This is a genomic window from Vasconcelosia minhoensis LEGE 07310, assembly GCF_015207255.1.
Classification (GTDB): Bacteria; Cyanobacteriota; Cyanobacteriia; order Phormidesmidales; family Phormidesmidaceae; genus Vasconcelosia; species Vasconcelosia minhoensis.
Genome location: NZ_JADEXG010000035.1, coordinates 1 through 51,705, shown reverse-complemented (window position 1 = coordinate 51,705; position 51,705 = coordinate 1). Strand labels below are relative to the sequence as shown.

The 51,705-nt window shown below is 56.4% G+C and carries 53 protein-coding genes, 1 tRNA gene, 4 pseudogenes, 1 riboswitch and 1 other annotated feature; of the genes and pseudogenes, 27 read left to right on the top strand and 31 right to left on the bottom strand.

Going from position 1 to position 51,705, the window contains the following annotated elements:
* A pseudogene (locus IQ241_RS15010) lies at window positions 1-552 on the bottom strand (sensor histidine kinase); the annotation flags it as partial.
* Window positions 545-1,228 (bottom strand): response regulator transcription factor, encoded by a 684-nt coding sequence (locus IQ241_RS15005; RefSeq protein WP_193908578.1) that lies wholly within the window; start codon window positions 1,226-1,228, stop codon window positions 545-547. The pseudogene IQ241_RS15010 and the gene IQ241_RS15005, both read right to left, overlap by 8 nt.
* 349 nt (window positions 1,229-1,577) lie before the next feature.
* Here IQ241_RS15005 and IQ241_RS15000 point away from each other — a divergent pair, with 349 nt between their 5' ends.
* Both IQ241_RS15000 and IQ241_RS14995 read left to right on the top strand, forming a co-directional pair.
* Entirely contained in the window at window positions 1,578-1,931 is a 354-nt protein-coding gene (locus tag IQ241_RS15000; RefSeq protein WP_193908576.1) for a hypothetical protein, read from the top strand.
* A 121-nt stretch (window positions 1,932-2,052) separates the two neighbouring features.
* Window positions 2,053-2,415 (top strand): peptidoglycan-binding domain-containing protein, encoded by a 363-nt coding sequence (locus tag IQ241_RS14995; protein ID WP_193908574.1) that lies wholly within the window; start codon window positions 2,053-2,055, stop codon window positions 2,413-2,415.
* Here the strand turns inward: IQ241_RS14995 and IQ241_RS14990 are convergent.
* Complete coding sequence (locus tag IQ241_RS14990; RefSeq protein ID WP_193908568.1) at window positions 2,408-3,619, bottom strand: permease; 1,212 nt, start codon at window positions 3,617-3,619, stop codon at window positions 2,408-2,410. The two genes, IQ241_RS14995 and IQ241_RS14990, sit on opposite strands and share 8 nt — an antisense overlap.
* Window positions 3,620-3,945: 326 nt before the next feature.
* Here IQ241_RS14990 and IQ241_RS14985 point away from each other — a divergent pair, with 326 nt between their 5' ends.
* On the top strand, window positions 3,946-4,134 hold the full coding sequence (locus tag IQ241_RS14985; protein ID WP_193908567.1) for a CsbD family protein: 189 nt from the start codon (window positions 3,946-3,948) through the stop codon (window positions 4,132-4,134).
* Between the two features lie 402 nt (window positions 4,135-4,536).
* Window positions 4,537-4,704: an NblA/ycf18 family protein gene (locus tag IQ241_RS14980; RefSeq protein WP_193908566.1), complete on the top strand. Its 168-nt coding sequence runs from the start codon at window positions 4,537-4,539 to the stop codon at window positions 4,702-4,704.
* Window positions 4,705-4,860: 156 nt separating this feature from the next.
* Here IQ241_RS14980 and treS read toward each other — a convergent pair whose 3' ends face one another.
* Window positions 4,861-8,256, bottom strand: a complete 3,396-nt coding sequence (treS, locus tag IQ241_RS14975) for a maltose alpha-D-glucosyltransferase (RefSeq protein ID WP_193908565.1) — start codon at window positions 8,254-8,256, stop codon at window positions 4,861-4,863.
* 391 nt (window positions 8,257-8,647) lie between these two features.
* Between treS and IQ241_RS14970 the strand changes: the two genes are divergently transcribed.
* Entirely contained in the window at window positions 8,648-9,475 is an 828-nt protein-coding gene (locus tag IQ241_RS14970; protein WP_193908564.1) for a DUF4058 family protein, read from the top strand.
* 80 nt (window positions 9,476-9,555) lie between these two features.
* The gene (locus IQ241_RS14965; RefSeq protein WP_193908560.1) at window positions 9,556-10,473 is read left to right on the top strand and encodes an alpha/beta fold hydrolase; all 918 of its coding nucleotides are present in this window, start codon (window positions 9,556-9,558) and stop codon (window positions 10,471-10,473) included.
* 77 nt (window positions 10,474-10,550) lie between these two features.
* Here IQ241_RS14965 and IQ241_RS14960 read toward each other — a convergent pair whose 3' ends face one another.
* Together IQ241_RS14960 and IQ241_RS14955 are read right to left on the bottom strand one after the other, a co-directional pair.
* Window positions 10,551-11,132, bottom strand: coding sequence for a hypothetical protein (locus IQ241_RS14960; protein WP_193908557.1), 582 nt, complete (start codon window positions 11,130-11,132; stop codon window positions 10,551-10,553).
* A gap of 68 nt (window positions 11,133-11,200) precedes the next feature.
* Window positions 11,201-11,527: a YkvA family protein gene (locus IQ241_RS14955; RefSeq protein WP_193908556.1), complete on the bottom strand. Its 327-nt coding sequence runs from the start codon at window positions 11,525-11,527 to the stop codon at window positions 11,201-11,203.
* Between the two features lie 116 nt (window positions 11,528-11,643).
* Between IQ241_RS14955 and IQ241_RS14950 the strand changes: the two genes are divergently transcribed.
* Entirely contained in the window at window positions 11,644-13,050 is a 1,407-nt protein-coding gene (locus IQ241_RS14950; RefSeq protein ID WP_193908554.1) for a circularly permuted type 2 ATP-grasp protein, read from the top strand.
* A 14-nt stretch (window positions 13,051-13,064) separates the two neighbouring features.
* Here the strand turns inward: IQ241_RS14950 and IQ241_RS14945 are convergent, their stop codons facing one another.
* The 3 genes and pseudogenes from IQ241_RS14945 to IQ241_RS14935 all read right to left on the bottom strand — a co-directional run bounded on the left by IQ241_RS14945 (window position 13,065) and on the right by IQ241_RS14935 (window position 15,323).
* Window positions 13,065-13,316: a hypothetical protein gene (locus IQ241_RS14945; protein WP_193908552.1), complete on the bottom strand. Its 252-nt coding sequence runs from the start codon at window positions 13,314-13,316 to the stop codon at window positions 13,065-13,067.
* A 141-nt stretch (window positions 13,317-13,457) separates the two neighbouring features.
* Window positions 13,458-14,334: pseudogene (locus tag IQ241_RS14940) on the bottom strand (DUF2887 domain-containing protein).
* Between the two features lie 14 nt (window positions 14,335-14,348).
* On the bottom strand, window positions 14,349-15,323 hold the full coding sequence (locus tag IQ241_RS14935; protein ID WP_193908550.1) for an aldo/keto reductase: 975 nt from the start codon (window positions 15,321-15,323) through the stop codon (window positions 14,349-14,351).
* Between the two features lie 180 nt (window positions 15,324-15,503).
* Between IQ241_RS14935 and IQ241_RS14930 the strand changes: the two genes are divergently transcribed.
* Window positions 15,504-16,070 (top strand): sigma-70 family RNA polymerase sigma factor, encoded by a 567-nt coding sequence (locus tag IQ241_RS14930; protein WP_193908548.1) that lies wholly within the window; start codon window positions 15,504-15,506, stop codon window positions 16,068-16,070.
* Window positions 16,070-16,912 carry an anti-sigma factor domain-containing protein gene (locus tag IQ241_RS14925; RefSeq protein WP_193908546.1) on the top strand — a complete coding sequence of 281 codons (843 nt, stop codon included), beginning with the start codon at window positions 16,070-16,072 and terminating at the stop codon, window positions 16,910-16,912. Before IQ241_RS14930 ends, IQ241_RS14925 begins: the two co-directional genes overlap by 1 nt.
* A gap of 24 nt (window positions 16,913-16,936) precedes the next feature.
* Here IQ241_RS14925 and IQ241_RS14920 read toward each other — a convergent pair whose 3' ends face one another.
* From IQ241_RS14920 to IQ241_RS14890, 7 genes are all read right to left on the bottom strand, one after another.
* Window positions 16,937-17,476 carry a DUF421 domain-containing protein gene (locus IQ241_RS14920; protein WP_193908544.1) on the bottom strand — a complete coding sequence of 180 codons (540 nt, stop codon included), beginning with the start codon at window positions 17,474-17,476 and terminating at the stop codon, window positions 16,937-16,939.
* Between the two features lie 36 nt (window positions 17,477-17,512).
* Window positions 17,513-18,892 (bottom strand): cytochrome c biogenesis protein, encoded by a 1,380-nt coding sequence (locus IQ241_RS14915; RefSeq protein ID WP_193908542.1) that lies wholly within the window; start codon window positions 18,890-18,892, stop codon window positions 17,513-17,515.
* Between the two features lie 100 nt (window positions 18,893-18,992).
* Window positions 18,993-19,733, bottom strand: coding sequence for a cytochrome c biogenesis protein CcdA (locus IQ241_RS14910; protein ID WP_193908540.1), 741 nt, complete (start codon window positions 19,731-19,733; stop codon window positions 18,993-18,995).
* Window positions 19,734-19,810: 77 nt separating this feature from the next.
* Window positions 19,811-21,151: an FtsW/RodA/SpoVE family cell cycle protein gene (locus tag IQ241_RS14905; RefSeq protein WP_228021740.1), complete on the bottom strand. Its 1,341-nt coding sequence runs from the start codon at window positions 21,149-21,151 to the stop codon at window positions 19,811-19,813.
* Between the two features lie 69 nt (window positions 21,152-21,220).
* Entirely contained in the window at window positions 21,221-22,798 is a 1,578-nt protein-coding gene (locus IQ241_RS14900; protein ID WP_193908538.1) for an NAD(P)H-quinone oxidoreductase subunit 4, read from the bottom strand.
* 57 nt (window positions 22,799-22,855) lie between these two features.
* A complete protein-coding gene (locus IQ241_RS14895; RefSeq protein WP_193908537.1) occupies window positions 22,856-24,925 on the bottom strand; it encodes an NAD(P)H-quinone oxidoreductase subunit 5 in 2,070 nt (689 codons plus the stop codon).
* Between the two features lie 305 nt (window positions 24,926-25,230).
* Entirely contained in the window at window positions 25,231-26,028 is a 798-nt protein-coding gene (locus IQ241_RS14890) for a M23 family metallopeptidase (protein ID WP_193908536.1), read from the bottom strand.
* Between the two features lie 112 nt (window positions 26,029-26,140).
* Between IQ241_RS14890 and corA the strand changes: the two genes are divergently transcribed.
* The 3 genes from corA (at window position 26,141) to IQ241_RS14875 (ending at window position 28,953) form a co-directional block, all read left to right on the top strand.
* Window positions 26,141-27,280, top strand: a complete 1,140-nt coding sequence (corA, locus tag IQ241_RS14885; RefSeq protein WP_193908579.1) for a magnesium/cobalt transporter CorA — start codon at window positions 26,141-26,143, stop codon at window positions 27,278-27,280.
* A gap of 63 nt (window positions 27,281-27,343) precedes the next feature.
* A complete protein-coding gene (locus IQ241_RS14880) occupies window positions 27,344-27,859 on the top strand; it encodes an adenine phosphoribosyltransferase (RefSeq protein ID WP_193908535.1) in 516 nt (171 codons plus the stop codon).
* A 41-nt stretch (window positions 27,860-27,900) separates the two neighbouring features.
* Complete coding sequence (locus IQ241_RS14875; RefSeq protein WP_193908534.1) at window positions 27,901-28,953, top strand: ABC transporter permease; 1,053 nt, start codon at window positions 27,901-27,903, stop codon at window positions 28,951-28,953.
* A gap of 34 nt (window positions 28,954-28,987) precedes the next feature.
* Here the strand turns inward: IQ241_RS14875 and IQ241_RS14870 are convergent, their stop codons facing one another.
* Window positions 28,988-29,314 (bottom strand): hypothetical protein, encoded by a 327-nt coding sequence (locus IQ241_RS14870; protein ID WP_193908533.1) that lies wholly within the window; start codon window positions 29,312-29,314, stop codon window positions 28,988-28,990.
* 244 nt (window positions 29,315-29,558) lie between these two features.
* Here IQ241_RS14870 and IQ241_RS14865 point away from each other — a divergent pair, with 244 nt between their 5' ends.
* The 7 genes from IQ241_RS14865 (at window position 29,559) to IQ241_RS14835 (ending at window position 35,425) form a co-directional block, all read left to right on the top strand.
* A complete protein-coding gene (locus tag IQ241_RS14865) occupies window positions 29,559-29,831 on the top strand; it encodes a hypothetical protein (protein WP_193908532.1) in 273 nt (90 codons plus the stop codon).
* A gap of 186 nt (window positions 29,832-30,017) precedes the next feature.
* Entirely contained in the window at window positions 30,018-30,455 is a 438-nt protein-coding gene (locus tag IQ241_RS14860; RefSeq protein WP_193908530.1) for a peroxiredoxin, read from the top strand.
* Window positions 30,452-31,594, top strand: coding sequence for a saccharopine dehydrogenase NADP-binding domain-containing protein (locus IQ241_RS14855; RefSeq protein ID WP_193908528.1), 1,143 nt, complete (start codon window positions 30,452-30,454; stop codon window positions 31,592-31,594). Before IQ241_RS14860 ends, IQ241_RS14855 begins: the two co-directional genes overlap by 4 nt.
* A gap of 139 nt (window positions 31,595-31,733) precedes the next feature.
* Window positions 31,734-31,824, top strand: a riboswitch (Glutamine riboswitch).
* Window positions 31,825-31,859: 35 nt separating this feature from the next.
* Window positions 31,860-32,033, top strand: coding sequence for a DUF4278 domain-containing protein (locus IQ241_RS14850; protein ID WP_193908526.1), 174 nt, complete (start codon window positions 31,860-31,862; stop codon window positions 32,031-32,033).
* A gap of 246 nt (window positions 32,034-32,279) precedes the next feature.
* Window positions 32,280-33,692, top strand: a complete 1,413-nt coding sequence (locus tag IQ241_RS14845; protein ID WP_193908525.1) for a sensor histidine kinase — start codon at window positions 32,280-32,282, stop codon at window positions 33,690-33,692.
* Window positions 33,693-33,799: 107 nt separating this feature from the next.
* Window positions 33,800-34,543, top strand: a complete 744-nt coding sequence (locus IQ241_RS14840; RefSeq protein WP_193908523.1) for a pseudouridine synthase — start codon at window positions 33,800-33,802, stop codon at window positions 34,541-34,543.
* 96 nt (window positions 34,544-34,639) lie between these two features.
* A complete protein-coding gene (locus IQ241_RS14835; protein ID WP_193908521.1) occupies window positions 34,640-35,425 on the top strand; it encodes a helix-turn-helix domain-containing protein in 786 nt (261 codons plus the stop codon).
* Window positions 35,426-35,444: 19 nt separating this feature from the next.
* Here the strand turns inward: IQ241_RS14835 and IQ241_RS14830 are convergent, their stop codons facing one another.
* Window positions 35,445-36,791 carry a sensor histidine kinase gene (locus IQ241_RS14830; protein WP_193908518.1) on the bottom strand — a complete coding sequence of 449 codons (1,347 nt, stop codon included), beginning with the start codon at window positions 36,789-36,791 and terminating at the stop codon, window positions 35,445-35,447.
* Between the two features lie 11 nt (window positions 36,792-36,802).
* Window positions 36,803-38,287, bottom strand: a complete 1,485-nt coding sequence (dacB, locus tag IQ241_RS14825) for a D-alanyl-D-alanine carboxypeptidase/D-alanyl-D-alanine endopeptidase (protein ID WP_193908516.1) — start codon at window positions 38,285-38,287, stop codon at window positions 36,803-36,805.
* 535 nt (window positions 38,288-38,822) lie between these two features.
* On the opposite strand from dacB, the gene IQ241_RS14820 reads away from it, so the two are divergent.
* The 5 genes and pseudogenes from IQ241_RS14820 to IQ241_RS14800 all read left to right on the top strand — a co-directional run bounded on the left by IQ241_RS14820 (window position 38,823) and on the right by IQ241_RS14800 (window position 41,277).
* A complete protein-coding gene (locus IQ241_RS14820) occupies window positions 38,823-39,110 on the top strand; it encodes a ribbon-helix-helix domain-containing protein (RefSeq protein WP_193908514.1) in 288 nt (95 codons plus the stop codon).
* Between the two features lie 78 nt (window positions 39,111-39,188).
* Window positions 39,189-39,473, top strand: a complete 285-nt coding sequence (locus IQ241_RS14815; protein WP_193908510.1) for a DUF3288 family protein — start codon at window positions 39,189-39,191, stop codon at window positions 39,471-39,473.
* Between the two features lie 7 nt (window positions 39,474-39,480).
* On the top strand, window positions 39,481-40,341 hold the full coding sequence (locus IQ241_RS14810; RefSeq protein WP_193908509.1) for a TIGR02587 family membrane protein: 861 nt from the start codon (window positions 39,481-39,483) through the stop codon (window positions 40,339-40,341).
* The gene (locus IQ241_RS14805; RefSeq protein WP_193908508.1) at window positions 40,338-40,781 is read left to right on the top strand and encodes a TIGR02588 family protein; all 444 of its coding nucleotides are present in this window, start codon (window positions 40,338-40,340) and stop codon (window positions 40,779-40,781) included. The genes IQ241_RS14810 and IQ241_RS14805 overlap by 4 nt, the downstream gene beginning before the upstream one ends.
* A gap of 77 nt (window positions 40,782-40,858) precedes the next feature.
* A pseudogene (locus tag IQ241_RS14800) lies at window positions 40,859-41,277 on the top strand (Uma2 family endonuclease).
* Between the two features lie 170 nt (window positions 41,278-41,447).
* On the opposite strand, the gene IQ241_RS14795 reads toward IQ241_RS14800, so the two are convergent.
* Window positions 41,448-41,948 carry a hypothetical protein gene (locus tag IQ241_RS14795; protein ID WP_193908507.1) on the bottom strand — a complete coding sequence of 167 codons (501 nt, stop codon included), beginning with the start codon at window positions 41,946-41,948 and terminating at the stop codon, window positions 41,448-41,450.
* Between the two features lie 162 nt (window positions 41,949-42,110).
* Entirely contained in the window at window positions 42,111-43,781 is a 1,671-nt protein-coding gene (gene groL / locus IQ241_RS14790; RefSeq protein WP_193908506.1) for a chaperonin GroEL, read from the bottom strand.
* Between the two features lie 120 nt (window positions 43,782-43,901).
* Between groL and IQ241_RS14785 the strand changes: the two genes are divergently transcribed.
* Complete coding sequence (locus IQ241_RS14785) at window positions 43,902-44,573, top strand: class I SAM-dependent methyltransferase (RefSeq protein WP_193908505.1); 672 nt, start codon at window positions 43,902-43,904, stop codon at window positions 44,571-44,573.
* Between the two features lie 18 nt (window positions 44,574-44,591).
* The gene (locus IQ241_RS14780) at window positions 44,592-45,080 is read left to right on the top strand and encodes a HugZ family pyridoxamine 5'-phosphate oxidase (RefSeq protein WP_193908503.1); all 489 of its coding nucleotides are present in this window, start codon (window positions 44,592-44,594) and stop codon (window positions 45,078-45,080) included.
* 42 nt (window positions 45,081-45,122) lie between these two features.
* Here the strand turns inward: IQ241_RS14780 and rplL are convergent, their stop codons facing one another.
* The 8 genes from rplL to rplS all read right to left on the bottom strand — a co-directional run bounded on the left by rplL (window position 45,123) and on the right by rplS (window position 49,259).
* The gene (gene rplL / locus IQ241_RS14775; RefSeq protein ID WP_193908501.1) at window positions 45,123-45,527 is read right to left on the bottom strand and encodes a 50S ribosomal protein L7/L12; all 405 of its coding nucleotides are present in this window, start codon (window positions 45,525-45,527) and stop codon (window positions 45,123-45,125) included.
* Between the two features lie 78 nt (window positions 45,528-45,605).
* The gene (gene rplJ, locus IQ241_RS14770; protein ID WP_193908498.1) at window positions 45,606-46,166 is read right to left on the bottom strand and encodes a 50S ribosomal protein L10; all 561 of its coding nucleotides are present in this window, start codon (window positions 46,164-46,166) and stop codon (window positions 45,606-45,608) included.
* A 68-nt stretch (window positions 46,167-46,234) separates the two neighbouring features.
* Window positions 46,235-46,407 (bottom strand) — a sequence feature (ribosomal protein L10 leader region).
* 61 nt (window positions 46,408-46,468) lie between these two features.
* Complete coding sequence (gene rplA / locus IQ241_RS14765; protein WP_193908496.1) at window positions 46,469-47,185, bottom strand: 50S ribosomal protein L1; 717 nt, start codon at window positions 47,183-47,185, stop codon at window positions 46,469-46,471.
* A 55-nt stretch (window positions 47,186-47,240) separates the two neighbouring features.
* Window positions 47,241-47,666: a 50S ribosomal protein L11 gene (gene rplK, locus IQ241_RS14760; protein WP_193908494.1), complete on the bottom strand. Its 426-nt coding sequence runs from the start codon at window positions 47,664-47,666 to the stop codon at window positions 47,241-47,243.
* 3 nt (window positions 47,667-47,669) lie between these two features.
* Complete coding sequence (nusG, locus tag IQ241_RS14755; protein WP_193908493.1) at window positions 47,670-48,305, bottom strand: transcription termination/antitermination protein NusG; 636 nt, start codon at window positions 48,303-48,305, stop codon at window positions 47,670-47,672.
* A 30-nt stretch (window positions 48,306-48,335) separates the two neighbouring features.
* The gene (gene secE, locus IQ241_RS14750; protein WP_193908492.1) at window positions 48,336-48,581 is read right to left on the bottom strand and encodes a preprotein translocase subunit SecE; all 246 of its coding nucleotides are present in this window, start codon (window positions 48,579-48,581) and stop codon (window positions 48,336-48,338) included.
* A 196-nt stretch (window positions 48,582-48,777) separates the two neighbouring features.
* Window positions 48,778-48,850 (bottom strand) — tRNA-Trp (locus IQ241_RS14745).
* Window positions 48,851-48,896: 46 nt separating this feature from the next.
* Window positions 48,897-49,259: a 50S ribosomal protein L19 gene (gene rplS, locus IQ241_RS14740; protein WP_193908491.1), complete on the bottom strand. Its 363-nt coding sequence runs from the start codon at window positions 49,257-49,259 to the stop codon at window positions 48,897-48,899.
* Between the two features lie 148 nt (window positions 49,260-49,407).
* Here rplS and map point away from each other — a divergent pair, with 148 nt between their 5' ends.
* Window positions 49,408-50,253, top strand: coding sequence for a type I methionyl aminopeptidase (gene map, locus IQ241_RS14735; protein WP_193908490.1), 846 nt, complete (start codon window positions 49,408-49,410; stop codon window positions 50,251-50,253).
* On the opposite strand, the gene IQ241_RS14730 is transcribed toward map, so the two are convergent.
* Both IQ241_RS14730 and IQ241_RS14725 read right to left on the bottom strand, forming a co-directional pair.
* Window positions 50,189-51,178: a hypothetical protein gene (locus tag IQ241_RS14730; protein WP_193908489.1), complete on the bottom strand. Its 990-nt coding sequence runs from the start codon at window positions 51,176-51,178 to the stop codon at window positions 50,189-50,191. The two genes, map and IQ241_RS14730, sit on opposite strands and share 65 nt — an antisense overlap.
* Before the next feature lie 41 nt (window positions 51,179-51,219).
* Window positions 51,220-51,705: pseudogene (locus IQ241_RS14725) on the bottom strand (hypothetical protein); the annotation flags it as partial.

Genomic DNA, 51,705 nt, shown 5'->3' with positions numbered 1-51,705 from the left:
CCCCAGGGCCAGACTGCCCCCCAGCAGTAGCCCCTGCTGAAGCTGTTCCTGGGTCTCCCTCAGGTCTTGAGTGCTCTGGCTAGCTCGGACATAGCCTCTGAAGGCCTTGGTCGGCGCATCGGGGTCGTCTTCAAACACGGCAATGGTCAGGGTGCGAATCGGCTGGGCCGCTTGCAGGGTGGCTGAGCCGACCTGGGGTGGGGCGCTGAGGCTAATCGAACCGCGCTTGGCCAAAAGCTCACCTTGGGCATCAAACCACTCCAGGCTCTGGCGATCGCGGTTAAAAATATCCCGCCAGGGAACTTCATCAAGCTGGTTGAGATAGACTTCGCCCGCCGCTTCAACTTCGCCTACAGCGAGTGTGGCCGACTGGGCCAAGGTCAGCAGCTTGTCGTCGAGCTGACGGTAGAGGCTGCGCCAAAAGAAGAGGTACACCCCCAGCCCTGCCAGGGCTAAAATCGTCGCCATCACCGAGAGCTGGTAGCCCAGCAGCTGCCAGCGCAGACCGCTGAAGATGGAATCTTTCGAACCGCTTTCTAACTTTTTACGCATTTTCGAGCTGCTTGAGCCGATAGCCCAGGCCGTAGACGGTCTCAATTAAATCCTTAGGCGCGCCCGCCGCGCTCAGCTTCTGACGAAGGCTCTGGACATGCACCTTGACGGTAGATTCATCCGGCATATTGTCAAAGGCCCACAGCCGCTCTAGCAGCTGTCCCCGGCTAAAGACCTGACGGCTGTGGCGCAGAAAAAATTCGAGCAGGCTGTATTCTTTCGGGCTCAGTTCAATCGGCTGCTGCCGATAGGTGACCTCACAGCAGCTGGGGTCGAGGCGCAGCTCTGCCCAGCAGAGAATCGGTGGCGTACTTAGGTCGCCGCGCCGCAGCAGCGCTCGCACTCGTGCCGCCAGTTCCTGGAGGTGAAAGGGTTTAACGAGATAGTCGTCGGCCCCGGCGTCCAGCCCTAGGACGCGATCGCTAATCGTATCCCGGGCCGTCAGCATCAGAATGGGGGTCTGGTCGCCCGCCCGCCGCAGCCGCTGGCAGAGCTCAATCCCATCCATCTGCGGCAGCATCAGATCGAGCAAAATCAGGTCGTAACAGCCCGTTGCCGCATAGTCCCAGCCGTCCCTGCCATCATAGACTACATCGACGGTATGGTGCTGATCGGTCAGATCTTCTAGCAGCGCATCGGCGATACGCTCGTCGTCCTCGACGATCAAAAGTCTCATGGCAGCGGCTGGCCTCTGGAGAGATTAGACAGCGTTTGGGTTCGATGATATCGAAGGGTTGGGGTTAATCTCCCATAGGGTAGCCCAAAGTGAGATTTCAGCAATGGAAACAATGCGAATGGGAGCGACTCAATAACGCTAAACCCTTTTTTCTTAGGGAGGTTTAGGTATTTCTATCGTCTTTGATATTGACCCCTTTCCAAGTTTTTTACTTTTGCTCGTTAGCTTAAGACCATTGAACTGTTTCTATCCGGAGTTAATGCAGATGCTAAAGCAGGATCTGACCCATATGTTAGCGGGTATCCCTTGCTCCACTCAACCGCATGTCGAGAAAGTAGATGAGAACAACATGCGTGCGGCAAGCGATCGCGAAGTTATCAATCTAACTGAACAGGTGACGACTGACGAGATCGAGACGGCATTAGCAAATCGTCCCTACTACCCTTATCGCTATCTGTTCTCATCGGAGCCGCTCAGACAGCGGCTGGTTAAGTATGTTCTCCAGCGCACACACGGCGTCTATATCATCCTACAGCGGCCGCTATCCCCAGAACGGGAGCAGCTTCTGATCGGTTCGCAACAGGCAAAGATTCGAGAGCTGGTGCATCAGGGAATCGGCGAAATCGCCCTGGCTCATCTGGCACAGAAACGCTATAAAGCGTTTCACCTACGCAACCTACATGACCCAATCTTTCAAAATTAGTTTGGCTTAAAGCCCGCCTGTTTGTTCGTTCTCACAAGGCTCATACCCTCAAGAGCGGTAGCTACCCAAACCTATCCCTATCGCTCTTGAGGATCGACTTATTGTTTCAAGGGTTTGCTCTATGGTTTTGGTTAAAGACGGCTTAGTTGAATCCGCGATCGCCACGGCAGCGCTCCTGATGATATCCTCACCCGGCTACGCAATAGCCCGCCCGCGGTCGGACCGCGGGCTCAGTGCCGACGTGGCAACAGACGCGGTTCCCACGCTCAAACCCGGCAGCTCTGGCCAACCCGTTGCCGATGTGCAACAAACTCTATTGGCAGCAGGGTTTTATAACGGAGAAGTCGATGGTCAGTATGGTATCGAGTCGCAGCAGGCGGTAGGGGAGTTTCAGTCCTATTTTGGGCTACCTCGCGACGGTATCGTTGGGATTGCGACCTGGCAGGCGCTAATTTACTCAAGCAGTGGGCTACCGATTAATTGATGAAAGAAACAATCAGCCCGCCTGCTAGCCAGACGTATGCCACGATTGCCAGCCAAAATAGAACTGTCTCAATTACGCTTTGCCCACCCCCATGGTGATGATGGCTCTCGCTTTCACCCCCAAAGCGTAGCCAGGCTAGAACACCGCTCAGGGCTAGAAAGGCGAGGTTGAGAAAGAAGGTGTAATCAATGGCAAAGCGATCGCTCTGGCCGCCGCCGCTGGCACTCTGGGGCAGCAGCCCTAATAGAGAGAATCCATAGTGTAAAACAAGGGAGGTCGCGATGAGCGAAGCAAACAGCAAAGCCAAAATATAAAGGGCCATTTTCCAGCCATAGTATTTCGCATTCACCCGAATGACGGGAAAAACCACCAGGTCGCTAAAAATGAAGGCCATTACGCCAGCAAAGCTGACGCCGTTGCCGTAGAGTACTGCCGCCAGCGGAATATTGCCCATTGAGCCGATAAAGGTAAAGAAGGCTGCAACGGGGCCGACGACAATATTTTCTAACAGCGCTAGAAAGCTAGGATTGTTTCCCTCACCTGCTCCAATGAAGAGCGTTTGGAAAAAAGCTTGGGGTACAAAGGCCGAGATAATTCCCGCGATAGTAAACCCGACGGTGACGTCCTTCCAAACCATTCCCCATTCCATAAAATACTTCTGGGCTACCTGCTGCCAGCCTTCCTTGCTCTGGATTTTCTCCTTCCAGTCCGTATCGCTGCCGTCACTCTGGTTTTCTCCCTCTTCCTCGCGTAAACGTTTACGCGCTTGCCGAATCAGATTTCTGGGCCGGGTTGCTTTGACAAACAGCCAAGCGAACAAAATCAGTAGGACGCCGCCGACATACTCGCCCACGACAAACTGCCAGCCCAGAAATACCGCAATAATGATGCCTAGCTCAATCACCAGATTGGTAGACGCCAGCAGGAACGCGATCGCGGGAATAAACCCAGCCCCCTTTTTGAACAGCGACTTGGTTGTAGACAGCGCCGCAAAGCTACAGGAGCTTGAAATAAAGCCAAAGAATGTTCCCAAGGCGACACTGCCTTTACCCGCCTCACCCATGGCTTTCTGCATGCGATCGCGGGTGACAAATACCTGAATCATGCTGCTGACGATGTACCCCAGCACAAAAGCCCAAAGCGCTTTCCAAAAGTATCCTAGAGAGGTCAGCGCCGCTTCGCTGTAGGTCTGCAAGAAGTCCATGTTTATTCCTGTGAGGTTATCGTCAGCCGTAGACTAGACAAGAAGGTTTGGGCAGAAAGACAGAATCACCATAGGAAGCTATACGAGCCTCAGCATCTGACTAGGGAAATATCTAAATAATGTAGCCATTGAGAGACGTCCTTTTCATCCCCATTTCACTTTTATGTGCAGACTGTGGCTCCAGCCCATACCCTCAGCGAGAAATTAGCTAACGGTGAGTTACGAAACCTTGAATTATTGGTCAGCAGCCTTCATAAAGCGTGCAGCCTCGGTAGCTCGAAAGTATACTGGTTACTGTAGGCTATGAACATTTTGAGGTGATGGTCATGGGATTAGACGACAGAGTAGACGCAACCGCTAAAAACATTGAAGGCAAGGTGCAGGAAGCGGTTGGTGAAGTAACCGGCGATCCGAAAGATAAGGCTGAGGGGCAAGCTAAACAGGCTGAAGCCGAAGTCCAGCATGCTGCCGAAGATGTAAAAGACGAGCTGAAGAAGGGCATCGACCAGGCATAGCGCTCGAAACGAGAGAACTCAGCTAGAAAGCTGAAAAAGCAGAGGGCTGACTCAATGAGTCAGCCCTCTGCTTTTTGGCATATACCGCCCCGCTAGCGCAGGTGCAAAAGTATCCCTCAAGACATAGGGCAGCCATAGCCGAATCGTTTAAATTATGAGTATTCATACCTATTGGGTATTCTCTAGGGACCAGCATGAATATTTCAACGGGAATGTACATGGCTAACCGTTTTTATGTTAACTTTTGTTACTTTGATTAATTAACGCTTGACAAGTTGACAAACCGGAAGGCCGCAGTTAAAATTTATTACAATTGAGTTTATATGTTTGACGTTTTCAGCGGTATGCCCATTGCAACGCTGACGATTTAAGTGAACTGTTACATCTAAAGGAGAGGACATCATGGATATGCCCGGAAAGCTAACCCTTGAGCAGGAATTCAAGCTGCAGGTCCTGCGCGACCAGGTCAAAGTCCTGAGCGTAGAGCAGGCTCAGGAGTATGTCGTTGAAGTTATGCGTCAGATGATGGTGAAGGACAATCTGGTTAAGCATTTGCTGAAGAACGCCTAGTCCTGAAGGCAGAACTCTAAATTTGGGGACTGAATTCTATAGCAGCTGAAAAATGGGCCACAGTGCTGAGAGCGTATTGTTCACCTTCCAAGCACTGTGGCCCCTTGATTTAGGCCCATTGATTTATCTGATGATTTATCAGAGATTTGAGCCTGCCTAGCTGCCCAGGGGCACTACTACCGGCTTCGCGTCTACAAACTGCAGCACATGCTGAAGTGCAAACTTCACCTGATCCGGACGGCGGGTCAGTTCGGTATTGAGGCCATCGATGGCCTGAGCCAGCAAATAGTTATCTAGCAGGATTTGCAGCTCAGACTGATGCGGCGGGAGAAAAGCAGACTGGCTAGCAGTTTCCAGGTAGGCATGGAGAAATCCTGCACTCACCCAGCGCTCCCAAAACTGGCCCCACTGGGCCATCCGAGTAGCCTGCTCGGGATGGATGATGCCGCTTTCGACCTCATTTTCAAAGGCATAGCTGACCGCGTAGTGGAGAGATTGTAGCAGCCCGGCTACGTCGCGCAGGGGCGATCGCTTCATTCGCCGCTCGTTGACGGTCAGGCTGGCCTCGCCTTCAAAGTCAATCAAAATGAAATCCTTACCGGTATACAGCACCTGCCCTAGGTGATAGTCGCCATGGTAGCGAGTGCGCAGCGCGGTAATTCGCTGGTCTAGGATGCGCCGAAAGCGTTCTAAGTAGACTTGCTGCTGCTGGAGCAGCATTTTGGCCAGGGGCTGGGCATCGGCGGGCAGGCTGCGATACTGCTCCTTAAGCTTAAGAAAGACCTGCCCCACCAGGTTGCGATCGTACTGGTAGATTGAGCGCTGATAGAACGAATTAAACGGCTCTGGGGAAAAGTTGGGGTTGCTTGTGTCTGATGCTAGAACCCGATGCAGCTCTGCCGTGCGCTGACCCAAGAGCTGAATATTGGCGAGGTAAGTCCCAATGGTGCGGGAGGCAAAGCGCCGAGCCTCGTCGTTCGGCTCTGGTTCATCAAAGGCAGTCTGGAGCGCTAGTAAAGCCCCCTCAGGAATCGGCACTTTGCCCTCATTCTGCTGAATGGCGATCTGGTCAAAGAAGTTCCGCAGACTGTCTAGGGTATACTTCCAAGCATTCTGAACATCGGGGATGTACTCCTGCAGGATGCCAACCGTCGTCGGCTCTGACTTAGCCTGGCGGTAGTCCAGATATCCGGCGATGGAGGTGATGTTGTCGGTGTACTGATGCTGGTCTAGAAACCGCCGAATCTCTAAGTCAGGGTTAATCCCGGCCTCAACCCGACGGAACAGCTTGAGGATGAGCTGGGAGTCACCGCTGTCTTTAGCGCTGTCTGAATAAATAATCGATATATTCTGATAGTCGCCGTCCACCAGGGTCGCTTCGACCTCGCCTGAATGGCCGCCCAGCTGCTCGAAGAGCTCGGTTGCCTGGGCAGTCAGCTGGCCAGCCATACCCTTATAAGCTCCATTCTGAGCGATGGTGTTCAGCAGGGACGCGAGAAAATCCTCGTTCGCTAACGCACTATAGAGCACGGCAACCTCGTCGCTGCCGGCGGTTCGCACCCGGGCAAAGACCGCTTGGGGCTTGTCTGCTAGCAGCCGCAGGGCCAGCTCACCGGCGGTGTAGTCCAGCAGCAGCATGTAGGTTTCGGGATCGCCCTGGATGTAGCTCAGCCGCAGATACAGCAGCTGGGCTTCGCCGGTGGGATAAGGAAGCGCGATCGCTTCCGTAATCTGAGCCGACTGCACGGCCCGACTCTTGCCGTTGAGCATGTCGTTGCGAGTCAGGTAGCTCGGCAGCAGCGTTTCTAGCGCTTCCCGGGCACGGGGCTGCTGGAGCAGCGCTGTCCAGCTGCCGCTGAGGCTGAGGGTGGGAATTTCGACCAGCGGCTGGGGCTGCTGCGCACTCGGCTGTGGCTTCAGTGTGAACCAGTAGAACGCATAGGGGCCAATGCTGAGAAAATAGGGCTGGTCTTCGCCGACGGCGGGAAATTCGGACCGGCCAAAGATTTCAATTGGCACCCGACCTTCGAACGGCTCTAGGTCTAGCTCGACCGTCTGGGCAAAGCGGGAAAGGTTAGCCACTACCAGAATGTCCTCATCCTCGAAGCTGCGGGTAAAGGCCAGCACTTTGCGATTGTCGGGATGGAGGATGTGAAAATCGCCAGAGCCCAAGGCCCGATGTCGCTTGCGAGTCGCAATCAGCCGCTTGGTCGAGTTCAGCAGCGAGCTGGGAATCGACCGCTGAGTTTCGATATTGATCGTGTTGTAGTGGTATTCCGAATCGACAATCAGCGGCAGGTAGAGCTTGTGGGGGTTGGCCTGGCTGAAGCCCGCATTGCGGTCAGGGCTCCACTGCATCGGGGTGCGGACGCCGTTGCGATCGCCAATATAGACATTGTCGCCCATGCCGATCTCATCGCCGTAGTAGAGCACCGGCGTTCCCGGCAGCGAGAGCAGCAGGCTGTTCAGCAGCTCGATCTGTCGCCGATCGTTTTCCAGCAGCGGGGCTAGCCGCCGCCGGATTCCCAAGTTTAGCCGCATTTCGGGATCCTGGGCATAGACCCGGTACATGTAGTCCCGGTCTTCATCCGTCACCATTTCCAGGGTCAGCTCGTCGTGGTTGCGTAAAAACAGGCCCCACTGACAGTTGTCGGGAATCGTTGGGGTCTGCTGCAAAATGTCGCTGATCGGAAAAGTATCCTCCATCCGCAGGGCCATAAACAGGCGCGGCATCAGCGGAAAGTGGAAATTCATGTGGCATTCATCGCCGTCGCCGTAGTAGGCAGCAGCATCTTCGGGCCACTGATTGGCCTCGGCTAGCAGCATCCGGTCCGCATAGCGCTCGTCCACGTACCGACGCATCTTTTTGAGAAAGGCGTGGGTCTCCGGCAGATTTTCGCAGCTCGTGCCCTCGCGCTCGTACAGGTAAGGCACCGCATCCATCCGCAGGCCGTCTACGCCCATCTCCAGCCAGAAGTCGAGCACCTCGAAAACCGCCTGCTGCACCGCTGGGTTGTCGTAGTTCAGGTCGGGCTGATGGCCATAAAAGCGATGCCAGTAGTAGGCCTTAGCAACCCCGTCCCAGGTCCAGTTAGAGGTTTCAAAATCCTGGAAGATAATCCGCGCTTCCTGATATTTCTCGGGTGTATCGCTCCAGACATAGAAATCTCGCTCGGAGCTGCCTTTGGGTGCACGCCGGGCCCGCTGGAACCAGGGATGCTGGTCAGAGGTATGATTGACGATCAGCTCAATAATCACCCGAATATCGCGCTGATGCGCCGCCGCTAGAAAATCTTTGAAGTTTTCCAGGGTGCCGTAGATCGGGTTGACGTCGGTATAGTCGGCAATGTCGTAGCCATCATCACGCAGCGGTGAAGGGAAGAAGGGCAGTACCCAAACGGCCGTCACGCCCAGCTCTTGCAGATAGTCTAAGCGGTTAGCCAGGCCGCGAAAGTCGCCGATACCGTCGCCGTTACTGTCGGCAAAGGCCCGAACAGGTACTTCATAGATGATGGCATTTTTGAACCAGAGCGGATCATTTTTAAGGGTCATTCTGTCGTTGGGACGTGTTTTCCGATTTCAAAATAGCTGAAAATCCTACTATTTTCTATGGCCTGGACTATATAGTTGCCGCAAAGCCGCCCGGTTTTTGGAGTTTTTATCGGATTTGCCGCTGGGGCTGCTCAAGTCAATAGCCGCTTTTTAGTTTTTCCTGAGCGCTTAATTCACTGAAAGTTGACAAGGTCGCCCACTTTGAAGCCAGCAGGCGCTTGTTTAAAGCTCGTGTTAAATCCTCAAAAAGCTTGCCCAGCTGCCCTACTGAGTTTATTCAATCCTGGGCTTTAATAGGGAAAGGATAGTTTTGATACCTGCCCGTTTCAGTATGGGCCTCAGTATGCGCATAGAGTCATTGGCAGATAAAAATTTCACGATAGGCGCTGCGATGCCCGCTGCTTTTCCTGGTATGAATCCCTATTTAGAGCATCCTGACCGGTGGCACGAGCTGCACCAGGAACTTATCTATGCGCTGGCTGAAGACCTACGCAGAAAGCTGCTTGAGCCATATCAGGTGGTGATCAAATCTCAAAACTATCGAGTCAGCGGTGAAGATGCCCTGATGGTAGGCATTGTCGAAGCAGTGTCAGTCCGCCGCCCTGACACTGCTGCACTCGATAGTCCTGCTACAGACGATAGCTACTATGACGGTCTCCCCGCGGTGGAATGTTCCCAACCGGAGCGGCCTTTTCAACCCATCGATGTGCTGGTACCCGTGCCTCAAGAAGTGGCAGAATTGTCTCTGGAGATCGTTGATCTAAACACCCAGAACCCGGTAACGCGGGTAGAGATACTGTCTCCGGCCAAAAAACGAGCGGGGCGGGGCCGACAGGTCTACGAACATTACCGTGAGGCGATCATTGCCAGCTCGACGCACCTGGTTGAAATCGATCTGCTGCGCAGCTGGGAGCCAACGGTCATTTACAATCCTTACGGCGATAGCGATTACCGCATTCTGGTTAGCCGCAGCGAACAGCGTCCCAAGGCAGCTCTGTATACCTGGGATGTGCAGGAGCCTATTCCAGTATTTCCGCTGCCGCTGCAAGGAACCGATGGCAGTATCGAGATAGATCTAAAGCAGCTGCTCGACCGGGTGTGCGATCGCGCCAGCTTCGATAGCCAAATCGACTATCAGCGCGATCCCCTGCCGCCGCTGCCGCCGGACTCTAATAGCTGGCTAGACAGCTTCCTTCAGCAGTCCGGGTGCAGAACTTAAACCAGTCCCTAGTGCCCGATCCCAGCGGAAAACTTCTATGATGGAATAATCCGCTCATAGACGACTTGGGACGACTTGGAATGACCGTTCAACTGACGCTGCCCAGCGCCATCGAAAAGCAAACCTGGACCTGGCGCGGCTACAGCATCCGCTATGCCGTCCAGGGACAGGGACAGCCGCTGGTCTTGCTCCACGGCTTTGGCGCTGCGCTGGGCCACTGGCGCAAAAATATTCCCATCCTGGCGGCGGCGGGATACCGCGTCTATGCGTTAGACCTGCTGGGCTTTGGCGATTCAGATAAGCCCGCGATTGACTACGCCATGGAGCTGTGGGAGCAGCTGATTCACGACTTTTGGCAGGCCCATATTCGGCAGCCTGCGGTGTTTGTCGGCAACTCGATCGGCGGGCTGATGACGCTGATGACCCTGGCCCACTTTCCCGAAACCGCTGCGGGCGGCGTTTTGCTCAACTGCGCGGCTAGCCTCAACCATCGGCCAGAAGATTTGCCAGGGGCAATGCGAACGGTAATGGGACTATTTTCTCGCCTGGTGAGTTCCAAAGTCGTCGGGCCGTTCCTGTTCAACCAGGTACGGCAGAAGCGCAGAATTCGCGGCTCGCTGCGGCAGGTCTATGCCAACCGTGAGGCGATTACCGAAGAGCTGGTGGACCTGCTCTACCAGCCCGCTAGCCAGCCCGGCGCGCAGCAGGTGTTTGCCTCAGTGCTGACTGCGCCCCCCGGCCCCCGGCCCGCCGAGCTGCTACCCCAGGTGCAACAGCCGCTGCTGATACTTTGGGGCGATCGCGACCCCTGGACACCGCTCACGGCGGCTGGCCTCTACCAGGCGTTGGCAGCCGACCCGGAACGCGCAGTTACGTTTCAAACCATCGACAATACGGGCCACTGCCCCCACGATGAGCGGCCCGAAGTCGTGAATGCGCTAATTTTGGACTGGCTATCCGAACAGGGACTAGGGTCAGCTGAGATACGCGAATTCTGACGGAAGAACCCATAAAAAAGTGGGGGATACGAGTCGTATCCCCCACGGCATGAACTAACAGCCCATAGCCCAGCGGACTATGAAATCTCAATTTCGGTAGCGGCGGTATCTACCGTCATCGCCGTCTCGCTCGGCTGAGCAGTGGCCGGTTTAGACATGGCCGACTTCACCGAATTGATTTCTTTTTCTGCGGCCTTGGCATACCAGGCTTTGAAGCCGTTCCACCGCTGCTTAACCGCGCCATAGCGATCGCCATAGCGTGCTTTCAAAGACTCGTCAAATCCGCTAGCCTGGGTTTGCGCTTTGGGCAGCCAGCTCTCTTTGAAGATTCTCGCGATCGCTCGAAATAGCGCCTGAATTCGGTCGGGCGTTTCCTGGGAGGCCTCTTCTTCTACCCAGGACTGGTTAACTTCGCTGACGGCAGCCTGACTCGTTTGCTTGATATTCTCTGCCGCTGTTTTGGTCAGTTCTTTGGCTACCGGACTGAGCACCGTTGTGCCCGCTTTGAGCTCGGCAGCCGTCTCCGTAAAAGCGGTGCGAAGGATCTTGCCAATCCGGCGAGACCGCAAACCGGCTTCTTCCTTCAGCTTTTTCATGTTCTCGGAAGTTTCTACCTGCTCGGTCTGTTCGGCCTGTGCCTGTTCTAGATAGTTAGACATGATCTGTCTCCTGTTGTTGGTTAAGATTTTGTTGCTAATAGAGATGCGGCGGGTAAAAGTTTCTCCGACTAGCCGACTGAAACAGCCTCTACATCGATAACTTGGCCAATCTGTTCAGCTTCTTGTTCGGGAGTTGTCCTAGCACTAGAAGCCGCTGCCGAACCTTTTTTAGACTTGAGTGACTCGGTCACGATTTGGCTGACTTCCGTCAATAGCAGCGTGGCTATCAGGCCATCATCTACCCAACCAATCAGGGGAATCACGTCTGGAGAGATGTCGATGGGGCTGACCAGGTACAGCAGCGTTCCCAGCACAACTAACCACCGATACTTAGAATTTCGAATGGCCTGGCGATAGGCATTCTGAAACTGGTGCAGCAAAAATGTTTTTCTCATCTTTCTCTCTCGAGCTGACATTTTGATTATGTCAAAGGGTTCTGTAAACTTCAGGTGTAGATTCCCCCTGAGGGATGTCGTAGAATTACACCGAAACGACCGTATAGGGTTAACCGATGCTTTTTGATGCCTATGCCCCCCAGAAATTCTACGACGAGTATTTTGCGGCGGCGGGTCAGCCCCGGGCAGTGGTTGAGCCTTTGCTCCAGTGGTTTCGCGAACAGCCGCCGGAAGCCGCCCTACAGGCTCAGGCCAAAGCGCAGCAGGTGCTGGAGGAGCTGGGGGCGACCTTTACCTTCGACGGTGAAGAGCGGGTGCTGCCGTTTGATATCCTGCCGCGAATGATTGCCGCCCCGGTGTGGGAAACCCTGACGGCGGGTTTAAAGCAGCGGGTGATGGCGCTCAATCAGTTTTGTGCCGATATCTATGGTGAGCAGAAAATTGTCAAGGATGGGGTGATTCCGCGAGAAATCGTGGAGTCGGCGGTGGGTTTTTTGCCCGGCTGCATGGGGATGAAGCCGCCTAAGGGCATCTGGTGTCATATCAGCGGGACGGATCTGATTCGCGATCGCGAAGGTCAGTGGCATGTGCTGGAAGACAACCTGCGGGTGCCTTCGGGGATTGCCTATGTGCTCAAAAACCGCCAGGCAATGCAGCGGGTGTTGCCCGGGCTGCTAGCGCAGTATGAGATCGAGCCGGTGGAGACCTACGGTCAGGTTTTGGAGCGGACGCTGCGGCAGCTGGGGGATGGCGCGATCGCGGTGCTCACCCCCGGCCCAGACGAGTCGGCCTATTCTGAACATGCCATGCTGGCCAAGCAGACCGGCGCGGCTCTAGTGGAACCGGAAGCGTTAACCCTGGTAGACGGTTGCCTCCAGCGCCAAACGCCCCAGGGGCTGAAGCCAATCGACATCATCTACCGTCGCGGCGATACGCAGCTGATCAACCGAATCAGCCTGGACGGCTACGACTCGGGACTGGAGGGCATTATCGACCTCTGCCAGCAGGGCCGCCTGACTCTAGCCAACGCCATGGGCACCGGCATCGCAGACGACAAGGTAATCTATGCCTGCGTCCCCGACATGATTCGCTACTACCTAGACGAATCGCCCAAGCTGCCGAACGTCCCCACCTATCTCTGCTGGCGCGACTCGGACCGGTCCTACGTGCTGGATCATCTCGACCAGCTGGTCGTCAAGTCTGCCAGCGAAGAAGGCGGCAAGGGAATGCTGGTCGGCCCCAACGCCAGCCAGTCTGAACGAGCCGATTTTGCCGAGCGGATTAAGCAAGACCCCAGGGGCTATATGGCTCAGCCCACTGTCTACCTATCGCAGATTCCCACTTTTATTGACGACAGCCCAGCAGGCCGTCACACCGACCTCCGGCCCTACATCCTGCATCAGGGAGACGACATCCACGTCCACCCCGGCGGCCTCACCCGCGTGGCGCTGACCGAAGGTAGCCTGGTTGTGAATTCAACCCAGGGCGGTGGCAGCAAGGATACCTGGATTCTAGGGTCTTAGCTTTGGGGTCCACTTCAATCATTGTGTTTGTGGTGTCTCCAAATTTCCGATAAATAGCATCCTTTGTCTCCAGCTTGAATTGCTGCAACTATGATCGCTTCTAAAAGTTCTACGTTTAGATCATCCGAATCATCGAGGGGATACAAAATCTTCTGGCGGTCTATATTAGTCGTAAATACTTCACCCCACTCATTGGAACTCGCAAATACACTATCTAAAATAGGCTTCACTTCTGACCTGAACTCGTCCTCTGAAATAATTCGCATAATCAGTCACATCGTAGACTGGTTTGAATTTTGAAAAACGGCGACTTCGTTAATTTCATGCACAGCATCTATCGCTTATTGCTCCTGTGAAGTAAGAAACTCAGCGCCTTTACTAGGTTTATCCAAATCATTCATGACTCGCTATTCCTGCGCTGCTAGCCACGTTGCCAGGTCGTCCGGGCTCGTGAAATCTAGTAATGCTTCTCCTAGAGACTCTAGCTGAGGGAGTGATAAGTCGTTGATCTGCGATTGCGCTGCTTCGGAAACTTCGCCCAGTTTACGAGTAAGCAACCGTAGGACGAACGATGTTGCCTCATCCCGCCGACCAAACTCCTCACCTTCTGCTCTAACTTCTTGATATACCCGAGTTTCTTGTAGCCTTACTCCCAGCATTTCCTCAACCTCTCGCTGACTCAGATGGGTAAACTTGTACACCATGATTGTCGTGACCATATCCATTATGGCTCGATTCATCGGTGGGGGCTGGTTTTCTCGCTGAGAACGGGCCAGCAGATTCCTGGCAGCCTCTGGCGCATCTGCTTCATCAATCATGGTTAGCGCTATCAGCGCTAGGTTTAGCGGCAGCTGGTCAATCTCGCCTAGCTCATCCAGGTAGACTCGATTCATCTGCTCGCATTCCAGCAGTGCGCGGTAAGGATGGGTCTGACGCTGCTCGGTTGTTCGCGAGGGATAGATGACTACGGCTTGCCAGTCGCTAAAGCGATCGCGGTTGCGATAAAAATACAGAAACAATTCGCCAAACAGCCGCTCATACAGCTGCTCGTCCTTTTGCAGCTGAACTATGCCTTCGGCAGGCTACGCCAACGCAGAAATAGACCACGCCTGGTGACTCCGACTCTGGCGGCAGGAACACGCCGTCAATTTCGAACCTGGGTTCTTTGACCGCAACGGCATCAAATCGGTAGTCCTGAGCGTTGGCTGGCGGATTGTCCAACAGCTCGAACAGTAGTTCGGGTGACTGTTGAAACAGATGGTAAAAGATGGAATCTCGCCGCATCAATCGGTGGCCTGCTAGCGGGTTTGGAAGATGTTTTGGATCATTTCTCGATCTGAGTGAGCGGTGGCGCGATCGAGTTCCAACAACTCACCCTCGCTGAGCTGCCAGCCCAGGGCTCCCAGGTTCTGCTCGGCCTGCTGGAGCGTCTTTGCCCCGGGAATAGGCATTGTGCCCTTGCAGATACACCAGTTCAGGGCCACCTGGGCCGGTGTTTTATTGCGAAACTGGGCAACTTCCTGGAGGCAGTCTAGCAGCGGCTGAATGCCCGGCAGCAGCCAACGAAAAAGCAGACCCCGCAGACCGCCCGGTAAGTCTGACCGATCGCTGTATTTGCCCGTCAACAGTCCTAGACAGAGGGGGCTGTAGGCAATCAGCCGAATTCCCAGCTGCTCGCACAGCGGCCTGAGTTCAAGTTCCGCGATTGGATAGGTTGATAGCAGCGAATATTGAACCTGGAGCGTTGCGATCGGGATACCCCGCTCAGCCAGTCGTTCGTGAGCCAGCTTTAGCCGCTTTGGGCCAAAATTTGACAGCCCGATGCCCTGTACCTGACCCTGCTCGTAGAGGTCGGCCAGGCCGTCTAAGAGCGGGCCTTCCTGCCAGGGCGCATAGTTAGCCGTAGACCAGTGCATCTGCGCTAAATCGACCGGCCTGCCGATGCGCTCAGCCGAAGCCTGACAGGCGGAGACCATCGACCCGCGGGTTAGCCGCCAGGGGTAGGCCGCCAGCTTCGTCGCAATGCAGATTTGGTCATGATTGGGGCCGCTGTAGTCCTGCGCAAATCGGCCTAGCAGCTGCTCGCTGCGGCCTTTTAATTTGCCAGTGCCGTAGGAATCGCCGGTATCAAAAAGGGTGACGCCAGCGCTGACGCAGCGGTTGAAGACGGCCTGAAGCTGCTCATCCATCTGGGAGTCGTAACCCCAGAGCAGGCGGTTGCCCCAGGCCCAGGTGCCGCAGCCCATAGGCATCGATGCAAAATTGAATGGCATGGGTGGATGGTATGATAAGTCACTAGGAACACCTTATCGCGTTGGCTAGCCGCTGAAAATTGCGGACGTTAGCAGGCTGGATTGACTGCCTATATCGATCAGCTAACCGATCAGCTATTTTTTTGAAGAGGTCAGCTGCCGCCGGGCGGACCCAAGTCGCGGACCCAATCGCCTAGAGACATGTCCCTCGGATCGTTGCCATCAGACACTGAGCTTTTCAACGCCCTCAAGTCAGGGAATGTGGAAGCTTTGGGCGAGCTGTACGATCGCTATGCGGCTTCGGTCTATGGCATGTCGCTGAGGGTGCTGGCTTCCCCCGATGAGGCCGCCGATCTGACCCAGGACGTATTTTTGAATTTGTGGCATCGCTCCACCTACGACCCGACTAGGGGAACATTTAAAAATTTTTTGCTGATGCTGACGCGATCGCGCGCCATCGACCGGCTGCGCACCCACGGGCGGCAGCGGAAGTTTCGACAGCGCTGGCAGCGAGCCGATACCGATGACCAGACGATACCTGCCCTCGACGGGCTGGAGGGGCTATCTCGCTCAGAGCAGGCTCAGGCGATGACTGAGGCGCTGACGCAGATTCCCGAAGCCGAACGCCAGGTGCTGGAGCTGGCCTATTTCAACGGTCTCAGCCAGTCTCAGATTGCCCAGCAGCTCGCCATTCCCCTGGGAACGGTGAAAAGCCGCTCGCGGCAGGGGCTGCTGAAGCTGCGCCGTCATTTACAGGAGTTTCTGTGATGGTGGAACGCTGGAATGAGCTGATGGCAGGCTATGTCCTTGGCGATTTGGATGCTGAGGAAAGACAGGAGTGGGAGGAAATTTTGCGATCGCACCCCGAACTGACGAACGAAATCAAGGAACTCCAGCAAACGGTTGCCTTTGCCTCTGAGCAGGCGCCCGCCGTAGAGCCGCCGCCAGAGCTGCGTGCGTCCCTTTTGGCGGCGGTCCGGGCCACTCCTCAAGAAAACGCCTCACCTAGCCTGTCGATTGTTCCCCCGCCGACTGCCGAGGTTTCGGTTCGGCCATCTGCCACGGCGCAGCCTGCCTCTCAGTCGCTTGCGTCACCGCAGAAGGGCTGGTGGCTAGGGCTGGGCAGCCTAGCGGCGGCAGCTTTGATCGCATTGCTGATCGACGATTTGCGACTGCGGAACCAGGTGCAGGAAGCGGCGGAGGTGATTGCTAGTCTAGAGCAGCAGCTAGAAGAAGCGGAAATTGCGATCGCAACTGCGCCAGCCCCGCCGCGAGTCTTTACCCTAGCCGGAACGGTGAATAGGGCTGAAGCCAGCGGCAGTATTACAATTGCGCCCGAGCAGCAGGCCACGATTGTGACCGTGCAGGATTTGCCCGCCCTGCCAGCAGGACAGGTCTATCGAATTTGGGGACTCGTCCCTGACCAGCCCCCCCTGCTCTACGGACAGTTTGAGACCGACGCCGATAGCCGCCTTCTGCCACAGGAAATTCCCCTACCGCCCGCAGCCGATCCAGCGGCGGTCACTCAGTTTCTGATCACGGCTGAGTCCGTGGACGCGCCGCCCCGCCCCCGGGGCACCTTAGTGATGCAGAGTCTTCCGGCTGGCTAGTCAAAGGCATCTCAAGCTCGCGTTTTACCTTTGTCTCTGGGCGGCTGCGCGATGCGGATAGCCCCTAACATCGCTTAGCGCCGTCGCTATGCCGTCCGGAACTTGTTGAATCACGCTGAAGCCGCCATCAGTCTCTAAAACGACAGCTTCAACGTCATCGATCAGGGCACTGCCGTTAGCCCGCAGGGCAGCGAGGACTTCGCCTTCGGTTACTCGCTCGCGTCTGAGTGCATCGTACTGAAATTTTCCCTGATAGAGCAGCAGAGTCGGTTCGGCCTTAATCCATCGAGTAAACTGGTCTGACTGTACCGCAAGCCAGGTAATCGAAAATTGAAACAAGGTCAGTAGAGCAAACGCCAAAATTCCTTGGAGTACAGAAACGCTACCCGATACCAGCATACTAGCCAAGATAGAGCCGTAGGCAATCGTAACGACAAAGTCAAAGGCATTCCACTTAGACAGCGTTCGCTTGCCCGAGACGCGCAGCAAGACCACGATGGTGATGTAACCTATGACGCCGACTACTAGCGTTTGCAGCAGAGCGTTCCAGCCATTAAAAAACATTTTAGTGCCAATAAAACTTTGTTGATTTGAACTCTATCAGTCAACAACGGCTGGCACGTCTTCCCGAGGAGTTAACTTCAGGCTCTCATCGGTATCGTCAGTCAGCCGATCCAGGATGCCGACGAATTCTCGTTCAAAGCTGACCTGGGCTCGATTGGTTCGACCGCCGACATAGAGCCGTTCGCCCACCTGCAGCGCCCAGACCTGGGAGTGTGAGACATAGCTCATCATCACGCCGACCATGAGTAAACCGAAGCCGGTATAGACCAGCGGAATTCCCGGGTCGGCCTTGATTTGCAGGCCGGTGCTGCCGATTAAGTCTTCGACAATCAGGTTGACGCCATTGACCTCAGTCGCCATCCCTGCTCGCACGGTCGAGATCAGCTCCCCCGTTTGGCCATAGACCAGCAGCGTTCCCTGCAAGTCTCTAGCGACTAGAGAAACGCCTGCACTCAGGTCGGGCTTAGTCGGCACCCAGGTGCCCCAGAGCCTGCCGCCCTGGGCTTCGAGTTCAGCCATCGGTAGCTGAAAAGTTGGGCTATTGTTGATCCGCACCCGCACCGCCGCAACGGCCCAGTCAGCCTGATAGAGCGTCACCCGACCATAGCGCAGCGGCTGATTTACCCAAATGGTTTTGCGTTTGACTTCTTCGCCCTGTCGGTCGAGCACGGAGAGGTCAGAATAAAACTGTTCAATCCGGCCCTCGGGCGTATAGTCAATCCAGAAGCGATTGACGTGGACGGACCAGTCCTTGGGAATCTGTGCCGCTGCCCAGGGTCCTGCGTCAAAGATGTTGCGAATCTGAAAGGTCTGGCCGCTGGGCACCATCTCCTGGGCAAAGAAGCCAGTCATTGCCCCCCACATCGCCCCCAGCAAAATCAGCAGCATACTGGCATGGACGACAATCGGGCCAATCCGCCCGACCAGCCCCTTATGCGCATAGAGCGAATCATCCCGCCGAAAAATCCGATAGCGGCGCTGTTCCAATAGCGGCGTGAGCTGGTCGAGCGATCCCTGACTCAGCTCCGTACTCAGGGCCATTTTCTCAAACTGGCGCGGTTTGCTATAGAAATTCCAGGTGCGAGAAAACCAGCGCAGCGCCGTAATCTGGCGGGTAAAGGTGCAGGCGGTCAGGCTAGCCCCAAACAGAATCAGCAGCGACAGAAACCACCAGGTGCGGTAAACATGGTCCAGCCCCAGCGTCAGCAGCACTTTCCAGCTGAGAAAGCCAAACAGGGCAGGCTCCTCAGGATAGTTGGTCTGATAATACGACAGCGATTGCCCCTGCTCAATCACGGTACCGCTAACGCTAAAAACCGCGATCGCAAGCAGCAGCACAATCGCCAGCCGCAAATCTGCCAGCAAAGGCACCAAATCCTTTCGAAAATACCGCCTCACCCCAGTCAACCCATCCATGCTTTACCTACTTAGACCCTCTTCAACCCAATCCTCCGCACCTAACCCTATGAGGGCATGGGGACCATGCCCCTACCCATCCACCCTTCACCCATCTACCCTAAACCACCGCCCCCAGCCGCGACACCAGCGAGAAAACCCCAAACCCAATCAGCAGCACTCCGCTCACCGGCGAAATCCACCCCGACCATTTACGAATCGACAAAAATTGTTTGATTGACGCGGTAAAAATGCCAGCCACCACCAGCGGCGCGACATAGCCCAGCGCGTAGGCCAGCAGCAGCGAGCTGCCTAGGACAGGATCGCCTTTTTGCCCTACCCAGGCCAGCAGCGTTGCCAGGACCGGCGTGCTACAGGGGGAAGCCACCAGGCCAAAGGTCAGGCCCAGCAGGTAGGACTTAATTGAGCGGGGAATATCGTTCTGTAAGAAATCAATATCGGTGAAGGCGGGCAGCGGCGGCAGCGGCAATGCTTCCAGCAGGTTCAGACCCATGAGGATTGCGATCGCGCTCACCACAATTGGCAGCCCAATCCCAATCTGGCCATATACCCAGCCCAGACTGCTGGCGGCGATCCCCAGCCCGGCTAGCGTCGTCGCCAGGCCAAAGGCAAACCACATAGACTGCCCGGCGGCCTGCCAGCGGTCCTTAATCTCGTAGCTGCCCATGTAGCCAATCGTAATCGGCAGTATGGATAGCATACAGGGGGTGAGGCTGGTCAGCAGCCCGGCTAGCGCAATCACGCCGATGCTGATCGGCGACAGCTGCCCTAGCTGACCTTCTACCCAACCGTTTGCACTCTGACTGAGGTCGTAGAGAAAGATCTGAAGCCGATCCCACATGGGCTACCTTGGGCTTTGGGTCTATTCAATTGTATCGAATGATTAACCGTCTCTCATTAACTGTCCTTAAAGGAGACCTAGGTCTGGACCGGAGAGGGCTTGCCTGTTGCGGCTTCGGATCGCTTCTGGCGGCGCCGGCGCCGGGCAGCTGGAGCCGGTGCTGGAGATGAATCTGACTCTGGGGACAGCTTCGGCGATACCGCTGAGGGCGAATCCGGAGAGGTCGTGGGGGATGTGGAAGAAGACCGCTGCGGTAGTAGCAGGGGTAGCTTTATCACTTCCGACTCCTTTGACTCGCGCGCGACGCGGATCAAAATGCCCGCCGTCACCAGGCTGGCAATCATCGAGCTGCCGCCATAGCTCATCAGCGGAAAGGGCAGACCGGTCGTCGGCAGTGCCCCAATCGCCACGCCAATGTTGACCAGCGACTGCCCCACCAGCAGCACCATACAGCCGATTGCAACCAGGCGATGAATTGGCTGTTTAGCTCGCAGCGCCACCACCAGCGTCACCGTGCTGTAGACCGCCAGAAAGATCAGCAGCATGACGCTGCCGACAAAACCAAATTCTTCGGCATAGACCGAAAAGATAAAGTCGGTATACTGAATCGGCAGAAAAAATAGCTTTTGCTGCGATAGTCCATAGCCGCTGCCCCAGGTGCCGCCGGACCCCACCGCCAGCAGACTCTGGATCAGCTGATAGCCGTTGCCGTCAGCATCGGCCCAGGGATTGAGAAAAGAGACAATGCGATCGCGCTGATAGGACTTGAGGCTGACGCTGATAAGTGCTGCCAACAGGCCGCTAAAGGCCGTCAGCAGCAGCTGACTGTAGGGCAGTCCCGCCGCCAGCGCAATCAGCCAAAGCGTCGTGCCACAAACCGCTGTCGTACTCAAGTTAGGCTGCGTCAGAATCAGCGCCAGCCCCGTCGCATAGATACCCAGCCAGGACAGCCGCCGCCGCAGCGACAGCCGATGCCAGCGGCCAAAAAGCTGCGCTCCGTGCAGCACCAGAAAGGGCTTCATCAGCTCAGACGGCTGGAGCAAAAACGGCCCTAGCGGCAGCCAGCGCGTCGCCCCGTTGACAGAGACGCCTAAGCCGGGGATATGAGTCGCCAGAATCATGGACATAGAGACCAGCAGGGCAATCCCCGATAGCCGGATTAGATGCCGTAGCGGATGCCGGGTGACCCACCGCGACAGCAGCAGCCCCACTAAAATATAGAGCAGCTGGATTTTGAAGTAGCGAGCCCCGTCTCCAGTCTCAGCGTTAGCAACTGGATAAGACGCTGAGAACAGGACGACTAGACCTACTGACAGCCACAGCATCGTCAGCCAGCGCAGCAGCCGAGCTTCTAACGCCCAGTCCTGAATAGAAAAGAAAGAAACAGCACCCGCAAAGCGACGATTTAGACGATTCAAAGGTCAGCCCTACTTGACAGACTGTATAGAAATAGAGAAATATTCAGCTTTTGTCAAGCCGAAAAATTTCTATTCACCGATTTTGGGTGCTCTTCCCACTAGAGCCAGCGGCGGCTCAACCGTCTCCGCGACTAAAAAGGATTCTGCACGCAGCTGCTCGGTTAGCTGTACCGTTTTGGCATCGTAGATCTGCGTCAGCAGCTTCGGGTAGAAGCCAAAGCCAATAATCGGAATCAGCAGGCAGGCAATGATAAATACCTCGCGCGGTTCCGCATCGACCAGCACCTCATGGGAGGTCAGCTCTTGATTTTCGGGACCGTAGAAAATCTCCCGCAGCATCGAGAGCAGATAGATCGGCGTGAGGATAACCCCTACTGCCATCAGCGCTAAAATAATCAGCTTAAAGCTAAAGCTGTAGGCATCGCTGGTAGCAAACCCGACAAACACCATTAGCTCCGCTACAAAGCCGCTCATTCCTGGCAGCGCCAGAGACGCCATCGAGCAGGTGGTAAACATGGCAAAAATCTTCGGCATCTTTTTGCCAACGCCGCCCATTTCACTCAGGATTAGCGTATGGGTGCGATCGTAGGTGGCCCCCACCAGGAAGAACAGGCTTGCCCCAATCAGACCGTGGGAGACCATTTGCAGCACCGCGCCGCTCAGCCCCAGGTTGGTAAAAGAAGCCAGGCCAATCAGCACAAAGCCCATATGGGAGATCGATGAATAGGCAATCTTACGCTTGAGATTGCGCTGGGCAAAGGAGGTCAGGGCGGCGTAGATAATGTTTACCACGCCAAAAATGACTAAGATCGGCGCGAACCGGGCATGGGCCTCGGGCAGCATTTCCACGTTCATGCGGATGATCGCATAGCCGCCCATCTTCAGCAGAATGCCCGCCAGCAGCATATGTACCGGCGCAGTCGCTTCGCCGTGGGCGTCGGGCAGCCAGGTATGCAGCGGAAAAATCGGCAGCTTTACCGCGTAGGCAATCAAAAAGCCGCCGTAGAGCAGCAGCTGTAGATTGATCGGAAAATCCTTCGCCATCAGCGATCGCATGTCAAAAGTGACCGTATCGCCGTAGAAGGCCATCGCCAGCGCCGCCACCAGGATAAACAGCGAACCGCCCGCGGTATAGAGAATAAACTTCGTCGCCGCGTAGAGCCGCCGCTTGCCGCCCCAGATCGACAGCAGCAGGTAGACCGGCAGCAGCTCCAGCTCCCACATCAGGAAGAACAGCAGCATATCCTGCACGGCAAACACGCCAATCTGCCCTGCGTACATCGCCAGCATCAGGAAGTAAAACAGCCGCGGCTTCAGCGTCACCGGCCAGGAGGCCAGAATCGCCAGGGTGGTGATAAAGCCGGTCAGCATCACCAGCGGCATCGACAGACCATCTACGCCCACTGACCATTTCAGGTCGAGGGCCGGCACCCAGGTGTAGCTCTCCACCAGCTGCATACCCGAGCTGTGAATGTCATACTGGGTGACAAAGGCGTAGATAATCAGCGCAAAGTCAATCAGACCGACGGTTAGCGCATACCAGCGAATGGTTTTCCCTTCTCGGTCAGGAATAAAGGGGATAGCAAAAGCGGCTAAGAACGGAAAGAGAATGATTGTCGTCAGCCAGGGAAATTGAGCGGTGTCCATAAAAATACAGCGGTGATAGCGCGGCGGATTAACTCAAAGCGCCGATTTACAAAAAACTTAGGTGATCCCCGAGGCGACCACCAGGCCGATGACTGCGCCAAAGATGATCAGCGCATAGAACTGAGCCCGACCGGTTTCAAAATATTTCAGCCCTTCGCCGGTAATCAGGGTGACGAAGCCCGCCAGGTTGACGACGCCATCGACAATTCGGGTGTCGATTTCGAGCACCTGCTTAGCTATATTGCGGCTGCCCTGGACGAAGAGGACTTCGTAGAGGTCGTCGATGTACCACTTGTTGAGCGAGAGCTGGTAGAAGAAGGGAATTTTGGCCGCGATCGCGCTAGCACTAATCTGCCGCGTCCGGTACATCAGCACCGCTACGATGATGCCGACGACAGAGATCGCCACTGACAGCCCTGCCATTCGGACAAATTCGCTGAGTTCAAACGCCTCGGCCAGCTCGGCCACTGTTACCACCTCACCGGGCGGGTGGATAAAGGCTTCAAAATAGTTGGCAAAAGGCGTCCCCACTAGGCCAATCAGCAGCGAGGGAATCGCCAGCGCTATCAGCGGCAGGGTCATCGACAGGGCGGACTCGTGGGGCTTCTCGGCATGGTGGCCGTGATCGGTTTCTTCCTCCAGGGCCAGCTCCTGGGTGCTCATCGCCCCCGGTCCGAGGGACATACCCATGCGCTGAAACTGCTCGTGCTTCAGCTGCTTTTGAATCCCCTTGTCCGTACCGCGAAACTCGCCTTCGAAGGTTGAGAAATACATTCGGAACATATAGAAGGACGTGATCCCCGCCGTCAGCCAGCCAATCGCCCAGAGGGCCGGATTGACTGCAAATACTGAGCCCAGAATCTCGTCCTTGGACCAGAACCCGGCAAAGGGCGGCAGGCCAGAAATCGCCAGCGTTCCCACCAAAAAGGTAATCGCCGTAATCGGCATATACTTGCGCAGGCCGCCCATCAGCCGCATATCCTGGGCCAGGGCCGGGTCGTGGCCGACCACTTCTTCCATACCGTGGATCACTGAGCCCGAGCCTAGGAACAGCATGGCCTTGAAGTAGGCATGGGTCATCAGGTGGAACAGGCCAGCGCTGTAGGCACCGACGCCCATCGCCATCACCATGTAGCCCAGCTGGGACATGGTTGAAAAGGCTAGCCCCTTCTTAATATCGTTCTGCGTAATCGCGATCGAAGCGCCGAGGAAGGCGGTAATCGCGCCCGTCCAGGCAATCACGCTCATCGCCGTCGGGATATCCTCGAATACGGGATACATCCGGGCAATCAGAAAGACGCCCGCAGCCACCATCGTAGCCGCGTGGATCAGAGCCGAAATCGGGGTGGGGCCTTCCATCGCGTCGGGCAGCCACACATGCAGCGGGAACTGGGCCGACTTGGCCACCGGCCCCATAAAGACCAGAATGGCAAACAGCGCCGCTAGTGCGCCGGGGATCATCCCCAGCTCAACCAGCTGACTCAGCCGGTCGCCCATCAGCTCAAACTCAAAGGTGCCGGTCGCCCAGAACAGGCCAATCATTCCCAGCAGCAGGCCAAAGTCGCCCACCCGGTTCGTCACAAAGGCTTTCTGACAGGCGTCAGCGGCGGGTTTGCGGTCATACCAAAAACCAATCAGCAGATAGGAGCACATCCCCACCAGCTCCCAGAAAACGTAAACTTGGAGCAGATTAGGGCTGACTACCAGACCCAGCATAGAGGAGCTGAATAGACTCAAATAGGCATAAAAGCGAACATAGCCAGGGTCATGGGCCATATAGCCGTCGGTGTAGACCATGACCAAAAAGGCCACAGTCGTGACAATCACCAGCATCAGGGCGGTAATCGGGTCGATCACATAGCCCATCGACAGGTGAAAATCGCCAACCGATACCCATTCAAATAAATAGTGATAAGCCTCGTGCCCCTGCACCTGACTGTAGAGCAGCGCGAACGAGAGCGCCATGGCGGCCCCCAGCAACGTCACAATAAAGGCAGCAGTGGGCTTTCTCAGCCGGTTAGTCGCGTCGTTGTAGCTGATTAGCCCGAGGCCCACCACCATTGCTCCCATAAGGGGAAGCGTGGGTATGAGCCAGGCGTATTGATAGATAGCCTCTACGGATTCCATGAATTGGGCCTACTCCAAAATTTCCTGACGAGTTGGCAAAACCGCAACCATTCTGACACACCAAGCTCGTCTGTTGATCCGACCGCAGGTAGATGAATATGTCAGAATATAAATTTTTATAATCAAATGTTACAGCAAAATGGGTCTGACTCGCTGGGGGAGCTGATTTTCTCTTAAGGTCACCCAGATGAGATTTAAACCTGGTGCCAAAGTACCGAACTCGATTTGAGGCTGCTGTTGTCATCACTACGAACCTTTGCCTCAAGGAGCAATGAGCTCGGTGACTTGCTGAGGATGACTAGAAACTACTGGCGGGGTGGCTTACCGGTCAGGGCCGATTCCAAATAGATTTCTCCCGGCGGCACGTAGGCGCCGCTGATCTTGACCCGAAAGTCGTAGTGCTCGCCGGTGCCCAGGCCGCTGTTGCCGGTATATGCGATCTCGTCTCCCGCCTGAGCCTGTCCTGACTGACAGCCGTTCTCAGACAGGTGTAGCGACTGAAAGACATATCCTGGGTAGGATGCGGCGCTCTGGTCTGCTACCCAGCCGCCGCCGTCCACGTCCCACCAGCAGTCCACCGTCACCCGATCCCCGGTCTGGCCGACGGCATAGACCGGGGTGCCGATTGGGGTAGCGACGTCTACGCCATTGTGGGGCACGTTGGCCACACCGGTGACGGGATGGAAGGGGCGGATGTGGTAGTCGTCGGTAATTTCAAATCCAGCCACAATGTCGCCGACGGCGGGGGTTTTGACGGCAGCCGGGTCTATCCTAGCGGCTTGGGGCAGCAGCCGATCGGCAATATAGAGTAGCAGGGCTAGAATCAGGGCTGCGCCGATTCCCATTAGGATCAGCCGGAGTAGAGGCCGGAATAGAGACGAGATTTCCTGCCGACGGGGGGAAACCGGCTGGGACAAGAGCGCCGTTGAAACCACCGTCAGCTCGCCTCGACCAATTTTCTCCAGCAGCTCAGAAATGCTGCCGCAGTCCGCCTTGGCCGCCGCCGCCCGGCTGCCCAGCCAGCCGATCTGGGTTACCGTTACCGTGCAGCGCTGTTTAGCGGCGAATTGGGGCAGCTGGTAGGAGGGGAGATCAGAAGTCACAGCGCAGCCGATAAAATTTCTTAAGCATAAATTCTAAGCATCAATATATTGCGAGGTAGCCCTGTTGACTAGCCAGAACCCAACCTTAATTCCAGCCGAGCGAGTCGATGGCATGGCCGAGCATGAGGACGAACGCCGCCATTGGGACTACCATTATGACGAGATTGGGACTGCTCCTGGCACCCTGGTAATCGAGGAAGATGCTTCGCCGCCGGAGCTGACGCTGATTGACTATACGGCTAGCTCGGCGATTCGACGGGAGCTAAAAACGCCGGAGGACTGCAAGCCTTTTCTCAAGTCACACTCAATTTCCTGGATCGACTTTCAGGGCCTGGGCAACGAGCCGATGCTGCGGCACCTAGGCGAGGTCTTTAAGCTGCATCCGCTGGTGCTAGAAGACGTGGTCAACGTGCCGCAGCGGCCCAAGGTGGAGTACTACGACGACCAGCTGGTGATTATTGCCCGAATGGTAATGCCCAAGCCGAGTGAAGCGGGTAATGAAGCGGGCTTTATCAACGAGCAGGTGAGCTTCGTCCTAGGGCCGAACTACCTACTGACGGTGCAAGAAGAGCTGGATATTGACTGCTTTGACCCGGTGCGCAACCGAATTCGGTTTAACCAGGGGACGATTCGCGCTCAGGGTGCAGACTATCTGGCCTATACGCTGCTGGATACGATTATGGATGCCTACTTCCCGGTGCTGGAGGACTATGGCGAGCTGATCGAATCCCTGGAAGACGAGGTGATTTTTAATCCCACCCGTCAAACGGTGCAGCGGATCTACCAGGTGCGGCGCGACCTGATGGGCCTGCGGCGCTCGATCTGGCCCCAGCGCAATGCCATCAGCACCCTGATTCGCGACAGCAGCGACCTGATTCGTCCGGAGGTGAAGGTGTACCTGCAAGACTGCTACGACCATGCGGTGCAGGTCCTCGATATCGTCGAAACCTACCGTGAGCTGACCGCCAACCTGATGGACGTCTATCTCTCCTCGGTCAGCAACCGGATGAACGAGGTGATGAAGACGCTGACGGTGATTTCGTCGATTTTCATCCCCCTCACCTTCATCGTCGGCGTCTATGGGATGAACTTCAATCCGCAGGTGTCGCCTTGGAATATGCCCGAACTCGATGCCTACTGGGGCTACCCAATCTGCTGGGCGGTGATGATCGCGATCGCGCTTGGCCTCACCACCTATTTCTGGCGCAAGGGCTGGTTTGAAAGTCTCTCGCGCAGTCTGCCTGAGCGCTAGCCATAAAACTCCTGCTAAGATGGCTAGCGTTATGGGCTGCGGTTGCCCTGCTGGGTTTGATTGATGGATCTAAAGGCGCTGATTCGAGACGTTCCCGACTTTCCCAAGCCGGGGATCATGTATCGCGACATTACCACGCTGCTTAAAAACTCCGAAGGGCTTAGCTACACCCTTGATCAAATGGCGGCAAAAGCGACTGAGCTGGCTCCCGATGTGATTGTCGGTATCGAGTCGCGCGGCTTCATTTTCGGCATGCCCCTCGCCTACAAGCTAGGCAAGAGCTTCGCGCCCGTGCGTAAGTCGGGTAAGCTGCCTGCCCCTGTCCATGCTATTTCCTACGATCTGGAATACGGTCAGGATCGGCTAGAGGTCCATCAGGACGCCTTCACCGCCGGCAGCCGGGTGCTCATTGTCGATGACCTGCTAGCGACGGGCGGAACGGCGGCAGCCACGGCGCAGCTGATTCAGCAAATGGGGGCAGAGATTGCCGGGTTTAGCTTTGTGATTGAGCTGGCTGGCTTGCAGGGCCGGCAAAAGCTGCCGGGTCAGGCGTCCGTTTCGTCTCTTGTGGTGTATTAAGCGCCAAGCGTGAGTTTTTATTGTCTTGGAATAATTCGTCGATGGTTACTACGCCAGATACCCCCAAACTCGCCTCTCCCTTCAGCAGACTGCACGATTTGCTGACCAGCGAGACGTCGCTCTATATCATTAAGCGTGTTTTGCAGGCGCTGCTGACCCTGCTGCTGGCTTCGGCCCTAAGCTTTTTCGTGATTCAGCTGGCCCCGGGCGACTTTCTCTCGGCCCAGCGGCAAAATCCGCAGATCTCACCCGAGACGCTGGAGCAGCTGGAGCAGCAGTTTGGGCTGAACCTGCCGGTATGGCAGCAGTACTGGCGCTGGCTGGTGCAGGTGGTCACCCGGTTCAACTTTGGCATGAGCTTTGCCTACCAGCGACCGGCCCTGGAAATTCTCTGGGAGCGGGTGCCCAATACGCTGCTGCTGTCGATTACGTCGATTCTGGCGACCTGGGCGATCGCGATTCCGCTAGGAATTGTCAGCGCGGTGCGGCAAAATCAGCTGACGGACCGGCTGCTGCGGGTCCTTAGCTACATTGGGCAAGGGTTTCCGACCATCATTACCGGGCTGCTGCTGCTGTTTTTTGCCCAGCTTACCGCGCCGCTGTTTCCCGTCGCCGGGCGCACTAGCATTAACCACGAAGACCTCAACTGGCTGGGCCAAATTCTAGATGTGGCCTGGCACCTAATCTTGCCGACCCTGGCCCTGAGCATTACCAGCTTTGCTGGCCTACAGCGGCTGATGCGCGGCCAGCTGCTCGACGTGCTGCGGCAGGACTATATTCAAACGGCGCGGGCCAAGGGACTGCCGGAAGACCGGGTGATCTACGTCCACGCGCTGCGCAATGCGATCAACCCGCTAATTACGCTGCTGGGGTTTGAGTTCTCGGCCTTACTCAGCGGTTCCTTTATCGTCGAAACCTACTTCAGCTGGCCTGGGCTGGGGCAGCTGACCCTGCAGGCGGTGCAGTCGCAGGATCTGTATCTGGTGATGGCGAGCCTGGTAATCGGCGCGGTAATGCTGATTGTGGGCAATCTGCTGGCTGACCTGGCGCTTTCTTTCGTAGACCCGCGAATCAGGCTGTCGAAGATGAATTAGGCCGGGCGCGATCGCACGCTCAGGAATAGTGCGTTTAGGACACTTCTAAAAAATCCACCAGCGGCACCAGCGGGTCGGTGACAATGCTGACCCCGGTAAAACTCCAGCGATTGATCAGCGACTTGAGCTGACTGCGGGCGATCGCCTCCACCCCAAACTGGTTGGCGACCTCAGTGGCATGGTGATTGAGGTAGCTGAGGGCGTCGTAGTCGGTCGAAAACAGCAGCAGAAAGCCGGTGGCGGGAGACGGCTCTGGCGGCCTAGAACTTTCTGGAACTGTTTCTGATTTCTGTTCTGGATGCGCGGCGAGGTACTGGCCGCTGGCTCTAGAGCGAAGGAGGTAATAGGACGGAGATAGCATGGAATATAGGGATAAGGGGGCGCTCAGTCTAAGAGAATAGCAGAGTCTGACCTCTGGCAGCAGAGGCAGCTAGCCGCGATCGCAGCTGGCCGCCCTGACGGCTATGGGTGATCAGCCCTTCTAACTTCAGATGGACGTCTGATGGCTCAAATTTACCTACGGTTGCAATAGGCGGCTACAATGGGCGTTTTCAGCTCATCTAGGCGTTCCGTCTCTGAATACTCTATATATTCCCTCTATAACCATGTCTAGCTCTAAAACCACTACCGACCACGCCACTATCAAGCAGTGGGTCGAGGCGCGTAATGGCCATCCGGCTACGGTAAAAAGTACGGCGGAAGACGGCGATCCCGGCCTGCTGCGGATTGAGTTTCCTCAGGGGGACAGTGAAACCCTAGGCGCGATCACCTGGGAAGATTTCTTTAAGACGTTTGAGGAAAGCAATCTGGCCTTTCTGTACCAGGAAGAAACCGAGGGCGAAATCAGCCGCTTCTGTAAGCTGATCAGCCGGGACTAACTGATTGCCTCCAGTAACGTCAAACGAAGTCCGGCCGACAAATCGGTATCCGGTAATTACAGCTTGGCCTCGGGAGAACCCTAACTTTGTTTGGGGAAACCCAACCTTAGCAAGGGTCAGCCGGACGACGCCCGATGCTAAAATCGGTAGCGACTTAAGCGCTGTAAACCGTTTTAGGAATTGACTATGGCACTCTCAGCAGGAATCACCGCTCCCAACTTTACTGCTAAGGACGACACCGGCAAGCCGATTACGCTGTCCGACTACGAAGGGAAAGTCGTCGTTCTCTATTTTTATCCCAAGGACGATACGCCTGGCTGTACTAAAGAAGCCTGTAGCTTCCGCGATGCCTATGACCAGTACACAGATAAGGATGCCGTCGTGCTGGGCGTCAGTCAGGATGATGAGGCGTCTCACCAGGCATTCAAAAATAAGTTCAATCTACCCTTTCCGCTAATTGTCGATACCGATGGTTCCCTCAGCCAGGCCTACGACGTAGACGGTGATGGCCATTCTAAGCGGGTTACCTTTGTGATTGATGAAAAAGGCGTGATTCAAAAGGTCTATGACAGCGTCAAGACCGACACCCACGCCACTGACGTACTTTCTGAACTGGCCCTTTGACCCAGCAGGTTTTAGTGATTGGTGGCAGCGGTCGGATTGGCCGTGCGATCGCGGCTGATCTGCTAGCTCATACCGATGCGGCTCTGACTTTAACCGGTCGCCGAGCCCAGCCCGGGTTTAAGCTCCAATCTCGACAGCGCTATCTGTCTCTGCCGCTGGCCGATGAGGCGGCGGTAGAAGCTGCGATCGCGGCTCACGACCTGGTGATTCACTGCGCCGGTCCGTTCCGCGATCGCAACCATCACGTGCTCCAGACCTGCATTGCTCAGAAGATCGCCTACCTCGACGTCGCCGACAGCCCTGACCACGTGCGCCAGGCCCTGACCTACCGAGGGTTGGCCCAGACGGCTGGTGTTACCGCAGTTGTCAGCACCGGCATCTTTCCGGGCATCTCGGGCAGTCTGGTGCGGCTGGGGATTGAGCAGTTTGACCAGGCCGAGTCGGTTCATCTTAGCTACCTGGTTGCCGGTTCGGGAGGTGCGGGCGTCACGGTCATGCGTACGACTTTCATTGAGCTCCAGACACCTTTTTTCAGCAAGATCAATGGCGAGTGGCAGTCGATCTCGCCCTACAGCCAGCGGCAGGTCTTGGAGTTCCCTCGCTATGGTCAGGGCGGTGTCTACTGGTTCAATACGGTAGAGGCGCTGACGCTGGCCGAGACCTTTCCCCAGGTGCAGACTTGGGTCACCAAGTTCGGCTCTGTGCCCGATTACTACAACCATCTCACCTGGCTGGTCGCTCACCGGCTGCCCAAAGCCTGGCTGAAGAGTCCGACTGTGATTGAGTTTCTCTCCCAGGTCAGCTACCAAATGACCCGAGTCACCGACCGCTTTAGCCAGACCGGGATCGCCATGCGGGTCGCGATCGCGGGAATTCAAGATGGCCGCCCAGCGGACTACCTCTGCACCTTTGAACATCCAGACACGGCCCGCGCCGCTGGGCATGGTACCGGCAGCCTGGCCCAGCTAATTTTGAGCGGGCAGCTCCAGCAGCCGGGTGTCTGGCCGGTTGAGCAGGCCCTGCCAACACCGCTGTTTCAAGCCATGATGGCGGCTCGGAGCCTTTCTGTGCAGCAGCGTTGGAAATTCTCTGCGCCGGAGCTGAAGCATTCGGCGCAGTCTGAGAATTTTCCGGCATGAGCGAGCCTGACCAAGCCTGTATCTCAGCCCAAATTCAGCCGCTACCGTCGGCTCAGATCCTTAACCTGTTTGGACTCTAAAAAATAAAGGCAGGTATTGACATTTTGAGAAAAATTGGTAACAATAGATACAGAAATAAATCGTTCATCTTCTTTTTAGTCAGCTACAGCTTCTAGGAGGGAGACGGAAGTAGGGGCTTTCCTCAAGGAACCCGCCCGAAGGAACGCGCCTCATTCACCCCATATTGTTATCAGAGGCGATGATTATGAACCTGTCTTATCGTGGAATTCAATACCAAGCTACCCCTGCATCTGCCCAGGTGATAGAGACCGGCGCAGTTGGCCATTATCGGGGTGCGACCTATCCGCTGCGACGGGCCGTCAATGCGGCTCAACCGCATCCGGCGGGGCTTAAGTACCGAGGTGCAGAAGTCCATTAGCCAATTCGTTCTCAGACTGTTTACGTCTTAGCATTAAGGATCGAGAATTAAATAACTTGACCATTTGTGCATGTCTCGCGGCCCTCACCCCGGCCCTCTCCCCGGGGGAGAGGGAGCTAGATCCGGCCCCCTTCTCCCCCGGGAGAAGGGTTGGGGATGAGGGCTCGGGAGTTGTGCATCTTATTAAATCCTTGATCCTAACCTTTTTAAGCACCGCCTTTTTGGGGGTGTTTTTTTTGGGGTGCTATGCTGTTGGCAGTACAGGGGGCCGCTCACGTGATTGGGTTTGTGATTGGGCTGTGCGTCGGACTAGCCTTGCTCTGGCTGTTGCGTCAGCGCTATAACGCCCGGCTCAGGTTGATGTTGAGTAAGATCCAAAATACCGATGCTGCGTCGCCGGAATTGCCTTACGAATTTCAGCTTTCCAGCGCTATCCTGAGTCAACGCGCTAAGACTGAGACGCTTCATCAGCAGATTGACGACTTCCGTCTGGTGATGAAGTTTGCGCCGCTGGGCTACCTCCAGGTGAATGGAGAAAATCAGCTGCTTTGGTGTAATCTCCAGGCGCAAAAGATCTTAGACATTGACTCGCAAATCGACCAGCAGTATCCCCGACTGCTGCTGGCCCTGGCCCGCTCCTATGAGCTTGACCAGCTGGTGGAGCGCACCCGCCAAACTCAGACGGTCTGTCAGCTAGCCTGGACGTTTTATTCCATTTCGCCCGATCCCTACAACGTCTCTGAGCGACCAGCCTATCCGATTCGGGGGTGCGGGATTCCGCTGCCAGAAGGGCAGGTCGGCATTTTTTTAGAACCCCGGCAGGACGCGATCGCGCAGGCTCAGCAGCGCGATCGCTGGCTGTCAGACGTTGCCCATGAGTTAAAAACGCCCCTCACCTCGATCCGTTTAGTTGCAGAGACGCTGCAAGGTCGGGTTGATGACTCCCTCAAACATTGGGTTGAGCGTCTGATCAAAGAGGTCGTACGGCTGGGTCAGCTCGTCGATGATGTGCTCAGCCTGAGCCAGCTAGAGCAGCAGGGTCAGCTCGATGATGATGACAGTGACGCCGACCTGGTGCCACTGATTCAAAATGCTTGCCAGAGCCTGGAACCACTGGCGCTACTGAAGCAAGTAGAGTTTGTCTATAGCGGACCGCCGCAGCTGATTGCGCAGGTCAATCCGGGGCTGATGCACCGAGTTTTTTTTAACCTGCTTAATAATGCGGTCAAGTATAGCCCAGCGCAGCAGACGATTCGCGTGCAGCTGAGGCTTGATCTAACCTGCTATGCGCCTGAAAACGATGCCGGCAATGCTTCCGCTAGCGATCGTTTGAAAGCTCGGACTGAGGATGGTGAAAGAGCGGCTCTGCCGGCCATTCTATTTGAGGTAATCGACCAGGGCGGTGGATTTTTAGAGCAAGATTTGCCCCATGTGTTTGAACGGTTCTATCGTTCCGATCCGGCTCGCAGCCGCGCCGACAGCGAGAAATCGGCTCAGGAATTGGGAACTGCTGGCGGTACAGGGCTAGGCTTAGCCATCGTGCGACGGATCGTGAGCGCTCATCAGGGTTGGGTTGAGGCCCAAAATCATCCTGATACCGGCGGCGGATGGCTCAAGGTATGGATACCTGGGAATCGGTTGAAGTCAATTGCGCCCTGATTGACTTATTGATACTGATTAGTATTGAGTAGGCAGTTGATCAACAGGCACAATCTAAGCTGGTATAGCGTCCTGTTGGGGTAAGCTTGCCAGTTGAGTAACGGACCATGACTGAAAGGCTTCAAAAGCTTCTGTCTCAGTGGGGGATTGCATCCCGCCGTCAGGCCGAACAGCTGATTCGAGAGAAAAGGGTAACGGTTAATGGCGCGATTGCAAATCTCGGACAAAGCGCCGATCCAAGCGTCGACCTGGTTCAAGTCGATGGCGTTGCGCTAGCAACAATTGGACGACCTGAATCTGCTTACTTTCTACTACATAAACCGTTAGGGGTAGTTTCTACCTGCCAAGACCCCCAGGGTAGGACGACTGTGCTTGACTGTTTAGCGGCTGAATGGCGTCAGGGTCAGGGCTTGCACCCGGTTGGTCGGCTAGATACTGATTCGACGGGAGCCCTGCTATTGACCAATGATGGTGAGCTCACCCACCAGCTGACTCACCCCCGGCATCACATCGCCAAGACCTATCAGGTGACTGTGAAGGGATATCCGACTCAGGCTAGCCTCCGTCAGTGGTGTCGCGGTATAGTCCTATCGGGACAAAAAACGCTACCTGCCAAGGTTAGGGTACTTCAGCAGCCAAGCCCCCATCAGACGCTGTTAGAAGTCACCCTTTGGGAAGGGCGCAATCGACAGATTCGCCGGACTGCCGAGGCTTTGGGCCATCCCGTTACTCAGCTACACCGTGTAGCCATCGGTCCGCTCCGGCTCGCTCGGCTACCCGTTGGGCAATATCGCTGTTTGCAGCCTTCGGAAATTGAGGCTCTGAAGCGAGCCACTAGCTGCCCCTACTAGCCCGAAGACTAGCAGCCTGACTGCCCGGCCGGACCATCAGGGCCAGATAGCACTCAGGCTGAACGATTCACTTTTACCGGTTTTAGTTCTTAGGTAATGAAACATCCCCCCCGTCCAACTGAGCAGCTACAGCCAGAACAGCTCCTAGCACTTGGACGCACCCTACAACAAACTCGACAGGCCCAGGCTAAATCCTTGGACACAATTAGCGAACTTACCCTAATTCGTAAGTCACTGCTGGTCGCCATGGAAGCGGGAGATCGCGCTCAGCTGCCTGAACCCATCTATGTTAGGGCCTTGCTCCGTCGCTATGGCGAAGCGTTGGGTTTAGATGGCGAGACGCTAGCAGGCCAGTATTTTCCTCAGCCCAAGCGACTACCCGTGAAGCGTTCCTGGACTTTGCCCGCGGCCCAACTGCGGCCAGTCCATCTCTATGGGGCCTATGTGCTGCTGATTCTGGCTGCGGTCAGCGGGCTGTCCTACTTTTTGCGCAGTGCTGCTCCGGAAACCGCTGCGCTGCCAATTCTGGACCCGGAAGCCGTAGAGCAGCTGATGCCCAAAACGCAAACGTCGCCTCCAAGTCAGCCCCCAGCCCAGCCGTTAAAAGCCGAAGACCCGCCTAGCCCCATTCGAGTTGAACTCAAGCTAACCGATCAGTCCTGGGTCAGGATCGTCTCGGACGGTGATATCGAGTTTCAGGGAATTCTCCAGCCGGGCGAGTCGCGCAGCTGGGCTGCAAACCAATCGCTGACCGTGAGAGCGGGAAATGCCGGGGGAGTCATGCTTTCAGATGGAACAGCTCAGCCTCAGCCGATGGGCGAACCGGGAACGGTGGCGGAGCGGACGTTTGGTCAGGTGAATGAGGTGAGTATGACGCCGTGAGGGGGTAGAGAGTGAAGGGTTAGGGGGTAGGGCTTTTTTTTGTGGGAAGCAGGACTGTGGCGGTGGTGCCCTGGTTGGGTTGGCTGCTGAGGGTGATCTGGCCCTGATGATTGTCGGTGATAACTTTGGCGATCGCGAGTCCTAGCCCGGAGCCGCCGGCTGCTGCCCGACGACTGCGGGCGGGATCGGCCCGATAGAAGCGGTTGAAGACCTGGGCTAGCTCTTCCGGGGCAATGCCAATGCCGGTATCTTGGACAGTTACCCGGCAGCTGGGATGGCCCTGATGCTTGGCGGGTTCTAGGCGGACGGTGACGGTGCCCTCGGTGGGGGTGTATTGCAGGGCGTTGGCGACTAGGTTAGTGAGCAGGCGGGTGAGCTGGTCGCGATCGCCGATGACGGTCCAGTCGCCGGTGGAGGACGTATCGTTTGCAGCTCTGGTAATTTTCAACGTTAGATTTTTTTCCTGCGCCAGGGCTTGCTGTTCTTCAACCACTTCAGCCAGCAGCTGAGCCAGGCGCACCGGCCCGGGCTGTAGGGGTACTAGGCCGCTTTCCTGCCGGGCTAGGAAAAGCAGGTCGTCTACCAGTCTGCCCAGCCGCCGGGTGAGTCGTTCGATGACCTGGAGCTGGCTATGCTGGAACTGGGCGTCGGGCTCGGGATCGCTCAGGGCCACCTGTACGTTGGTTTGAATGACCGCAATGGGGTTGCGCAGCTCGTGGGAAGCGTCGGCGGTAAACTGCTTCAGCTGCTGGTAGGAGTCTCGCACCGGCGCGATCGCGAGCCCCGAGAGCAGCCAGCCGATAAACGCAACCGTCATGATCCCCAGGCCAATCCCAATGCCCAGATCGACGATTAGCTTCTGGCTGGGCTTGGTCACCTCAAACCAGGGATGGCTCACCCGCAGGTAGCCCAAAATCTGGTTGCCTGACTGAATGCGCTGGGTCACCTGTCGCAGCACGCGCTGCTTGGAAAGGTGAACGGTTTCGCCATCTGGGTTCAGGTGTAGCGGTAGGGCTGGCGGTTGGCTAAAGGTCGTCCACAGCCGCTCGCCGGTGGGAGCAAACCACTCCAGGTCAATATGATCGTCCTCTGCTGATGCCGTACTGCTGCGAAAGCTATCTGCTACGTTGACCCGCAGCGGCGGCTCTAAACCCCCCACGGCGGTTAGCACCCGGCTGCCAGGCTCACCCGGCTCGATCACCAGCGATCGCTGCACCACCTCAACCACATGGTTGAGGGTATCGTCCACCCGCTCAATCAGGGTAGTGCGGACGTAAAAGTAGACGCCGCTAGCAAATAGCAGCAGTAGCACTGCGGTCACTGCCGTATACCAGAGCGCCAGTCGGCGGCGGGTCGTCTGAAACATAGGCTGGGAGATCAGCAGTCGTTGAGTTGAGCAATTTCTAAAACCATCTCGTCCATCAGCGCTCGAATTGCCCTGCCGCTCTGGGCGGCATTGTTGACAAACAGACTAAACACTACGGGCGGATGCTGCGGCGGATTGAGGTATCCCACCAGGGCATAATTGCCGCTGACCAGGCCGGTTTTCCCTTGCAGCTGGCCCTCTACCATTGTGCCGCGAAACCGATTGCGCAAGGTGCCGTTGACGCCCGCGATCGCGAGGGAGCGGCGGTAGCGTTCGGCCTCCGGGGCGTAGGCCATTGCCTGGAGGGTATCGACCAGGGCCTGGGGCGTGGTCAGGTTGTGGCGAGACAGCCCAGAGCCATCGACCATCACAAAGCTCTCCGGCGCGATCCCCATCGGTTCCAAAATCGCTTTAACCGCCGCGATCCCAGCTTCGGTCGCGTCATCGGGGGGCGTTTCAGCGGTGGCCAACCCCAGCGACTTCAGCAGGGCCTCGGCGTGGAGGTTGACGCTGAGCTGGTTAATCTGTGTGAGCCAATCCGACAGCGGCGGCGACTCTACGGCGGCGAGTTCAGTCACATCCGCAGGTAGGGACAGAGGGCTCAGCACGCCGCTGACGGCGGCAATATTCTGGCGCTGGAGCTGCTGCTGAAACTGCTGGAGGAAGTATGCTCCAGGATTGGTAATCGCGATCGTGGTGGTCTCAGGCTCGGCCCCCGCAATCAGATGACCGTAAACCTTGAGGAGGGGCTGGCCGATGTCTCGGCCAATATCGACAAATTCCGGCTCGCCCGCGCCTACCGTGAGTGAATAGTTGTCAATTTGCCAGCGTCCAGCCCGCTGGGGATTGTCCCATTCGACCCGCAGCGGCTGGCCGATTTGCTGCGGAAAAACCGTCAGCCCTAGCTCGTTCTGATTCAAAATCAGGCTGTTGACCGGCGCACCGTAGCCTGCCTGCACGTCCTCCCATTCCCAGTGGGCGTTTACCGTTCGGCCCGGAAAGTAGGTATCGATCCCCGTCAGGTTGCTGACTCGCTGAATACCCCGCTGCTGGAGCTGCTGGATGAGTTCGTCCAGCTCCGCTGTGGTAAAGGTCGGGTCGCCTCGGCCCACCACATAGAGCGAAGCGATCCCAGCCGCTTCGGTGCCATAGATAGAGGTGCGGATGCGAAAGTCTGGACCTAGCTGCTGGAGGGCTGCTGCCGTAGTCAGCAGCTTCAGCGTAGAGGCCGGCAGGAAGTATCGATCCTGATCCCGAGCGTAAATGACCCGCCGCTGGTCGGCATTCTGGGCTTGAATTTCTACTAACAGGCCCAGTCGGGCGGACTGTAGGGCGGGATTAGCCGCGATCGCGTCGATGCGCTCGGGCAGGTCGGCACGGCAATACGCGATCGCGGGCAGCGTTGCAGTAAGCATGGCAAAGCCACTCGCTAGACCAGCCAGGCTAACTTTGACTTGGGCCTTGAGCCGAGGAGAGATGAAAAATGACGCTGTCATCAGAAATCAGAATGAAGGGAATCCTTCTAATTTACTGATGAACGTGACCCGGCTAAAGCATTGAGAGCAGTTCATGAATTGGATGACCTCAAACTTAGAGCGCGACCTAGTGAAGGAAGTGCACCAGGGTCAGGCAAATTGTCCAGGTAGAGGTAATGCTCAGTGAAAACAAACAGACGTTGGAAAAGGTTGGGACGTTTTCGTAGAGCTGCGTATAGAGCTGGCAGAAGTTCATAGGTGAAGCTGAAGCTGAAGGGTATGGCACCGGTCTCTTGAAGAGCCTGTTCGGTGCATAGGTCTATCATGCCTGCATAATTACAATATGACAAGTAGGCATGTATACATTTAGGGCTTTATTTTGCGCTTTTTGGGACTTTTTTCGAAATTTAGGTGAATATACCTATGGTCGCTGGCCTTCATCGGGCTCTGTATCGCCAAGTGGGCAGGATTATGCCAGCCGACGCCCTACTGAGTGAACTGCCAGACGAGCGTGCAATAATGTCTAGATACAGGCATGTAGACATGTTGGTGAACGATGGCTAAGAAATCTAATTCAGCCGCAGCGCCGCGGTCGGAAAGTAAGGCTCGACCTGAGGCTGCGGGCAAGGTTCCAGGACAGTCCGAAGCTTCCGAGTCAGCTGAGCAAAAGCCTTACCAGGCTCCCAGTCGAGCCGGTAAGAAAGCGATCACCGGCCATTTTGAACCCGAAGTTTCAAAGCAGCTCAAGCTGATTTCGCTGGAAGAAGACACCAGCGTTCAGGCGCTGCTCGGCGAGGCGCTGAACGATTTATTTACTAAGTACGGCAAGCCTCCCATTGCCTAGTCAAAGCAGAAGTTAAGCGAGTCGGCCAGCGCTGGTATACGGTAGGTTCTTATAGACAGAATATTCGTTGGAGATCCTATGGCAGAAGGGAAGGAGCAGCAGCATCCGCAGTACAAAAAAGACCGCGATACGGCGAATGGCCTGCTGGCGGCTGAGCCGACTGACTTTAATCGGGCTGAGTTGGCTCGGATGCGGATTCGCTATGACGGCTTTCCCGGCGCTCGCGACATCCAGGCTGACCTGGACAAGGTGCTAGAGCGCTGGAATCTGACCGAGGCGGAGCTGTTTGAGCAAACCCGTCAGATTCATCAAATCCAGACGATCTACAAGGCTAGCCGGACTAAGGGAGAAGATTGGAGCTAGCCCGTCGATGGAAGCCAATATCTGGATGACCGAGCTGCGAGCCATTCTGCGGGGAGCAGCGGGCAGCTTTTTGTTTGGCGTTCCGCTGCTCTATACGCTAGAGATTTGGTCGATTGGCTCATCAACGGAAGCGCCGCTGCTGCTGATTGTGCTGGGGACGACTTTCATCATCGTGCTGCTGCTGACACAGATTGAGGGCTTTCGGCGGACGCTACAGCTGCGACCGTTGGAAGCGGTACTGGAGAGCATCGAGGCGCTGGGGATCGGGATGATCTGCGCCCTGCTGGCGCTGGTTTTACTGCGACGGATTACGCTGGTAACGCCGATGACTGAGGCGCTGGGGAAGCTGGTGTTTGAAAGCGTGCCGTTTTCCCTCGGGGTGACTTTGGCCCGCTCGACCCTGACCCGGCCCAACCGAAATCGCCGCCGGGTCAGCCTGCCGCAGCGATTTACCTCGCCTACCCTGATCAGCCTGCGCGATACGCTGATCGACATCGACGCAACGCTGATTGGAGCCATCCTGATTGCCTTTAGCATTGCCCCGACTGAAGAGATTCAGCTGATTGCCTCGGCCCTGCCGCCGCTGTGGCTGCTGTTGATTGTGGCGGCTTCGCTGCTGCTCTCCTACTCTATTGTGTTTGCGTCAGGGTTTACCGACCGCAGCGAACGGCAGCAGCGGGGCTTGCTGCTCAGCCCGCTGAGTGAAACGCTGGTGACCTATCTAGTCGTCCTGCTGGCGTCAATGCTGATGCTGATCTTTTTTCAACAGCTGAATTTTCAGGAACCCTGGCAGGAATGGCTGGGCGATACCCTGGTACTGGGGCTACCGGCCTCGGTCGGCGGCGCGGCAGGTAGACTGCTGATATGAGCGAAGGGGCAAAGTTTTCTGAACCAGCTGTGAAGGATGAAGCGATAGATGATCTAGGGGTGCAGTCACCGCGATCGCTAGCAGAATGGCTTACCTTGGCCATCACGACGGCTGTCCTGGTGACCGTCATCGGGCTGGTGATCTATGACTGGCAGGTTAGCCGCGATCGCCCGCCCGCGTTCCAAATCACAACCGAATCAGTTCGCTTCACCGACAGCCGCTACTATGTGCCCTTCACCATTCAGAATACGGGCGGTCAAATTGTTAGAGCGGTTCAGGTTCGAGCCCGCCTCCACCTGGCTGAAGCCGACGACGAAGCCGGCGAGCAGCAAATTGACTTCCTCTCGGCTAGCGAACGCAAGCAGGGCAGCTTTGTCTTCGACCACGACCCCCACACGGGAGAGTTGACTATCCGAGTCGCCAGCTTCGCCCTGCCCTAGCCCTGGTATACCGAGCTCTAAGCAAACTATGCGATCTATAATTGGCTAGACTTAAACCATCCGCTCAACGATAGCCAATGGTTGCCAATTCCCTCCGCTGGACAACCCGCGATCTCGATGCCATGCCCGATGACGGGGGATGGAAACGCTACGAAATTATTGACGGAGAGCTGTTTATGATCCGGGCTCCCCATCTTCGTCATCAGAGCGCTGGGGGTAACATTCATTGTGAGCTAGAAAGCGGGTCGCGGCAGACCCAGCTTGGCAAACCCTTCCAGACGCCAGGCGTCATTTTCAGCCCAAATGATGCCGTCATCCCCGACGTTGTTTGGGTGAGCAAAGAGCGGCTGGAAAATGGCGTTGATGGAAAAGTGTAGAGGTCTATCGCCGCAATGACAGTCAGCTTCAGCTCATCGGCACTCTTCTAGAAGATGACAGACTCAGCTCCCCGCTGCTTCCTGGATTCAGTGGCCCCGTTCTTCAAATTTTTCAATAGCGCTGATCGGATTGCTTCAGAGCATAGGTTAATAATCAAAAACCATCGCTACTCTATGTAGATTTCAGTTGAATCCTCAGCGGCTGGCTCAAAATGCAGGATCATAATTTGCTCTGGAAGCAGCACTAAGGATTCGTAGGTGTGTCCAGCGCGATCGCAAAATTCAACTTTTATAGCAGACGCTTGGCGATCGCGTTTTGCAAAGCCCAAATTCCGCCAGCGCAGAGCGCGCCAGTCCACCAGAGAACACCCGTTTCAGAATGGCCGAAGAGAATCTGCCAGCTGCCTAGTAAGGTGAGCGCGATCGCGCTTCCTCCTGACACGGCTAACATCGTTCGTAGGGCCTGGGTGATCTGAGTGATTCGCTGGGCAACATCTTCTTGGTCATGAAAGGCCGATGACTTGAGAGCTTGCTGAAATGACTCGTACTTTTGGGGATCGACCTGGTAGTAGGTGCCCAGATCGGGATCTCGGAGGGTGGGGTTCGAGTGGAGGCCGAATTGCTTGGTCAGCGCGATCGCGGCTTTGATCTGACGCTTGGTTGCCATTGGCCGAAAGGTTTCAAACAGCGACTCTCGATAGACGCCGGTTTGCGCCATCGCTAAAATTCGCTGGGCCAATTCTGACTGAGACAGGCGTACTGCACTCAGCTCCGTTTTTGTCTCAATCAAAGGTTGCCCCCAGATAGTAATTATATACTAACTAACATAGCGCTTTTACTGGCCAAAAACATGCCCTAAAAATTAAGGCACGGCTCTGCCAAGAACCGCACCTTAATGATGTCTATTGAGCGATGAGCTTTTGATCGATATCACGGACTGAACCGCAGGGCGCTACATCATGCCCATGCCGCCCATGCCGCCCATGCCGCCCATGCCGCCCATGCCGCCCATGCCGCCCATGCCGCCATCCGGGGCAGGCTGCTCAGGCTCAGGCTTCTCAACCACCAGGGCTTCCGTCGTCAGCACCATGCCGGCAACTGAAGCAGCGTCCTGCAGGGCAGAGCGCACAACCTTAGCCGGATCTACAATGCCGCTCGCCATTAGGTCTTCGTACTTGCCGGTGAGGGCGTTATAGCCGACATTAAAGTCCATATCACGGACTTTCTCAACCACTACCGAGCCTTCTGCACCTGCGTTATCCGCAATCTGACGGACGGGCGCTTCAAGCGAGCGGATGACGATATCTACGCCGGTCTTCTCTTCGTCGTTTAGGCTGTCCTTCAGGGACTCTAGCTTGTGGGCCAGGTGCAGCAGGGTCGTGCCGCCGCCGGGGACGATTCCTTCTTCTACCGCAGCCTTGGTGGCGCTGAGGGCGTCGTCGATTCGCAGCTTTCGATCCTTCAGCTCAGTCTCGGTAGCCGCGCCGACTTTAATCACGGCAACGCCGCCCGCCAGCTTGGCCAGTCGCTCTGCCAGCTTTTCCTTATCGTAGTCAGAGTCTGACCGCTCCATCTCCTGACGGATCTGGGCGATGCGCTTGTCGATGTCGCCCTTCATGCCGCTCTCAGACACGATGGTGGTCGTATCTTTGGTGATAGTGATCTTGCTGGCCACGCCCAGCATATCTAGGTCGGCGGACTCCAGGGTCAGGCCCACCTCTTCAGAAATCACCTGACCGCCGGTGAGCACGGCAATATCCTGTAACATGGCCTTGCGCCGGTCGCCAAAGCCAGGGGCCTTAACTGCCGCACCGTTGAGCACGCCGCGAGCCTTGTTCACTACCAGGGTTGCCAGGGCTTCACCCTCGACATCTTCGGCGATGATCACAAAGGGTTGACCGGACCGGGCAATCTTTTCGAGCACCGGCACCAGGTCTTGAATCGAGGAAATCTTCTTATCGGCAATCAGGATGCGAGCATTTTCCAGCTCGGCCACCATCCTCTCCTGGTCGGTGACGAAGTAGGGCGACATATAGCCCCGGTCGATCTGCATCCCCTCAACCACGTCGAGTTCGGTGGTCAAAGACTTGGACTCTTCAACCGTAATCACACCGTCTTTAGTGACCCGATCCATGGCTTCGGCAATCATGCTGCCGACCAGTTCGTCGTTACCCGACGACACCGCCGCGACTTGGGCGATATCATTGCCTTCAATCGGCTTCGCGATCGCAGAAATTTCCTTCACCAGCATGGCTACGGCTTTCTCGATACCGCGCCGCAGGCTCACCGGGTTAGCCCCTGCCGCTACGTTTTTCAGGCCCTCGCGAATCATCGCCTGGGCCAGCACGGTTGCAGTAGTAGTGCCATCACCGGCAAGATCCTTAGTCTTCGACGCCACTTCCTGAATCAGGCGAGCGCCGGTGTTTTCGTAGGGATCTTCCAGCTCAATCTCTTTGGCGATGGTAATACCATCGTTGACAATTTGGGGAGCCCCAAACTTCTTCTCCAGGACGACGTTACGTCCCCTGGGTCCTAACGTAATCTTTACCGCATCGGCGAGCGCATTCACGCCGCGCTCCAGAGCCTGACGCGATTTTTCGTCAAATGCTACTAATTTTGCCATATCCAGCCGTCACCAATTTGCATGTGCAATCAAAAATCTAGCACTCTCTGCCGTGGAGTGCTAACTCAATCAGAGTATCTTTTAGGAATAGCTCTTTTGAAGTCGCGATAACCGATCCTCATGGCTACTTTTTTGCGCCCGCTCAGCTATCGCTACCAGTGGCTGTATGACGCGATCGCGGGTCTTTCTGCCCTCAGCGTTGGCGGCGAAGCCCGGTTTCGCCAGCTGGCGCTAGCCGGTTTGCCGATCGAGGCTGAAACTCAGGTACTCGATCTCTGCTGTGGCAGCGGCCAGACCACCCAATTTTTAGTCCAGCGCAGCCGCCGGGTAACGGGGCTGGATGCCTCACCGCGATCGCTGGAGCGAGCCCGGCAGAACGTCCCCGAGGCTGCCTACGTGCAGGGTTGGGCCGAGGATATGCCCCTTCCATCCGAGCAATTCGACATCGTCCACACCAGCGTGGCGATGCACGAGATGGCCCCGCAGCAGCGGCGCGACATTTTTAAGGAAGTCTGGCGGGTGTTGAAACCCGGCGGCTACTTCGCTCTGATTGACTTTCACCGGCCCACGAATCCGCTATTTTGGCCGGGGCTGGCGGCTTTTCTCTGGCTGTTTGAGACCGAGACGGCCTGGCAGCTGCTTCAAACCGATTTGACCGCTAGCCTGGGTGAATTGGGCTTTCAGGTCGAGCGGCAGCAGCTCTATGCAGGCGGTAGCCTACAGGTCATACAATCTAAGAAGTTGGCTAAGAAGTTAGCTAAGAAGTTGGCGAAGCAACCGGCCCCCGACTAGACCATTGGTAGCTAGACGATGATCCCCTTCGAAACCGCAGTCGAGACCTATCAAAATTTCCCGCAGCAGTTTCAGAGCATTTTTCTCAGTACGGTCAAGGCGGGGCAGCCCCAGGCCAGCTATGCGCCTTTTGTGATGGATCGCGATCGCAATTTCTACATCTATATCAGCGGTCTCTCTGCCCATACCGAGAACCTGAAGACGTCCGGCATCGCCAGCGTTCTCTTCCTCGAAGACGAAGTTCAGACGACGCAGATCTTTGCCCGCCGCCGCCTCAGCTATAGCTGCGATGCGGCCCCAGTCATGCCAGAGAGTGCCCAGTGGAATCAGATTGCCGACCAGTTTGAAGCCCGCTTTGGCAATATTATTCAGCTCTTCAGGGGCCTGGCAGATTTTCAAATCTTTCAGCTTCAGGCCCGGTCGGGACGCTTTGTCCTCGGCTTTGGCGCGGCCTATGAGGTTGACCCCAGCAATCTGGGAACGCTGCTGCCGCCCAAGCAAGGCTAGGGTGCGTTAGCGCGCAACGCACCCCCATATAGGCGCTATTGGCTATTTGATCGAGACCTTAGCACCGGCCTCTTCAAGCTGCTTTTTAGCATCTTCAGCCGCGTCTTTGGCCACGGCTTCTTTCACCGTGGTCGGGGCCGACTCCACCATTGTCTTGGCTTCTTTCAGGCCCAGGCCGGTCAGCGTCCGCACCACCTTGAGGACGGCAATCTTATTACCGCCAAAGTCGTCGAGCACGACGTCAAACTCGGTCTTTTCCTCTTCTGGCTCAGCCGCGTCACCGCCGCCACCGCCGGGCATGGCGCCAGGCATCATCATCATGCCGCCGCCCGCGGGGGCAGAAGCATCGACGCCAAAGGCTTCTTCAATTTGCTTAACTAGCTCAGACGCCTCTAGCAGTGAGAGGGTCTTGAGCTTTTCCAAAATTTCGTCAGTTGCAGTAGACATAGGTTTCTCCGTGAATGGGTTTGATTGGTAGACGGGTGTGAAATGAATTGTCCAGGCAGGGGGATAGAGTCGATAGCCCTAGCTTTGCTCCTGCTCTGAAACGGCCTTGATTGCCCGCGTCAGCGAGCTGGGCACTTCCTTCAGGCCCACGGCCAGCTTGGTCGGTACCGCGTTTAGACCCACCGCAATCTTGGTGGTGTTGGCCTTGAGCAGTCCGGCGATTTGAGCAATCAGCTCTTCCTTCGTCGGCAGCTCGGTAATCGCCTTGATGTCGTCCTGGTTGAGGGCGCGGCCCTCCATGACGCCACCGCGCAGTTCGGTCTTTTTGCGGTCTTTTTGGAACCCCTGGTAGGCTTTGATCGCGCCGCCAAAGTCCTCCTCAATTAAAACCAGGGCAGATGAGCCCTGGAGGAACTGAGTTACCGGCTGCCAGGTGTCATCGCCGTCAACCGCAATTCGCATCAGCGTGTTTTTGGCGATTTTGCAGGTGGCGCCGTTGGGCCGTAAGCGATCGCGCAAATCGCTAATCTCAGCCACCGACAGACCTTTGTAGTCCACCACCAGGGCTAACTGCGACCGGCTCAGGCTGTCCTTGAGCTCAGACACAATCTCCTTTTTGTTTTCTAACGTTCTCCCCATATCGATTTCACCTCCTTATGGCTTGGGTTCAGTTGGAAAGCGTTTGCCGCCTTTTGGAATAGCTCTGAATTAGCCCTAAAACAGCACCGCCCCGGCAGGGAGGCCGAGGCGGTGCAAAATGCGATCAGGAAAGATAACCAACGCTTCCTAAACGCCCGTGGAGAAACCACAGTTTTTGCAAACCTCGGCAGGTGATTAAGCTTATCGCTCCTGCTGTCTATGGCTGCTTATTCAGCTGTAGCGAAGTTGGGCGTTAGGCGGCTTCCTTAAAGTAATCGAAGTAATTTGAGCGTGAGTTTGGCTTAGGCTGCTATTTCGGACAGCTTCAGGTCTCTCAGGGCGGAGACATCGAGCCGAATGGCTGGCCCCATCGTCGCAGAAACCGCCACGGTACGCCAGTAGCGACCCTTGGCACCGGCGGGCCGGTTACGGTCGATGGTTTCCTGCAGGGCTTTCAAATTCACCAGCAGGTCTTCTGCCGGAAAAGTTGCCTTACCAAACATAACATGAACAATCCCGGTGCGGTCAGCTCGGAACTCCAGCTTACCGGCTTTGAAGTCTTGCACCGCCTGGGCTAGGTCAAAGGTCACCGTGCCACCCTTGGGCGAAGGCATCAGACCGCGGGGACCCAGCATCCGACCGAGCTTAGCGACCTTGGGCATCATGTCGGGGGTCGCGACCAGCACGTCAAAATCCATCATGCCCTTCTGGATTTCGTCAATCAGCTCTTCGGAGCCAGACAGATCGGCACCCGCCTCAGTTGCTTCGGTTACCTTCTCACCCCGGGCAATTACCGCCACGCGCACTTCCTGACCTGTCCCTTTGGGCAGAGCCACCGTGGTCCGCAGCTGCTGGTCAGTGTACTTAGGGTCGATGCCCAGCCGGATATGGGCCTCTGCCGACTCGGGAAATTTAGCTGTGGCGGTTTCCTTCAGCAGGGCGAGCGCTTCCATCGGCTCATACAGCCGGTCTTCAACTTTTTGATGCAGAGCCTGCATCCGCTTGGATAGTTTTGCCATTTTTAACTCCTGGGGTCAATTGCGAAGCTGAGCCTCTCCCCCAATTAAGGTTTACTTAGTCAGCCACCGTCACGCCCATATTGCGGGCTGTCCCGGCGATGATGTTCATTGCCGCGTCAACGTCATTGGCGTTGAGGTCGGGCATTTTGGTTTCGGCAATTTCCCGCAGCTGATCCCGCGTGATCGAGCCGACTTTGACCGAGCGGGGTTCGCCCGATCCCTTCTCGATGCCCGCCGCCTTTTTGATCAGCACCGACGCCGGGGGCGTCTTGAGCACAAAGGTGAAGCTTCGGTCTTCAAATACCGAAATTTCAACCGGGACAATCAGGCCGACTTTCTCAGCGGTTCTGGCGTTGTAGTCTTTACAGAACGCCATGATGTTGACCCCGTGCTGACCCAGGGCCGGGCCGATCGGCGGGGCCGGGTTGGCCTTACCCGCTGGGATCGCTAGTTTGATCAGCGCAACAACCTTCTTAGCCATTAATTAACTCTCTTTTTCCACTTGATTAAACTCCAGTTCGACAGGCGTGTCGCGACCAAAGATAGACAGCAGCGCCTTGAGCTTACTCCGCTCTGGGCTGACCTCGATGACTTCGCCCTCAAAGTCTTTAAACGGCCCCGAAAGCACCATAATTTTGTCACCGGGGGCCATGTCTACCTTGACGACGGGCTTTTGCTCTTGGGACTGCTTAAAGATTCGCTTGACTTCGCCCGGGCTCAGCGGCATCGGCTTGACATGACCGCGACCGCGGCCGGTGCTGCGCCGCTGCTCAGCCCCAACAAAGTTAATCACGTGGGGCGTATTCTTCACCACCTGCCAGACATCGTCGTCTAGCAGCATTCGCACCAGCACGTAGCCCGGGAATACCTTTTCCTCGACATTCTGGCGGGAGCCATCTTTGCGCAGCTTCACCGCCGGAGTCTGGGGAATTTCGATATCAAAAATCCGGTTGGCCACGTCGAGGGTCTTAATTCGCTGCTGTAGATTCAGCTTGACCCGCTTTTCGCAGCCCGAGGCGACCTGTACCGCGTACCAGCGAGACCGAGACCGGCCCTCGGCTGGGCTATCTTCTAGCTCTTCCGGCGCGTCGTAGTTGGATTCGTCGGATGCGTAAGTCATGGGAATACTTATCCTAAAATATCTGCTCTTCTAAAATATTTGCCTAGAAATCAGGCTAAAGAGCTTGTCCACCAAATAGATGATGGTGGCAGAGAGGCTGACCATGAGGATCACCGCCGCTGACTCGCTGATCAGCTGCTGCCGAGACGGCCAGATCACCTTGCCTAGCTCTTCTCGAGTTCCGCTGATAAACTCGCCAGCGTTGAACCCACCGGAAGCATCCTGAGGGACCGGCTTTTTGTCTATCTTTTCCTGCTTAGCGTCTTTTTTAACCACGGTTCACATTCCTTGACTGCACCGGTCTGGTATTGCTGAGGATCGCCAGCGCCTATCAAAATGAGCTAGCGACGGTTTTGTCCGGCCGAGCATTGATCCAGTCCCAAAATAGCAATACCTGAAGATAAGTTGGTTCAGGCCTTGCCATTGGGCATTCTTGGGGGCATTGTCCTGGGCAGGGCTTAGCTGGGGAAAGCGCGTCCTGGAGGACTCGAACCCCCGACATTCGGTTTTGGAGACCGACGTTCTACCAACTGAACTAAGGACGCATGGCTCGGCGAAGACCCTCCCTCTAAACCAGACCCATAAACTGGGCTAAAGCGGGCGGTCGAAGCGCTGCTTCAGGCGGGTCGCTTTACCGACGCGATCGCGCAAATAGTAAAGCTTAGCCCGGCGGGCTTTACCGCGACGGAGCACCTTAATACTAGCAACCCGAGGCGCATGGAGTAAAAAGACTCGCTCGACCCCAACGCCCTGAAAGATCTTACGCACGGTAATGCTTTCGTTGATGCCGCCGTTGCGCATGGCAATGACGGTCCCTTCGTAGGGCTGAACTCGCTCTTTGCCGCCTTCGACAATCCGAACGCCCACCCGGACGGTATCCCCAACATAGATTTGGGGCAGGTCGTCTTTAATTTGCTCCGCCTCGATCGAGCGGATAATTGCTTCAGCGTTCATACAGCCCTTAAAAAGCACACAGTCTCTAATAATACGACATAAAAAGCCAAAAGTGATAGAGATTGACCGCAAAACACAACTTTTTCTGGCCATTTTCTGGCAAGCTGTTTCAGGCGCTACCATTGAAAAGCCCTGACTTTTTTTCCCTATGAACCTATTTGCCAACCTGCTGTCGAAGGCTGCGCTCGGTCCGATACTGGGAGCGCGCAGTCAGGGCGTCGAGCTCAAGTCGTCCAGCGAAATTGAGACCATGCGGCAGGCCGCCCGGATTGTGGCGACGGTACTGCAGGAAATTTCTACTATGACCGCGCCGGGCATGACCACTGCTGACCTGGACGACTACGCCGAAGGGCGAATTCGGGCGCTGGGGGCGACGCCGAGCTTCAAGGGCTATCATGGCTTCCCAGCTTCGATCTGCGCCTGCGTTAACGACGAGGTTGTCCATGGGATTCCGCGCAAGCGCAAGGTGCTGCGAACCGGCGACCTGCTCAAGGTCGATACCGGGGCCTACTTCAACGGCTTTCACGGCGACTCCTGCATTACGATCGCGGTGGGCCAGGTGCGACCCGAGGCTGAAAAGCTGATGCAGGCTGCTGAGCAGGCGCTCTATGCCGGGATTGCCGAAGTCAGGCCGGGCAACGGACTGCTAGACGTAGCCGGAGCAATCGAAGACTCAGTCAAGGCTAGCGGCTATACCATTGTCGAGGAGTTTACCGGCCACGGCGTCGGGCGCAATCTGCACGAGGCTCCCTCGGTTTTCAACTTTCGCACCCATGAGCTGCCCAATGTCAAGCTCCAGCCAGGGATGACGCTGGCGATTGAGCCGATCCTGAACGCGGGGACGCGGCATACGCGCACCCTGCGCGATCGCTGGACCGTCGTCACCCTGGACCGCTCCCTCTCTGCCCAGTTTGAGCACACCGTTTTGGTCACTGAGGACGGATACGAGATTCTGACTGATCGCTCGCGGGTGGAGCCAGCTCTGCCAGGCTAGCGCAGCTCTCCCGGTCATAGCGGACTTCGACCTTGACCAGGTAGGCTCGGGCCTCGGGATTTTCTAAGCGATTCATGCGAGCTGTGACCAGGGCGAGGGCCTCCTTATCTAAGGCGCTGTAGCCCGTGCTGCCGAGCAGCGTTGGCGTCGCCTTGCCAGTATCGTCGAATAGCACGCCAACCTCAGCGGTATGGGGCGTCTGGGGCAGGCAGGCCTGGAGCGATCGCCGAATTTCCTGAGGATTTTCAATCGGGTAGCTGAGCCGGACAGGCGGCTCTAAGGTTTGGACATTGAGCTGATCGACTTCCAGGGCGGCGCGGCTCGCTTCGCGCCAGTCGGCCTGGGCTGTCTGAGTTGCCTCGTCAGACGTGTTTTCTGAATCATAGCTAAGGGCCTGAGTGAAGTAAGCCAGCAGCTCTTCCAGGGCCTTGGGCACCTTTGGAGTGACGTAAGCCTGCTGCTCAGGGGCAGCCGAAGCTTCCGGGTCGGGGGGGGCAGGCTCCGATGCTCTAGCCTGGGGCGCTGGGGAAGGACTTGGGTCGGGTGCTGAGACTGGAGTTGAGAGATCAGGGACTGAGCCCTCAGCCGTTGCCGCCGCTTCTGGTTGGGCTGTCTGGGGCGGAGTGGTTTGGGCGGCAGGCTGACGCCTGGGCATAGCAGCCGCGACGGTGCGGGGAGACTGCCTCGGCTGACCGGCCACAGTCGCGGGCGGCGGTGCGGCTGGCGGGGGCGTCTCCAGCTCGGTTTCCGTCGTCTCTTCTATATCCTCGGACTCTGCCGCCGCAAAGAGTTCGGGCTCGGGCGCTGCCCCATCGTCAGTGGCGGGAACCGTTTCGTCGGCTCTGCCCAGGGGCAGTAGCAGCAGCAGGACGTGCAGCCCTACCGAGAGCAGTAGCATGGGGCGAAGCAGATCGATGAATTTCATGGGCTCTATCGTTTAGCGTTTAGCTGTGCAGCACTGGGCGATTAGCGGGGATCGCTTTCCCAAAGTACTAAAAGTGTGGAGATGCCACCCCCACCAGGGACAATGTTCAAGAAACCGGCCTCGGTGCCGTCATCAGCAACGAGCTGATAGAGTCTGCCGCTGCCGTAGTCACCGACTTCATTTAAAGTAAGCTGGCTGTTGGCCGCAGCCTGTAATGCTTCTGGGATGATCTCATCTGGCCGCCGATCGTTGAGCAACTGCATTCCGGCAATTTTATCTAATCGAGGCGAGTTATTAGTAACCTGGCCACTGGCGTCTGGCTGAAAGAAAAACGGCTTCTGCGGATTAGGCAAAGCGGCGGGTCTAACTTCAATAGGCAGCGCGCCCGATAGGTTGCCGAAGCTGCCGGAGAGCTGCGATCGCGCTGCTGGTGTGTCAAAGGCGGGCGGGGGTTGGGTGGGCGGCGCAGTCGTCTGCGTTGTCTGAGTCTGAGCGGGGGCAGGCGGCGACGCAGCAGTCGGCGGGGC

Coding starts and splice junctions, on each gene's coding strand:
- IQ241_RS14850 (WP_193908526.1), top strand. CDS start 31,860: ATGAACCTGTCTTATCGTGGAATTCAATACCAAGCTACCCCTGCATCT.
- IQ241_RS14935 (WP_193908550.1), bottom strand. CDS start 15,323: ATGCCATTCAATTTTGCATCGATGCCTATGGGCTGCGGCACCTGGGCC.
- IQ241_RS14815 (WP_193908510.1), top strand. CDS start 39,189: ATGGCAGAAGGGAAGGAGCAGCAGCATCCGCAGTACAAAAAAGACCGC.
- IQ241_RS14880 (WP_193908535.1), top strand. CDS start 27,344: ATGGATCTAAAGGCGCTGATTCGAGACGTTCCCGACTTTCCCAAGCCG.
- IQ241_RS14895 (WP_193908537.1), bottom strand. CDS start 24,925: ATGGAATCCGTAGAGGCTATCTATCAATACGCCTGGCTCATACCCACG.
- IQ241_RS14845 (WP_193908525.1), top strand. CDS start 32,280: ATGCTGTTGGCAGTACAGGGGGCCGCTCACGTGATTGGGTTTGTGATT.
- IQ241_RS14985 (WP_193908567.1), top strand. CDS start 3,946: ATGGGATTAGACGACAGAGTAGACGCAACCGCTAAAAACATTGAAGGC.
- rplA (WP_193908496.1), bottom strand. CDS start 47,185: ATGGCAAAACTATCCAAGCGGATGCAGGCTCTGCATCAAAAAGTTGAA.
- rplL (WP_193908501.1), bottom strand. CDS start 45,527: ATGTCTACTGCAACTGACGAAATTTTGGAAAAGCTCAAGACCCTCTCA.
- IQ241_RS15005 (WP_193908578.1), bottom strand. CDS start 1,228: ATGAGACTTTTGATCGTCGAGGACGACGAGCGTATCGCCGATGCGCTG.
- IQ241_RS14810 (WP_193908509.1), top strand. CDS start 39,481: ATGGAAGCCAATATCTGGATGACCGAGCTGCGAGCCATTCTGCGGGGA.
- IQ241_RS14900 (WP_193908538.1), bottom strand. CDS start 22,798: ATGGACACCGCTCAATTTCCCTGGCTGACGACAATCATTCTCTTTCCG.
- IQ241_RS15000 (WP_193908576.1), top strand. CDS start 1,578: ATGCGTGCGGCAAGCGATCGCGAAGTTATCAATCTAACTGAACAGGTG.
- IQ241_RS14805 (WP_193908508.1), top strand. CDS start 40,338: ATGAGCGAAGGGGCAAAGTTTTCTGAACCAGCTGTGAAGGATGAAGCG.
- IQ241_RS14965 (WP_193908560.1), top strand. CDS start 9,556: ATGACCGTTCAACTGACGCTGCCCAGCGCCATCGAAAAGCAAACCTGG.
- IQ241_RS14995 (WP_193908574.1), top strand. CDS start 2,053: ATGGTTTTGGTTAAAGACGGCTTAGTTGAATCCGCGATCGCCACGGCA.
- groL (WP_193908506.1), bottom strand. CDS start 43,781: ATGGCAAAATTAGTAGCATTTGACGAAAAATCGCGTCAGGCTCTGGAG.
- IQ241_RS14990 (WP_193908568.1), bottom strand. CDS start 3,619: ATGGACTTCTTGCAGACCTACAGCGAAGCGGCGCTGACCTCTCTAGGA.
- IQ241_RS14860 (WP_193908530.1), top strand. CDS start 30,018: ATGGCACTCTCAGCAGGAATCACCGCTCCCAACTTTACTGCTAAGGAC.
- IQ241_RS14870 (WP_193908533.1), bottom strand. CDS start 29,314: ATGCTATCTCCGTCCTATTACCTCCTTCGCTCTAGAGCCAGCGGCCAG.
- IQ241_RS14920 (WP_193908544.1), bottom strand. CDS start 17,476: ATGTTTTTTAATGGCTGGAACGCTCTGCTGCAAACGCTAGTAGTCGGC.
- dacB (WP_193908516.1), bottom strand. CDS start 38,287: ATGACAGCGTCATTTTTCATCTCTCCTCGGCTCAAGGCCCAAGTCAAA.
- IQ241_RS14820 (WP_193908514.1), top strand. CDS start 38,823: ATGGCTAAGAAATCTAATTCAGCCGCAGCGCCGCGGTCGGAAAGTAAG.
- IQ241_RS14865 (WP_193908532.1), top strand. CDS start 29,559: ATGTCTAGCTCTAAAACCACTACCGACCACGCCACTATCAAGCAGTGG.
- IQ241_RS14780 (WP_193908503.1), top strand. CDS start 44,592: ATGATCCCCTTCGAAACCGCAGTCGAGACCTATCAAAATTTCCCGCAG.
- IQ241_RS14910 (WP_193908540.1), bottom strand. CDS start 19,733: ATGTGGGATCGGCTTCAGATCTTTCTCTACGACCTCAGTCAGAGTGCA.
- IQ241_RS14915 (WP_193908542.1), bottom strand. CDS start 18,892: ATGGATGGGTTGACTGGGGTGAGGCGGTATTTTCGAAAGGATTTGGTG.
- IQ241_RS14840 (WP_193908523.1), top strand. CDS start 33,800: ATGACTGAAAGGCTTCAAAAGCTTCTGTCTCAGTGGGGGATTGCATCC.
- rplJ (WP_193908498.1), bottom strand. CDS start 46,166: ATGGGGAGAACGTTAGAAAACAAAAAGGAGATTGTGTCTGAGCTCAAG.
- rplS (WP_193908491.1), bottom strand. CDS start 49,259: ATGAACGCTGAAGCAATTATCCGCTCGATCGAGGCGGAGCAAATTAAA.
- IQ241_RS14945 (WP_193908552.1), bottom strand. CDS start 13,316: ATGCGAATTATTTCAGAGGACGAGTTCAGGTCAGAAGTGAAGCCTATT.
- IQ241_RS14830 (WP_193908518.1), bottom strand. CDS start 36,791: ATGTTTCAGACGACCCGCCGCCGACTGGCGCTCTGGTATACGGCAGTG.
- IQ241_RS14875 (WP_193908534.1), top strand. CDS start 27,901: ATGGTTACTACGCCAGATACCCCCAAACTCGCCTCTCCCTTCAGCAGA.
- IQ241_RS14980 (WP_193908566.1), top strand. CDS start 4,537: ATGGATATGCCCGGAAAGCTAACCCTTGAGCAGGAATTCAAGCTGCAG.
- IQ241_RS14785 (WP_193908505.1), top strand. CDS start 43,902: ATGGCTACTTTTTTGCGCCCGCTCAGCTATCGCTACCAGTGGCTGTAT.
- corA (WP_193908579.1), top strand. CDS start 26,141: ATGGCCGAGCATGAGGACGAACGCCGCCATTGGGACTACCATTATGAC.
- IQ241_RS14835 (WP_193908521.1), top strand. CDS start 34,640: ATGAAACATCCCCCCCGTCCAACTGAGCAGCTACAGCCAGAACAGCTC.
- IQ241_RS14970 (WP_193908564.1), top strand. CDS start 8,648: ATGCCCGCTGCTTTTCCTGGTATGAATCCCTATTTAGAGCATCCTGAC.
- IQ241_RS14960 (WP_193908557.1), bottom strand. CDS start 11,132: ATGTCTAACTATCTAGAACAGGCACAGGCCGAACAGACCGAGCAGGTA.
- IQ241_RS14730 (WP_193908489.1), bottom strand. CDS start 51,178: ATGAAATTCATCGATCTGCTTCGCCCCATGCTACTGCTCTCGGTAGGG.
- rplK (WP_193908494.1), bottom strand. CDS start 47,666: ATGGCTAAGAAGGTTGTTGCGCTGATCAAACTAGCGATCCCAGCGGGT.
- treS (WP_193908565.1), bottom strand. CDS start 8,256: ATGACCCTTAAAAATGATCCGCTCTGGTTCAAAAATGCCATCATCTAT.
- nusG (WP_193908493.1), bottom strand. CDS start 48,305: ATGACTTACGCATCCGACGAATCCAACTACGACGCGCCGGAAGAGCTA.
- IQ241_RS14950 (WP_193908554.1), top strand. CDS start 11,644: ATGCTTTTTGATGCCTATGCCCCCCAGAAATTCTACGACGAGTATTTT.
- IQ241_RS14930 (WP_193908548.1), top strand. CDS start 15,504: ATGTCCCTCGGATCGTTGCCATCAGACACTGAGCTTTTCAACGCCCTC.
- IQ241_RS14955 (WP_193908556.1), bottom strand. CDS start 11,527: ATGAGAAAAACATTTTTGCTGCACCAGTTTCAGAATGCCTATCGCCAG.
- map (WP_193908490.1), top strand. CDS start 49,408: ATGAACCTATTTGCCAACCTGCTGTCGAAGGCTGCGCTCGGTCCGATA.
- IQ241_RS14925 (WP_193908546.1), top strand. CDS start 16,070: ATGGTGGAACGCTGGAATGAGCTGATGGCAGGCTATGTCCTTGGCGAT.